50 protein-coding genes and 1 tRNA gene (2 of these 51 running past the window's edge) are annotated in these 56,863 nt (G+C 62.7%); 29 read left to right on the top strand and 22 right to left on the bottom strand.

Annotated elements, in window-relative coordinates; translation table 11 throughout:
* Positions 1–1,074, bottom strand: partial view of a UDP-N-acetylglucosamine 1-carboxyvinyltransferase gene (gene murA, locus AC1DZ8_RS00775; protein ID WP_477306699.1) — the 5' portion only. It extends 219 nt beyond the left edge of the window; only the first 1,074 of its 1,293 coding nucleotides appear in the window; the start codon lies at positions 1,072–1,074; its stop codon lies beyond the left edge, outside the window.
* 141 nt (positions 1,075–1,215) lie between these two features.
* The gene (locus tag AC1DZ8_RS00770) at positions 1,216–1,410 is read right to left on the bottom strand and encodes a hypothetical protein (protein ID WP_477306697.1); all 195 of its coding nucleotides are present in this window, start codon (positions 1,408–1,410) and stop codon (positions 1,216–1,218) included.
* 152 nt (positions 1,411–1,562) lie between these two features.
* Here AC1DZ8_RS00770 and AC1DZ8_RS00765 point away from each other — a divergent pair.
* Together AC1DZ8_RS00765 and AC1DZ8_RS00760 are read left to right on the top strand one after the other, a co-directional pair.
* Positions 1,563–1,637: transfer RNA gene (locus tag AC1DZ8_RS00765), tRNA-Thr, on the top strand.
* A gap of 151 nt (positions 1,638–1,788) precedes the next feature.
* Positions 1,789–2,082, top strand: coding sequence for a GYD domain-containing protein (locus AC1DZ8_RS00760; protein WP_477279648.1), 294 nt, complete (start codon positions 1,789–1,791; stop codon positions 2,080–2,082).
* A 179-nt stretch (positions 2,083–2,261) separates the two neighbouring features.
* Here the strand turns inward: AC1DZ8_RS00760 and AC1DZ8_RS00755 are convergent, their stop codons facing one another.
* Both AC1DZ8_RS00755 and AC1DZ8_RS00750 read right to left on the bottom strand, forming a co-directional pair.
* On the bottom strand, positions 2,262–2,819 hold the full coding sequence (locus tag AC1DZ8_RS00755; protein ID WP_477306694.1) for an ester cyclase: 558 nt from the start codon (positions 2,817–2,819) through the stop codon (positions 2,262–2,264).
* Positions 2,820–2,850: 31 nt separating this feature from the next.
* Positions 2,851–3,477 (bottom strand): NADPH-dependent F420 reductase, encoded by a 627-nt coding sequence (locus tag AC1DZ8_RS00750; RefSeq protein ID WP_477306692.1) that lies wholly within the window; start codon positions 3,475–3,477, stop codon positions 2,851–2,853.
* 132 nt (positions 3,478–3,609) lie between these two features.
* Between AC1DZ8_RS00750 and AC1DZ8_RS00745 the strand changes: the two genes are divergently transcribed.
* Positions 3,610–4,533: a LysR family transcriptional regulator gene (locus AC1DZ8_RS00745; RefSeq protein ID WP_477400262.1), complete on the top strand. Its 924-nt coding sequence runs from the start codon at positions 3,610–3,612 to the stop codon at positions 4,531–4,533.
* Here AC1DZ8_RS00745 and AC1DZ8_RS00740 read toward each other — a convergent pair.
* Positions 4,469–4,933, bottom strand: coding sequence for a DUF6314 family protein (locus tag AC1DZ8_RS00740; protein ID WP_477306688.1), 465 nt, complete (start codon positions 4,931–4,933; stop codon positions 4,469–4,471). The genes AC1DZ8_RS00745 and AC1DZ8_RS00740 overlap by 65 nt on opposite strands.
* Before the next feature lie 388 nt (positions 4,934–5,321).
* Between AC1DZ8_RS00740 and AC1DZ8_RS00735 the strand changes: the two genes are divergently transcribed.
* On the top strand, positions 5,322–5,792 hold the full coding sequence (locus tag AC1DZ8_RS00735; RefSeq protein WP_477306686.1) for a hypothetical protein: 471 nt from the start codon (positions 5,322–5,324) through the stop codon (positions 5,790–5,792).
* Positions 5,793–5,964: 172 nt separating this feature from the next.
* On the opposite strand, the gene AC1DZ8_RS00730 is transcribed toward AC1DZ8_RS00735, so the two are convergent.
* Together AC1DZ8_RS00730 and AC1DZ8_RS00725 are read right to left on the bottom strand one after the other, a co-directional pair.
* Positions 5,965–6,360, bottom strand: coding sequence for a hypothetical protein (locus tag AC1DZ8_RS00730; RefSeq protein ID WP_477306684.1), 396 nt, complete (start codon positions 6,358–6,360; stop codon positions 5,965–5,967).
* 123 nt (positions 6,361–6,483) lie between these two features.
* A complete protein-coding gene (locus AC1DZ8_RS00725) occupies positions 6,484–7,257 on the bottom strand; it encodes an SDR family NAD(P)-dependent oxidoreductase (RefSeq protein ID WP_477306682.1) in 774 nt (257 codons plus the stop codon).
* A gap of 242 nt (positions 7,258–7,499) precedes the next feature.
* On the opposite strand from AC1DZ8_RS00725, the gene AC1DZ8_RS00720 reads away from it, so the two are divergent.
* The 4 genes from AC1DZ8_RS00720 to AC1DZ8_RS00705 all read left to right on the top strand — a co-directional run bounded on the left by AC1DZ8_RS00720 (position 7,500) and on the right by AC1DZ8_RS00705 (position 15,599).
* Positions 7,500–11,342, top strand: coding sequence for a caspase family protein (locus AC1DZ8_RS00720; protein WP_477306680.1), 3,843 nt, complete (start codon positions 7,500–7,502; stop codon positions 11,340–11,342).
* Between the two features lie 151 nt (positions 11,343–11,493).
* Positions 11,494–12,888, top strand: coding sequence for a multicopper oxidase family protein (locus AC1DZ8_RS00715; protein WP_477306678.1), 1,395 nt, complete (start codon positions 11,494–11,496; stop codon positions 12,886–12,888).
* 154 nt (positions 12,889–13,042) lie between these two features.
* On the top strand, positions 13,043–14,356 hold the full coding sequence (locus AC1DZ8_RS00710) for an NAD(P)H-dependent oxidoreductase (RefSeq protein ID WP_477306676.1): 1,314 nt from the start codon (positions 13,043–13,045) through the stop codon (positions 14,354–14,356).
* 364 nt (positions 14,357–14,720) lie between these two features.
* On the top strand, positions 14,721–15,599 hold the full coding sequence (locus AC1DZ8_RS00705) for an MBL fold metallo-hydrolase (protein ID WP_477400261.1): 879 nt from the start codon (positions 14,721–14,723) through the stop codon (positions 15,597–15,599).
* A gap of 51 nt (positions 15,600–15,650) precedes the next feature.
* On the opposite strand, the gene proC is transcribed toward AC1DZ8_RS00705, so the two are convergent.
* The 3 genes from proC to AC1DZ8_RS00690 form a co-directional block, all read right to left on the bottom strand.
* On the bottom strand, positions 15,651–16,466 hold the full coding sequence (gene proC / locus AC1DZ8_RS00700) for a pyrroline-5-carboxylate reductase (protein WP_477306673.1): 816 nt from the start codon (positions 16,464–16,466) through the stop codon (positions 15,651–15,653).
* Positions 16,467–16,552: 86 nt separating this feature from the next.
* Positions 16,553–17,872 carry an O-antigen ligase family protein gene (locus AC1DZ8_RS00695; protein ID WP_477306671.1) on the bottom strand — a complete coding sequence of 440 codons (1,320 nt, stop codon included), beginning with the start codon at positions 17,870–17,872 and terminating at the stop codon, positions 16,553–16,555.
* Positions 17,841–18,839: a glycosyltransferase family 2 protein gene (locus AC1DZ8_RS00690; RefSeq protein WP_477306669.1), complete on the bottom strand. Its 999-nt coding sequence runs from the start codon at positions 18,837–18,839 to the stop codon at positions 17,841–17,843. The genes AC1DZ8_RS00695 and AC1DZ8_RS00690 overlap by 32 nt, the downstream gene beginning before the upstream one ends.
* A gap of 173 nt (positions 18,840–19,012) precedes the next feature.
* Between AC1DZ8_RS00690 and AC1DZ8_RS00685 the strand changes: the two genes are divergently transcribed.
* From AC1DZ8_RS00685 to AC1DZ8_RS00675, 3 genes are read left to right on the top strand one after another with little or no spacing between them, the layout of a single operon-like run.
* The gene (locus AC1DZ8_RS00685; protein WP_477306667.1) at positions 19,013–20,185 is read left to right on the top strand and encodes a glycosyltransferase family 4 protein; all 1,173 of its coding nucleotides are present in this window, start codon (positions 19,013–19,015) and stop codon (positions 20,183–20,185) included.
* The gene (locus AC1DZ8_RS00680; protein ID WP_477306665.1) at positions 20,182–20,976 is read left to right on the top strand and encodes a WecB/TagA/CpsF family glycosyltransferase; all 795 of its coding nucleotides are present in this window, start codon (positions 20,182–20,184) and stop codon (positions 20,974–20,976) included. The genes AC1DZ8_RS00685 and AC1DZ8_RS00680 overlap by 4 nt, the downstream gene beginning before the upstream one ends.
* The gene (locus AC1DZ8_RS00675; RefSeq protein ID WP_477306663.1) at positions 20,973–21,896 is read left to right on the top strand and encodes a DUF6492 family protein; all 924 of its coding nucleotides are present in this window, start codon (positions 20,973–20,975) and stop codon (positions 21,894–21,896) included. Before AC1DZ8_RS00680 ends, AC1DZ8_RS00675 begins: the two co-directional genes overlap by 4 nt.
* Here the strand turns inward: AC1DZ8_RS00675 and AC1DZ8_RS00670 are convergent.
* Positions 21,893–23,188: a lipopolysaccharide biosynthesis protein gene (locus AC1DZ8_RS00670; RefSeq protein WP_477306868.1), complete on the bottom strand. Its 1,296-nt coding sequence runs from the start codon at positions 23,186–23,188 to the stop codon at positions 21,893–21,895. The genes AC1DZ8_RS00675 and AC1DZ8_RS00670 overlap by 4 nt on opposite strands.
* 196 nt (positions 23,189–23,384) lie before the next feature.
* Between AC1DZ8_RS00670 and AC1DZ8_RS00665 the strand changes: the two genes are divergently transcribed.
* From AC1DZ8_RS00665 to AC1DZ8_RS00650, 4 genes are all read left to right on the top strand, one after another.
* Entirely contained in the window at positions 23,385–25,745 is a 2,361-nt protein-coding gene (locus AC1DZ8_RS00665; RefSeq protein WP_477306661.1) for a GumC family protein, read from the top strand.
* A 228-nt stretch (positions 25,746–25,973) separates the two neighbouring features.
* Positions 25,974–26,873: a bifunctional methylenetetrahydrofolate dehydrogenase/methenyltetrahydrofolate cyclohydrolase FolD gene (gene folD / locus AC1DZ8_RS00660; RefSeq protein WP_477306660.1), complete on the top strand. Its 900-nt coding sequence runs from the start codon at positions 25,974–25,976 to the stop codon at positions 26,871–26,873.
* A gap of 53 nt (positions 26,874–26,926) precedes the next feature.
* Positions 26,927–27,889 carry a GlxA family transcriptional regulator gene (locus AC1DZ8_RS00655; protein WP_477400260.1) on the top strand — a complete coding sequence of 321 codons (963 nt, stop codon included), beginning with the start codon at positions 26,927–26,929 and terminating at the stop codon, positions 27,887–27,889.
* Positions 27,890–28,038: 149 nt separating this feature from the next.
* Entirely contained in the window at positions 28,039–29,703 is a 1,665-nt protein-coding gene (locus AC1DZ8_RS00650; protein ID WP_477306656.1) for a vWA domain-containing protein, read from the top strand.
* A 69-nt stretch (positions 29,704–29,772) separates the two neighbouring features.
* On the opposite strand, the gene edd is transcribed toward AC1DZ8_RS00650, so the two are convergent.
* The 3 genes from edd to zwf form a co-directional block, all read right to left on the bottom strand.
* Complete coding sequence (edd, locus tag AC1DZ8_RS00645; protein WP_477306654.1) at positions 29,773–31,596, bottom strand: phosphogluconate dehydratase; 1,824 nt, start codon at positions 31,594–31,596, stop codon at positions 29,773–29,775.
* A 64-nt stretch (positions 31,597–31,660) separates the two neighbouring features.
* Positions 31,661–32,377, bottom strand: coding sequence for a 6-phosphogluconolactonase (gene pgl, locus AC1DZ8_RS00640; protein ID WP_477306652.1), 717 nt, complete (start codon positions 32,375–32,377; stop codon positions 31,661–31,663).
* Positions 32,359–33,828 carry a glucose-6-phosphate dehydrogenase gene (gene zwf / locus AC1DZ8_RS00635; RefSeq protein WP_477400259.1) on the bottom strand — a complete coding sequence of 490 codons (1,470 nt, stop codon included), beginning with the start codon at positions 33,826–33,828 and terminating at the stop codon, positions 32,359–32,361. Before zwf ends, pgl begins: the two co-directional genes overlap by 19 nt.
* A gap of 266 nt (positions 33,829–34,094) precedes the next feature.
* Here zwf and AC1DZ8_RS00630 point away from each other — a divergent pair, with 266 nt between their 5' ends.
* From AC1DZ8_RS00630 to AC1DZ8_RS00620, 3 genes are all read left to right on the top strand, one after another.
* On the top strand, positions 34,095–34,841 hold the full coding sequence (locus AC1DZ8_RS00630; protein ID WP_477306866.1) for an SDR family oxidoreductase: 747 nt from the start codon (positions 34,095–34,097) through the stop codon (positions 34,839–34,841).
* Between the two features lie 180 nt (positions 34,842–35,021).
* Complete coding sequence (locus tag AC1DZ8_RS00625; protein WP_477400258.1) at positions 35,022–36,317, top strand: Mur ligase family protein; 1,296 nt, start codon at positions 35,022–35,024, stop codon at positions 36,315–36,317.
* Between the two features lie 85 nt (positions 36,318–36,402).
* Positions 36,403–37,698 (top strand): Mur ligase family protein, encoded by a 1,296-nt coding sequence (locus AC1DZ8_RS00620; RefSeq protein ID WP_477400257.1) that lies wholly within the window; start codon positions 36,403–36,405, stop codon positions 37,696–37,698.
* Positions 37,699–37,731: 33 nt separating this feature from the next.
* Here the strand turns inward: AC1DZ8_RS00620 and AC1DZ8_RS00615 are convergent, their stop codons facing one another.
* The 4 genes from AC1DZ8_RS00615 to AC1DZ8_RS00600 form a co-directional block, all read right to left on the bottom strand.
* On the bottom strand, positions 37,732–38,595 hold the full coding sequence (locus tag AC1DZ8_RS00615; protein ID WP_477306644.1) for an SH3 domain-containing protein: 864 nt from the start codon (positions 38,593–38,595) through the stop codon (positions 37,732–37,734).
* Between the two features lie 275 nt (positions 38,596–38,870).
* Entirely contained in the window at positions 38,871–40,157 is a 1,287-nt protein-coding gene (locus AC1DZ8_RS00610; protein ID WP_477306643.1) for an NAD(P)/FAD-dependent oxidoreductase, read from the bottom strand.
* An 83-nt stretch (positions 40,158–40,240) separates the two neighbouring features.
* Positions 40,241–40,609, bottom strand: a complete 369-nt coding sequence (locus AC1DZ8_RS00605; RefSeq protein WP_477311248.1) for a four helix bundle protein — start codon at positions 40,607–40,609, stop codon at positions 40,241–40,243.
* A gap of 38 nt (positions 40,610–40,647) precedes the next feature.
* Positions 40,648–42,084: a glutamine synthetase family protein gene (locus tag AC1DZ8_RS00600; RefSeq protein ID WP_477311246.1), complete on the bottom strand. Its 1,437-nt coding sequence runs from the start codon at positions 42,082–42,084 to the stop codon at positions 40,648–40,650.
* 148 nt (positions 42,085–42,232) lie between these two features.
* On the opposite strand from AC1DZ8_RS00600, the gene AC1DZ8_RS00595 reads away from it, so the two are divergent.
* Positions 42,233–42,940 carry an HAD family hydrolase gene (locus tag AC1DZ8_RS00595; protein ID WP_477308826.1) on the top strand — a complete coding sequence of 236 codons (708 nt, stop codon included), beginning with the start codon at positions 42,233–42,235 and terminating at the stop codon, positions 42,938–42,940.
* 40 nt (positions 42,941–42,980) lie between these two features.
* On the opposite strand, the gene AC1DZ8_RS00590 is transcribed toward AC1DZ8_RS00595, so the two are convergent.
* The 3 genes from AC1DZ8_RS00590 to aceA form a co-directional block, all read right to left on the bottom strand.
* Complete coding sequence (locus tag AC1DZ8_RS00590) at positions 42,981–43,370, bottom strand: response regulator (RefSeq protein ID WP_477308828.1); 390 nt, start codon at positions 43,368–43,370, stop codon at positions 42,981–42,983.
* Between the two features lie 349 nt (positions 43,371–43,719).
* On the bottom strand, positions 43,720–43,962 hold the full coding sequence (locus AC1DZ8_RS00585) for an SMc00767 family acetate metabolism repressor (RefSeq protein ID WP_006202762.1): 243 nt from the start codon (positions 43,960–43,962) through the stop codon (positions 43,720–43,722).
* Between the two features lie 53 nt (positions 43,963–44,015).
* Positions 44,016–45,305, bottom strand: coding sequence for an isocitrate lyase (aceA, locus tag AC1DZ8_RS00580; RefSeq protein ID WP_477308830.1), 1,290 nt, complete (start codon positions 45,303–45,305; stop codon positions 44,016–44,018).
* Positions 45,306–45,552: 247 nt separating this feature from the next.
* Here aceA and AC1DZ8_RS00575 point away from each other — a divergent pair, with 247 nt between their 5' ends.
* The 10 genes from AC1DZ8_RS00575 to AC1DZ8_RS00530 all read left to right on the top strand — a co-directional run bounded on the left by AC1DZ8_RS00575 (position 45,553) and on the right by AC1DZ8_RS00530 (position 56,722).
* On the top strand, positions 45,553–46,986 hold the full coding sequence (locus tag AC1DZ8_RS00575; protein ID WP_477308832.1) for a helix-turn-helix domain-containing protein: 1,434 nt from the start codon (positions 45,553–45,555) through the stop codon (positions 46,984–46,986).
* A 140-nt stretch (positions 46,987–47,126) separates the two neighbouring features.
* A complete protein-coding gene (locus tag AC1DZ8_RS00570; RefSeq protein ID WP_477308834.1) occupies positions 47,127–48,026 on the top strand; it encodes a DUF2167 domain-containing protein in 900 nt (299 codons plus the stop codon).
* A gap of 365 nt (positions 48,027–48,391) precedes the next feature.
* The gene (locus AC1DZ8_RS00565; protein ID WP_477308836.1) at positions 48,392–50,428 is read left to right on the top strand and encodes a hypothetical protein; all 2,037 of its coding nucleotides are present in this window, start codon (positions 48,392–48,394) and stop codon (positions 50,426–50,428) included.
* A gap of 58 nt (positions 50,429–50,486) precedes the next feature.
* Positions 50,487–50,774: a DUF1360 domain-containing protein gene (locus AC1DZ8_RS00560; RefSeq protein WP_477308838.1), complete on the top strand. Its 288-nt coding sequence runs from the start codon at positions 50,487–50,489 to the stop codon at positions 50,772–50,774.
* A gap of 42 nt (positions 50,775–50,816) precedes the next feature.
* Positions 50,817–51,044, top strand: a complete 228-nt coding sequence (locus tag AC1DZ8_RS00555; protein WP_477308840.1) for a hypothetical protein — start codon at positions 50,817–50,819, stop codon at positions 51,042–51,044.
* A gap of 247 nt (positions 51,045–51,291) precedes the next feature.
* Positions 51,292–52,245, top strand: a complete 954-nt coding sequence (locus tag AC1DZ8_RS00550) for a DMT family transporter (RefSeq protein WP_477308842.1) — start codon at positions 51,292–51,294, stop codon at positions 52,243–52,245.
* A gap of 366 nt (positions 52,246–52,611) precedes the next feature.
* Positions 52,612–53,709: a polyamine ABC transporter substrate-binding protein gene (locus AC1DZ8_RS00545; RefSeq protein ID WP_477279726.1), complete on the top strand. Its 1,098-nt coding sequence runs from the start codon at positions 52,612–52,614 to the stop codon at positions 53,707–53,709.
* Positions 53,710–53,792: 83 nt separating this feature from the next.
* Positions 53,793–54,932, top strand: coding sequence for an ABC transporter ATP-binding protein (locus tag AC1DZ8_RS00540; protein ID WP_477308844.1), 1,140 nt, complete (start codon positions 53,793–53,795; stop codon positions 54,930–54,932).
* A 9-nt stretch (positions 54,933–54,941) separates the two neighbouring features.
* Positions 54,942–55,907 carry an ABC transporter permease subunit gene (locus tag AC1DZ8_RS00535; RefSeq protein ID WP_477308846.1) on the top strand — a complete coding sequence of 322 codons (966 nt, stop codon included), beginning with the start codon at positions 54,942–54,944 and terminating at the stop codon, positions 55,905–55,907.
* Entirely contained in the window at positions 55,904–56,722 is an 819-nt protein-coding gene (locus AC1DZ8_RS00530) for an ABC transporter permease (protein WP_352558593.1), read from the top strand. Before AC1DZ8_RS00535 ends, AC1DZ8_RS00530 begins: the two co-directional genes overlap by 4 nt.
* A 35-nt stretch (positions 56,723–56,757) precedes the next feature.
* Here AC1DZ8_RS00530 and AC1DZ8_RS00525 read toward each other — a convergent pair whose 3' ends face one another.
* Positions 56,758–56,863 carry the 3' portion of an AsmA family protein gene (locus AC1DZ8_RS00525; RefSeq protein ID WP_477308849.1) on the bottom strand. Its footprint extends 1,751 nt past the window's final position, so 106 of the gene's 1,857 nt are visible here — the last part of the coding sequence; its start codon lies off the right edge, out of view; the stop codon is at positions 56,758–56,760.

The raw sequence follows: 56,863 nt of genomic DNA, 5'->3' as shown, positions 1-56,863 counted from the left end.
CGTGATGTGGGCGCCGAGCCGGGCCAGTTCCTGCACATGCATGAAGCGGTTTTCAAAAATGGTCTCGGTGATGCGCGACTTGCCCTTGGCCATGGTCATCAGCCCCATGAACTGCGCCTGCAGGTCGGTCGGGAAGGCCGGGAAGGGCGCCGTCGTCACGTCGACCGGCGCAATGCCGGCGCCGTTGCGGCGTACACGAATGCCGGAATTGGTCGGGGTGATCTCGGCGCCGGTCTGGGCAATGACGTCAAGCGCGGTCTGCAGCAGCTCGGGGCGAGCGCCTTCCAGCACCACGTCGCCACCGGTCATGGCGACAGCCATGGCGTAGGTGCCGGTCTCGATGCGGTCGGGAATGACGCGCACGCGCGCGCCCGACAGCGATTCGACACCATCGATGGTGATGGTCGGCGTGCCGGCGCCGGAGATCTTGGCGCCCATGGCGTTGAGGCAGTCGGCGAGGTTGACGATTTCGGGCTCGCAGGCAGCGTTCTCCAGCACCGTCTCGCCCTTGGCCAGCGACGCCGCCATCATCAAGACATGGGTGGCGCCGACCGAGACTTTCGGGAAGATATAGCGGTTGCCGACAAGGCGGCCATTCCTGGTCTTGGCCAGCACATAGCCGGTGTCGACATCGATGTCGGCGCCCAGCGCCTGCAGGCCTTCGAGGAACAGATCGACCGGCCGCGTGCCGATGGCGCAACCGCCGGGCAGCGACACTTTGGCTTCGCCCATGCGGGCCAGCAGCGGGCCGATCACCCAGAACGACGCCCGCATCTTCGACACCAGCTCGTAAGGCGCTGTCGTGTCGACGATGTTGCGGGCCGAGAAATTGATGGTGCGCGAATAGCCCTCATTCTGCTTTTCGCGACGGCCGTTGACCGAATAGTCGACGCCGTGATTGCCTAGGATGCGGATCAGCTGCTCGACATCGGCCAGATGCGGCACGTTTTCCAGCGTCAGCGTGTCGTCGGTGAGCAGCGATGCGATCATCAGCGGCAGGGCCGCGTTTTTCGCGCCCGAAATCGGAATGCTTCCGGCGAGCTTGTTGCCGCCGACAATTCTGATGCGATCCATGAGAGAATGTCCCCTCGGCCCGAAAGGCCGGTTTTCGTCCGTTTGCGTATCGGCCCGTCTAGACCATTGGCCGGCTTGGTTCAAGAAATAGGATTTCTTGCCCCTTTGGCCAAGGTGGAGGGCCAGTGTGGCTGCTTTCGGTCAGTCCTTGTGCATTTTTTCAGCAGCCGCCAGGCCTTCCGGCCGCTGGTCAGGGTCACCGTTGCGCCGCGACCGCGCCTGCGCCTTGCGCCTCATCAGATTGGCGCGCAACTGCTCGGCCAGCCGGTCTTTGCGGTCCGTGCCGCCTTTTGTTGCCGGATCGGCCTTTTTCGGTGGAATTGTCTTGTCGTTCATCGTCCCGTCCCGCCCGCGACTGGCGGGTCTGCCGTTCCAAGGGGATAGCTAGCACTGTGGAGCCGCCATGTCAGCGAAACTTGTCCGGCAAAAGGCTTTCACAGATGCCTTGCGCTTACCGGTTCGATATGGCAGAAGCCCCGCCATCAGCGGCTGCGGTAGCTCAGTGGTAGAGCACTCCCTTGGTAAGGGAGAGGTCGAGAGTTCAATCCTCTCTCGCAGCACCAGCCTATCTCCTTGAAGTCATTGAAGCCCTTGATTTGCAAGGCATCGCCTTCCTTGCCCAAGTGGTTCGCGCACCTAACTCATGGTATCGTAATACCGGGAGACGGCGGACGCGCCGTGAGTGCCCGCCCGTTCCCACCATGGGAGGAACAAATGGCCTACTACGTATTGCTGTCAAATTTCACAGATCAAGGTATCAAGGGCATAAAGGATACGCAGAAGCGTGCTGAGGCCTTCAAGGCGATGGCCAGCAAGAGCGGCATCAAGGTTCACACCCTGTTGTGGACGCTTGGTCAACATGATGTTGTGGCGATTGCCGAAGCCGACGACGACATTGCTGCGACCGCACTAGCCTTGTCGATCGCATCGCTGGGCAACATCAGAACTCAGACACTGAGAGCGTTCGACGCGGCGGATATGGCCAAGATAATGGCAAAGATGGCCTGACCGCCCCTGTACTGCCTTGCGCAGACGATTGAAGCCGACCGCTGAGCCGAACGGCGGCAGGCCGGTCTGTTTTCCATCAAGCGAAACCCCGGCACAGCCGGGGTTTCTTGGGAGACGATCAACTCGACGCATGGGGCCGCACACTTCCGGCCCGATCTACGACATCATGACCTCGTGATCTACTTCCCGAGACCAAGCTGGTTCATCAGGTCCTCGTTGTCCCAGAACAGCCATTCGTGATCCATCGTGCCGTCCTTCCAGTGGCCGATGGTCACCATGCCGAGCGCATAGCGTTTGCCGGTGGGCTGAATGGCGCCGCCATCGGGCGTCGGCATCGGCTTGGTGAAGGTGCCGGTCATCACGCCTTGCGCGCTGGTCCAGGTTCCCGAGCCGAAGCGGATCGGATGCTCGTGGATCGCGGTATCGGGCGCCCATACGAACAGGGTCTTGAGGTCGGCTATGTGCTTGTCGATGCCTTTGGTCTCATGGCCATCGGGCCATGTCACCACGATGTCCTTGGAATGGCTTTCGCCCAGGCGATCCCATTTCTGGTTCGAGAACACATCGAAATCGAGCGTATCGAAAATCTTGAGGTTGTTCTCGACCTCGGGCGCCTGCACTTCCGGCGCAGGAGCCGGCGTAGCCGGGTTTTCCCAAAGTGTATCTGCGAATGCGCCGGTGGCGAGAAGGCCGGTCACGGCAAGGGCGAGAGCGGATTTGACGATGAAGTTGTTCATGGTGGTTCTCCCTGCTGGTTCGCGGTGAGGGTCAGGCGGCGGCGACGAAGGTCGGCGAAATCGCCGTGCCTAGGCCCGCGCCATAGGCCAGGTAGATGTTGAGGCCAGCCAGCGGCTCGAGGTAGCGAGCGTTTTTCAACGGACCGGCATCGACCACCGAGAAGCCCATGGATGTCGCGAGCTTGGTGACGGTGGTCTTGGCATCCGCGTCGTCCGAGGCCAGGAAAACGGTAGCCTTGCCGCCGTTGGGAAGAGCAGCCCCGGCATCGAGCAGCTGCGCGAAGATCGTGTTGAAGCCCTTGACCAGCCGCACGCCGGGAACCGCTGTGGCGATTTCTTCGGCGCTCGACGTCGAATGGCCGATGGTCAGGCCCATATAGTCCGATGTCAGCGGGTTGGTGATGTCGACGACGATCTTGCCGTCGAGCTTGCCGGCGGCCTTGAGGGCGGCAACGGCGTCGCCGGCCCCGGTTGCCAGGATGATCACCTCGGCGTCGCCGAGTTTGGCTGGGTCGACCGCAGCCGCGCCATACGTCTTGGCAAGGGTCTCGGCCGAGGCCGCATTGCGGCTGGAAACAGTGATGGAATGGCCCGCTTTGGCAAGCTGCTTGACGAAGGACGAGCCCATATTGCCCGATCCGATAACCGCGACTTTCATGATGACGTCTCTCAATCTGAGTGTTGAACCGGCGCCACCAATGGCGCCTGGGTGATGTGGTATTCAACTTGAAGATCGAGATAAATGGCGATAAATTAAGTAGATTGTTACAATATATGGAACAATGGTGCGATGGATCTGATCCGGGCGATGCAGGTCTACGTGGCTGTGGTGGAGGCACGAAGCCTCGTCGCCGCCGCCGCCAAGCTGGACACCTCGAACGCCGCCGTCTCCCGCCATGTCGCCGCCCTGGAAGACCATCTCGGCACAAGGCTGCTGAACCGCACGACGCGCCGCCTGTCCATGACCGATGCCGGCCAGGAGTTCTTCGGCCGGGCGCAGCAAATCCTGAGCGATGTCGCCGAAGCCGAAGCGATCGCCGGCGAAAGCGCTACGTCACCGTCCGGCCTGTTGCGGATCAGCGCGCCGCTTTCCTTCGGCATCATCACGCTTTCGAAATGGCTGCCGGGGTTCATTGTCCGCCACCCGGATCTGCGCCTCGACGTCGACCTGACCGACCGGATGGTCGATCTCGCCACCGAGGGCGTCGACGTCGCCCTGCGCATCGGGCTGCAAYCGGCAACGACCAATGTCATCTCCAGGCGGCTGGCAGCCGTTGCCATGGTGATTTGTGCTTCCCCGGACTATCTCAAGCGGCACGGCTGCCCCGCTGTGCCTTCCGATCTCACGCACCACCAAACGCTTAGCTACTCCTATCTGTCGACGGGTGAGAGCTGGAACCTGGTCGACCGGCAAGGCCAGGCAACATCGGTGCGCATCAATCCAATCGTTCGCGCCAACAACGGCGATGTCCTGCGAGAGCTTGCCGTTCAGGGCCTCGCCATCGTCCTGGGCCCGGCATTCATCGTCGAGGATGATATTGCCACCGGCCGACTGGTGCCGATCCTGGAGGGCTGGAGCATGACGGGCTTCAGCCTCTACGCAATCTATCTCAGCCGGAAATTCCTGCCTGCGAAGGTCCGGATCTTTATCAATTACCTGGAAGAGGTTTCGCGCCCCGAACATCCCCGCCATCAAGGCGACGAAACCGGCTGAGGCTCGCGTAATTCTTGCGCGGACCCTTGACCCGCCAGGCCTCGGCCCATTCGTCGCGGCTGCGAAACCAGAAGCGCCCAGCATAGCTATCGGCGCCGCAAAGATGATGGACGATCTGTGTTGCCTTCGGCTCGAGTTCGATGAAGTCGCTGCCGTCGGCACGAAGAATCGCGATCGAATGCTCGCGCAACTCGAGCCGGTATGTCCTGCTCGCCGGCATGGCGTGAGCGCCGGTTTGCATGATGCCGCGCTCGGCGAATGCATCACCGGTCACGACGGCGTTGCCGGTGAAACTGTATGTCGCACCGGCAAGGAAATCGATCATCGTGCGGCGGACCGTCCAGTCGCCGGCAAGGCCGTCGGCGATGCTCAGCCACGGCCCGGCTGCATCTTCGGTCAAATAGATGCGATCCACATTATACCCGCAACAATACAGCGCTTCGCTTCGTGTCATGGATAACATTAAAGGCCCGACAGCGTCGGGGCAAAAGCCATTCGACCGTGGCACCTATCAGGGCCATAAAACTGGCGGCTGGCTTGGTTTCATGACGTGCGTTCGCTCGTGTCTTCTCTCCAGACCGTGCGGCCGAAAAGTTCTTGCTCTGAAGTGAACAAATTCACAGTGTTGAAGCAACATTTCTGTGTAGCAATCGCGATCGGCAAAACATCATTGCCGATGCTCTCGAATTTATTGATGTCTTGCGCAACGATCTTAAAGGGACAGGGAGGGTGGAATGGCTAAGAATTGGGAGTTGAGAATTACGCGTACCGGTGAGCAGACCAGAGGCGTGAAGCGCAGAACAGTCGGCAAATACGAAGTCTTTCATGACGGCGTCAAAGTCGCCGGTCTTTCCGGCGTGACTGCCGAAACGAAAGGCCCGGGCGACAACGGCACTGCCGGCAACAATCGTTGTGTCGAGGCCGGCACCTACAATCTGTTCACGCAAGCCGGCGCCAAATATGTGACGATCGGCTATACGTCGAATGTCAATCCGGCTGCGCTGAAGCGTCCCGGCCTGCTGCTGCTGCCGACCGGCAAACGGGTCGGCATCCTGATGCATCCGGGCCGTGGCTTCCTGTCTTCGATCGGCTGCATCAACCCGGCGACCAAGCTTGCGATCGCTACGGACGACATCAACTTCGTCGACAGCCGCAAACGCGTCATTGCCATCATCGACGACATGAAGGCGTTTCTTGGCGCGTCCTTCCCGGGCAGCAACGGCGTCAAGATCCCGAACGCCACGATCGTGATCAAGTAGGAACACCGCGCCGGCGAGGCCGCCGGCGGAGGTGCGATCATGTCCGAGCTCCGGCATTTCCGACCTCGGGCGCGTCGCGCCGGAGGCCATTGCAAGCCGAGACGAGCGGCCCAACGGCCTCGGCGACGCGTGGCCATTTCACCATCCTGACAAAAACGCGCAGACCGCCGTGTTACGGTGCTGATGGTGCTTGCCGCACCACATTGCGTGAAGAGGAGATAGTGTCACGTCCAGGATCAATCGCCGCGCCTTGCTGTTTCAATCCGGTGGCGCCGTTGTCACGTCGACCATTGTGGCGAGAGCCGCCGTCGCAAAGCCATCGCCACAGCAATCGTCCAGCCACCTGCAAGGGCTGATCGAAACACACCAGGCCGCTTACGTCACGTTCGGCAAGGTCGTTCGCGACGTGCGCGCTGGCCGCTCCGACCACGAAAGAGCGAGCCGGGATGAGGAGAAGGCCTTGCTGGCCATCTGCGCTTATCCCGCGGTTGAAGGAGGCGACCGCCTGGCCAAGGCTCGATATCTCCTGGAGATAGAGGCACGCGGCGAACTTGACCTTCCGGTTCATATGCAGACGCTTCTGCGTTCGACGATGCCGAAGAGATAGAGCCGGAGCGAAAGCCACTTGCCACCTGTGGGTCTGGCCGTATTCGCCAATGGCGCCATCCATTTCGGCCGGCACACTGGACGCTCACGCCACCGACCAGCCCCCATCGACCAGTATGTTGGCGCCGGTGATCAGCGACGCCGCCGGCGAGGCCAGGAACACCACGGTTCCGGTGACATCGATCGGGTCGCCGATACGGCCGAGCGGGATGTGGCCCAGCACGTGCGCGTGGAACTCCGGCTCGGCCAGCGAGGGCCGCGTGCCGTCGGTCCAGATGAAGGTCGGCGCCACGCTGTTGACGGCGATGCCGTGCTGCGCCCATTCGGCGGCCAGGCAGCGGGTCAGATGGTTTATCGCCGCCTTGCTCATACAGTAGATGGCTTCGCCCTTCAGCGTCACCGTGCCGGCCTGCGAACTGATGTTGATGATGCGCCCGCCTTTCTGCGCGATCATCAGCTTGGCCACCGCCTGGGTGGTGAAGAACGTGCCCTTGAGGTTGACGTTGACCGTCAGGTCGAAATCGTCCTCGGTGACGTTCTCGGCCAGGTTTTCCGGCCCGAGCCCGACATTGTTGACCAGAACGTCAATGCGGCCGAAGGCGGCGTGCGCCTCCGCGACACCAGCCCGCACCGTGGCGAGATCGGTCGCATCCATATGCACGGCCAGCGCCCGCCGGCCGATGCGCTCGATCTCGGCGACAAGCTCTGCCCCGTCGGCCTTGCTGCGCACGCCGACAATCATGTCGGCGCCGGAGCCGGCGCAGGCGAGTGCGCAGGCGCGCCCGATGCCGCGCGAGGCGCCGGTGACCAGCGCCACCTTGCCGGCCAGATCGAATTTCGGCGTGTAATCCGTTGTCATCGCAAACCTCCCTTAAGAACCGCCGGGCCGGAATTGCGCTACCCGGTGGCCATGCTGAACAGTACCGGGTCGTAAGCCGAAAGCCAGCCAGCGCCGTGCGCATCAAACCCACGACAAGAACACGGTCCGCCCAAGGACTTGCCATCGACCGGCCATCATGATGCCATCTCGCCTTCGGAAGATATCGCCGGGTTTTGGGCTAGACGATGCTTTTTGGGCGAACAGCAGGTGCGACGGGGCGCATGTGCGCGGCGATTGCCGCGGCACTGCTGCTGTGCCTGTGCACGCTTGTCTCCGCTTCTGCTGAAGAACCGAAAGCGCTGAAGGGCGTGGCACTGGTCATCGGCCAGTCCGACTACCAGCACGTCTCCAAATTGCCCAATCCAGAAAATGATGCCCGCGCCATCGAGGAGATGTTCGACAAGCTCGGTTTCGAGACCGATGTCGCCACCAATCGCGACGCCCGCAAATTGCGCCGAGACCTCGAAGGCTTCGTCGAAGATGCGGAAGGCGCCGACGTCGCCATCATCTATTATTCGGGCCACGGCATCGAGGCCGGTGGCGAGAATTATCTGGTGCCGGTCGATGCAGACGTCTCATCGCTGGGCGATGCCGGCGAAAAGCTGGTCGCGCTTTCCGCCATCGTTGCCGAGCTGAAATCCAAGGTGCCGGTCACCATCGTGCTGCTCGACGCCTGCCGCAACGACCCGTTCCCGCCCGGCACGCTGCTGAAGCGTTCGCCCGATGATGAGGGCAAGCCGATCAGCGCCGGTGGCCTCGGCGAAACGCGCGGCGTGGTGTCCCTTAAAGGCAACGCCGAGGCCAAGGGATCGGTCGACGACAGCCTCGGCCAGGTCATCAGCTTTGCCGCCGAACCCGGCAAGGTGGCGCTTGACGGTCCGGCCGACGGCAACAGCCCCTATGCGGCGGCCGTCCTGCGCCACATCGACACGATGGGCGGCGAGGAGTTCGGCACCGTGCTGCGCATGATCGGCGAGGAGGTGTATCTCAAGACCAACGGCCAGCAGCGGCCCTGGGTCAACGAAAGCCTGCGCCGGCTGCTCTATTTCGGCACCCCCGCCGAGGCGCCGAAAGGCGATGAGGGCGAAATCCTGCGAGAACGTCGCCAGCTTCTGCTGACCATCTCGACGCTGCCCGATCCGGAACGCCGCCAGATCGAATCGGTCTCGCGCGACGGCGGCGTGCCAATGGATGCGCTCTACGCCATGCTGAAGACGCTCGGTGCCGATACGCCAAAGGATCCGGCCGAACTCGACAAATTGCTGCGCGGCCAGACCGAGCGGCTGAAGCAGGTGCTGGCCGAGCAGGCGGCGTTGAAGAGCCAGGACCCGGAAATCGTCAGGTTGACCGGGCTCGCCGAACAGGCGGTGCGGGAAGGCGCGCTCGATGCCGCCAGGAAATTTCACGAGCAGGCCAAGGCTCGCGTCGGCGAAATGTCGAAGACGGTCGACCAGGCGGAAGCCGAGCTCAAGGCGCGCCGGATCGAGTTTGCGGAGGTCTTTGGCAACAGCGCCGAAACCTACGAAATCGCCTTCAACTTCCAGGCTGCGGCGCAAGACTACGCCAAAGCCTATGAGCAGGTCGAGAAATGGGACGACCGCGAAGCCTGGTTCTACAAGATAGCCGAGGCCAGGGCGATTTCCGAGTACGGCACTTTCTCAGGCGACAATGCTGTCCTTCTGCAGGCCGTCGCTGCTTATGAAAAGAGCCTGACTTTTGTGTCGCGCGAAAGGAGCCCGTTGTCGTGGGCTGCCACCCAAAATGACGTCGCAGCTACCCTATCGATCTTGGGTGAACGCGAGGCCAGTCGCGACAATCTCGACAAGGCAGCCACTGCCTTCGAGCAAGCGCTGAGTGTCTACACGCGCGAGGCTTACCCGGATCATTGGGCGTCTACCTATGGCAATCTCGGCACTATCTACTGGCGGCTCGGCCAACGCGAGAACGGCACCACGTTGCTCGACAAAGCGGTCGCCGCCTTTCGATTGGCGCTTGAGGTTCAAGGGTCGAAGAAGGTGCCGCTCGAATTGGCTGCAACGCAGAATAATCTTGGTGTCGTTCTCTCCGACCTCGGCGAGCGTGAGACGACTAGCGATAGCTTTCGCGCGGCAATCGACGCGCATCGCGCAGCCTTGACCGAGTATCGCCGGGACCGCCTGCCACTTGACTGGGCATTGAGCCAAATCAATCTGGGTAATGCGCTGTATCGCCTTGGCCGGCGCGAAAACGATATCGCGACCATGCAGCAGGCGATCGCAGCATATCAGGCGGCGGCTGGGGAAATGACCAGGGAGCGCGCCCCAGCACAATGGGCGTCAATCCAGAACAACATGAGCTCGGCGTGGGAATCAATCGGCCAGATCAATGGCGATATCCGAACGCTGCAGCGCGCACGAGAGGCGGCAGAGGCTGCGCTTTCGGTCCGAACGCGCGAACACGCACCGGCTGAGTGGGCAGAAGGCCAGATGACGCTCGGCAATGCCTTGCAACGTCTGGGCGTGAAGCGGAACAGCAAGGATTTGTTGTTGCAGGCGATAGCTGCGTATCAGGCCGCCCTGTCCGAATATCCGCGCGAAAAGTCACCGCTCGATTGGGCCTCACTGCATCAGAATCTGGGATGGGTTTACGGCCTGCTGGGCAATCGAGAGACTGGGACTGACTATCTGCAGAAGTCGGCGGCTGCCTATCACCTGGCGCTGGAGGTCTCAACAGCCACCGCCGCTCCGATCGATTTCGCCTCCATCGAGGACGATCTCGGCGTTACGCTGTCGACCTGGGGTGACCGTGCCCGCGACAAGGCGATCCTCGAACAGGCGGTCGCCGCTTTTGATGCTGCGCTCACCGTGCGGACCAGACAGAACGATCCGAAGAAATGGGCGAAGACACAATATCGCCTGGGCATTGCCTTTTCCCAGCTGGGTAAAACTGATGGCGATCCGGTCGAGGCGTTCGAACGAGCGGTGACGGCCTACCATGCGGCGCTGGAAGTGCAGACCCGTGACAGAGACCCAGAAAACTGGGCGGCAACGCAATGGGGCTTGGGCCAGGTGCTTTTGCTTCTGGGCGACCGCACGCAGAACGGCGACGATTTCAGCCAATCGGTAGCAGCGTTCGAAGCGGCGCTGCCCCTCTATGATCATGCAACAGCGCCCGACGATTACGCCCAGCTGCAGAACGAGCTCGGCACCGCTTACTACTATCTTGCCGGCGCCAGCAAAGACCCGTCTCTCTACCAGAAGGCGGCGACCGCGCATGAGGCGGCCCTGGCGGTCTATGCGACACTGCCCGACCGAACACTCTGGGCTTCGGTCGAAGGCGATCTCGGCAACACCCAGATGATGCAGGCCAGTGCCACTTCCGATCCGGATACGATGGCGAAATCGGTGCAGGCCTATGAGGCGGCGTTGACTGTGACGACCCGAGACAAGGACGATGACGGGTGGCTTCGCAATCAGTCCAATCTGGCAAGCGCTTTGTCGACGCTGGGCTACTGGCGCAACGATATCGCGCTGATGAAACGCTCGGCCGGCATCTACCGCAGCATACTGGGCGTGCGTACGCGCGACCGCGACCCCGAACGTTGGGCTACGACCCAGGCGAGCCTGGCGCAGGTGCTCAGCATGATCGGCGGAAAGGAGCCTTCGGCCGAACTGTATGAAGAGGCTGTCACCGTCAACCGGGCGCTGGCCGAGCAGATCGGCCGCGAGCGCGATCCCGAACGCTGGGCCAATGCCCGCAACGAGATGGGCTATGCCCTGACCATGGCTGGCCGCGCCGAAAACAACGTCGCGCATTTCGAGGAGGCGGTGCTGGTCCTGCGCGAAGCGATCGATGTGCAAAAGAAGATCAACGCGGTGCCGGCTGTGGCCTTCACGCAGGATAGCCTGTGCGACGTGCTGGTCGATCTGGGCGCCGCCCACAAGGACAAGGCGCTTGCCCAGGAAGCCATCGCCGCCTGCCAGGAGGCGCTCGTCATCTTCCGCGACAAGAAGATGGACGACCTCGCCGCGGGTTCGGAAAAGAATCTCGCGGAAGCACAGGCGCTGCTCGCGGAATTGCACTGAAACGGCGACGCCGGCGTTCACACTGCCGCGCAAGCAAATGTCATCGGCCTGCCATGGCATGACAGGGAGGCGATGTGGCAGTATCGGCAGCGCGCCGGTAGCCGCCGCCATCCAGAGCGCCAACACAGCCGCATTTCAGTTGGAGCTTTCTATGACAGTACTCACCCGCCGCAGGCTTCTAAAAACGGCCGCGGTTGCCGGCGTCGGCGGGGTCGGCCTTGCCGCTATGGCCAGGCTCGGCGGCTGGGCCGCCGCCACTCCTGAACCAGTGGTGCTCAAGACGGCAAAAATCCAGGCGAAGTTCATGGACGTGGGCGAGACCAGGGATGTGCTGACCTATGGTCAATCAGGCATGCCGCCGGTGCTCAGGATTAAAAAGGGTGAGCCCTTTGCCGCGCGTCTCGTCAACGGCATCGACGATCCGACGACGATCCACTGGCACGGCATTCGCGTGCCCAACAAGATGGACGGCGTCCCTTTCCTGGTTCAGCCCTATGTCTACACCGGCGATCAGTTCGACTACGCCTTCGCGCCGCCCGACGCCGGCACATTCTGGTATCACCCGCATTGCAACACGCTGGAGCAGATGGGGCATGGCCTGACCGGCGTCATCGTTGTCGAAAACCCTAACGATCCGAAGTTCGACGCCGAGGCGGTCGTCAATCTTCGCGACTGGCGGCTTGGCGACGACGCCCAGTTCATCCAGCAATTCCGCCCGCGCGATGCCGCGAAAACCGGCACCTATGGCACGGTGCGCACCGCCAACTGGCTCGACCAGCCACAATTCGACGCGCCGGCCGGCGGGTTGGTGCGGCTGCGGGTTGCCATCACCGATGTCACCCGCATCTACGCCTTTCGCGTCGAAGGCGCGGAAGCCGCCGTCATCGCGCTCGACGGCAATCCGGTGCCGCAGCGTTTTGCCCCCGATGCCTTGCTGCTTGGTCCGGGCCAGCGCATGGATCTCGCCATCCGCATGCCCGACCAGGAGGGCGCCATCGTCAACCTCGGCGATGTCAGGGGCACCAAGCCCAAGACGCTCGGCACGTTGCGCTCCGCCGGAACCTCGCTCAAGCGGGACCTGCGCGACCTCGCGCCGCTGGAAGCCAATCCGGTGCATGAGGTGGACCTCGCCAGCGCCCGGCACATTGCGCTGTCGCTCAGCGCCACAGCGGAAAACGTGCCGAGCGACAGCATATGCGGCACGCTCGGTTACTCTTTCTGGGCCATCAACAAGGTTCCGTGGCCGGGCGACACGCCGGACCCGACCGCACCTCTGGCCGAACTGAAGCTCGGCAAAAGCTATGTCATCGACATGGAGAATCTGACGCCGCAATCGCATCCGATCCATCTGCACGGCATGAGCTTCAAGGTGCTGTCGTCCTCGACCCGCCAAGTGCAGCCGCTGATTTCCGACACCTATCTCGTCCAGCCCAATGAGAAGGTGCAGCTCGGCTTCGTCGCCGACAATCCAGGCGACTGGCTGCTGCACTGCCACATCATCGAGCACCAAAAAACCGGCATGACGAGCTACGTCAGGGTGGTTTGAAGCAGCATTCGGTCAATCGGTTTCTTGACGGGGTTAACCTGGCCGGCCGGGCTTATTGTCCGAGAAATTGCCGCAGTCCGCCGGTTTCGTTGGCAAAGCAGGGCCGTTCCCTGCTATTCCCGCCTGCAAATCAAGAAGCCGTGGACACGCTTGCATGACCAATGTCGCCCTGACCGGACTCGCCCGCGATCTCGCGAAGCGTGCTGCCGAAGGCAAGCCGGTGCGCATCGGCGTCATCGGCTCCGGCGAAATGGGCACCGATCTGGTCACACAAGGGATGCTGATGCCGGGCATCGAGGTCTGCGCCATCTCGACGCGCCGCCCGCACACCGCGCGTGACGCCATCCGCATCGCCTATGGCGATGAGGCGATGGCAGTCGAGGCCGACACGGCATCGAAAGTCACCACAGCGATCGAGTCGAGGAAAATCGCCATCACCTCGAACGAGATGCTGGTCACCAATCCGCTGATCGACGTCGTCATCGACGCCACCGGCAAACCCGGCGTCGCCGCCGATTTCGACTTGAAGGCGATGGAGCACGGCAAGCATCTGGTGATGATGAATGTCGAGGCCGACGTCACCATCGGCTGCTATCTCAAGCAGCAGGCCGATCGGCTTGGCGTCGTCTATTCGGTCGGCGCCGGCGACGAGCCGTCGAGCTGCATGGAGCTGATCGAGTTTGCCTCCGCGCTCGGCTACACCATCGTCTCGGCCGGCAAGGGCAAGAACAACCCGCTCAACCACGATGCCGTGCCGGACGACTATCGCGAGGAAGCGATCCGCCGCAACATGAACCCGCGCATGCTGGTCGAGTTCGTCGACGGCTCGAAAACCATGGTCGAGATGTGCGCCATCGCCAACGCCACCGGCCTGGTGCCCGATGTTCCCGGCATGCATGGCCCCAAGGCCGACCGCGACGAACTGGCCAAGGTGCTGATCCCGCGCGCCGATGGCGGCATCCTGTCAAAGAAGGGCGTGGTCGACTACACGATCGGCAAGGGCGTGGCGCCCGGCGTCTTCGTCATCGTCGAGGCGACGCATCCGCGCATTGTCGAGCGCATGGACGATCTTCATATCGGCCACGGTCCCTATTACAGCTTCTTCCGGCCTTATCATCTGACCTCGCTGGAAGTGCCGCTGACGGCGGCGCGCATCATGCTCTACGGCCGGCCCGACATGGTGCCGCTGCCGAAGCCGGTCGCCGAGGTCTGCGCCGTGGCCAAGCGCGATCTCGCCGCTGGTGAGACGTTCGATGCCATTGGCGAGACCTGCTACCGCTCCTGGACCATGACCGCTGAGGAGGCCCGCGGCCATCGGGCGGTGCCAGTCGGACTGCTCGAGGGTGGCAAGGTGCTGAAATCGGCCAGGAAGGGCGAACTGCTGACCACGGACAATGCCACGCCTGATCAGACGACAAGGCTCTACGCCCTGCGCAAGCTGCAGGACGAGATGCTGTACGGGGCGTAGGCTTTCGGGTGAAGTGACGGGGCAATCGCATAGGGCGCTCCCCCTCTCCGTCTCGGCTTCGCCGAGCCACCTCTCCCCCGCTCTCGCGGGGGCGAGGAAACGCTAACCTCAAAGGCTGCGGCCTTCACAAGCTTGGGTTCCTCGCCCCTGCCAAAGGCGGGGGAGAGGTGGCTCGGGCGAAGCCCGAGACGGAGAGGGGGCTAGCCGTGCCTCATGCGCCGGCCACCATTGTCTGATCCATTCAGACACTCTGTCTTTTTGATCCGTATTTTTCAAACGATGCCGAGATGCCAATCTCCGGTCGATCAGTTGAAACCCATTGAGGATTGAGATGTTGCAGACCGTTTGGACAAGACGCGACACGATGAAAACCCTTCTGGCCGTGGGCACGGCTGCCGTGCTGCCGCCGCTGACCTTTGCCGCCAGGGCTGCCGGCAAGCTGGCATGGACCTATTTTCAGGCCGACGAGAATGGCTTTCGCCGCACGCCGGTGCTGCTGACCGGCGAGAAGGAAGCCATCCTGCTCGACGGCGGATTTACGCTTTCCGATGGCCGGGCGGTCGCGGATGCGATCAAGGCGACGGGCAAGACCCTGACCACGATCTATGTCAGTTGCAGCGACCCTGACTATTATTTCGGTCTGCGTCCCATCGCGGATGCCTTTCCCGGCGCCAAGATCATCGGGGCCGGCGCGACGGTGGCGGCGATCAAGGCCAATGTACAGGGCAAGCTCGATGTCTGGGGGCCGCAGCTCAAGGACAACGGTCCGAAGGTTCTGGCGGATGTCGTCATTCCCGAGGTCTCCGATGTCGCCGCGCTTGAAATCGAGGGCAACGCGATCGAGATCGTCACCATCGCCGACCTGAAAGACCGCCGCTATCTCTGGGTGCCCAGCCTTGAAGCCGTGTTCGGTGGCGTGCTGATCTCGTCGGGCGTGCATGTTTGGGTTGCCGATGAGCCAACCATTGACGAGCGCAAGAAATGGATTGCCGCGCTGGGTGAAATCGCGGCGCGCAAGCCTCAAATCGTGGTGCCGTCGCATCAGGTCGCCGGTGCGCCGGACGGCCTGGCGGCGGTGGAATTCACCCGCGCCTATCTCGAAGCGTTCAATGAGGAAGCCGACAAGGCGAAATCCAGCGTCGAGCTGATTGCGGCGATGAAGCGGCGCTATCCCGATCTGCTCGACGTCTCGTCGCTGGAGCTGGGCGCAAAGGTCGCCAAGGGTGAAATGAAGTGGGGCTGATGCGGCCTGGCTCGGGTCAGGGCTGCACACAGCCCTGACGCCCCGCAGGTGTTACTTCCCGAGCTCAATCGAGCGCAACCGCGCGGCTTCCACCGCCTCGGTCAGCAGCTTCGTCAGCCGGTCTTCGCCCATCAGCACCGCAAGTGCTGCGGCTGTCGTGCCGTTGGGGCTGGTGACCTGCTGGCGCAACACGCCGGGCTCCTCGCCGCTTTCGGCGGCGAGTGCTGCGGCGCCATAGACGGTCTGCATGGCCAGCAGCCTGGCGGTGTCGGTCGGCAGCCCGGCCTTCTCTGCGGCAACCGTCAACGCTTCGATGAAGTGGAAGATGTAGGCCGGACCGGACCCCGAAACCGCCGTCACCGCATCCATCAGGTTCTCGTCGTCGATCGTGGTCACCACACCGCTCGCCGACAGCAGCTCGGCGACGAAACGCCTGACATCGTCGGTCACCAGCGGGTTCGAATAGACCACCATCATGCCCTTGCCGATCGCCGCCGGCGTGTTCGGCATGCAGCGGATGATCGGCGCGAGATGGCCGAGGATATGCTCGAACGTGGCGACCGGCGTGCCGGCAGCGATGCTGACGAAGGTGGTCCTGCCATCGGCGAAACGCTTGTAGCCAACGGTGACGTCTCGGATGACCTGCGGTTTCACGGCGATGACGACGAGGTCGGGTTCAGCATCGGCCGGGATGCCGCTCGCATCCGCGGCGACACCGCAGCCAAGATGCTCGGCGCGCTTGCGCAGGTCTGCATTGGGCTCGACCACGAACACGGCTTGCGGCGCAAGCCTGCCGGATTTCAGCCAGCCCGCAAGCATGGCGTAACCCATATTGCCGCAGCCGGCGAGAACAAGCCTGATCGTCATTGAGAACCCTCCGAGAAAGGCTTCTCCTTAAACGCTCACCGACGGGCGGGGAAGACCCTCAAGGCTGGCTGGATCAGGCCAGCCGGTCAAGGTCGCCGGCGCACCGCGATCGGCCGCAGCGACACTTGCCGCAGGCCAAGCACGCCGAGCACGAAGAACAGCCAGACCGGGTCGCCGCGGTGGAAGAAGAAGCTTTCGAGGAAAGCGTTCAGCGCCGTGAACAGCACCACCATCATGAAGAAGTCGCCGAGATAGATGTTCTCCTTGCGCGGCGGGATGCGCATGTAGTCGCGCAGCGGCGCGATCAGGAATGTGTAGACGGCAACGCACAGCGCCGGGATGCCCATCAGCACCGCAATGTCGAGATAGCCGTCATGGCCGTGCACGATTGTCCTGATGTCCCAGGGTCGGTCGAAAGGCTGGTCCTGGCTGAGCAGCAGCGGCGTGCCCCAGAAACTTTCATAGCCGTAGCCGGTCCACGGCTTCTTCGCCAGCATCTCGCCGGAGAACTCCCACAGCGTCGTGCGCCCGGTATAGGTAAGGTCGGGGAAATAGGTCGCCGCCAGCTCCTTGACCGGCGGGATGAAGACGATGCCGAGCGTGCCGACCGCCGTGGCAATCATTGCCAGCGCAAACAGGATCGGCGTGCCGAACCGCATGCCGATCAGGCCCGGCAGCACCACGATCAGGATCGAAAACGGCACCAGGCCTGCCGTCGTCTTGGAACCGGTGTGCAGCATGAAGACCATCGCCGCGCCGAAGATAGCGACCCCCCAGAATTTTTGCCCACGCCGAAAGAGATAGAGCCCGGCGAAGCTGAAGCAGGCCATGACAGGCCCGGCTATGTTCTTGTGAGCGAAGACGCCGCGCCACAGGCCGGCATGTTCAGGTTCCTGCGAGTCTGCCGTGTGCAGCGCCTCGTGCGGAAAGACGACGAGGCCGATATAGGACAGGCCGATGACGACGATGGCGGTGAAGATGATGACTTTCGAAAAGCTGTCGGCGTCGCGCGGCAGCACCAGGATCGTCGCTATCGTCAAAATGCCGAGCAGCGTGAAGAAAGCCGCGCGCATCGCCGAGGACGGATCGGTCGCGTTGATGACCGAAAGCATGAAGAAGCCGAGCATCAGGATCCAGGACGGGCTAAGCAGCGAGCGCACCACCTTGGGGTCGGCGAAGGTCAGCAGCGAGAAGATCGAAATGGCGCCGAGCGAACTGAAGCCGAGCTGGTTGACGATGTCGCCGCCGTCGCCGGTCAGTTCCGCACCGGCCGGCTGAAACGGCCGGAACGACACGATGATGACGGCAAACAACAGCGCGGCAATCGCCGTCGCCACGCCGTCGCGGGTGACGATGCCGCCCAGCAGCAGCTCGTCAGTTCTTCTCAGGCTGCCGGTATTGCTCATTGGCGTATCCGAATTCGGCAAGGACGCGGCCGAGCGCGACATAGACGGGATAAAGCGCCGTCGACAGGGAGCCTGTCCGCGCCAGCTTGATCGCACCGCGCAGCGGCGAGGCGGCAAGCAGCGCCAGACTTTTAGCAAACACCTTGACGCCGGCCAACGGTGTGCCGGCGCGTTTCTTCTTCTCGACCAGGGTCGAGATCACGCCGTTGCGCAAGGATCGGGCGCGGATCCAGTCGGCCTCGACACGCCTGGCCGGAACGCCTTCGCGCACCCTGGCCTCGGCGCACCAGCCAAGCACGAAACCTTTCTGCGCCGAGCGCGAGAGGAAGTCGGAATCGCCACCGCCCATGAAGTTGAAGCGCAAGTCGAGGAAGGGCGGCCCCATGGCGGTCAGCACGTTGCGCCCGACCAGAAGGTTGCCCGAGGAATAGAGTGCGGCCACGCGCCCGGTCTCGCGATAGGGTGGCGCAAAGACGGGGTGCTCGGCCCATTTCGCGTGAGCCGGATCGGCAAACACCGGCACTTGCGGCCCGCCGACAATGTCGGCGCCGAGCGTCTCCGCCGCCTTGCACATGCGCTCCAGCCAATCGGCCTCGGCGATCTCGTCATCGTCGATGACGAGGAGATGGCGGAAGCCAGGAAAATGCAGGATCGCCGTCTGCCAGCCGGCATTGTAGGCGCTGCAATTGCCGCGCTCATGCGCGATGATGACCATGCCCGTCATATCGCCGCGCGCAAACAGCGGCAGCGCCGCCTTGGCGCCCTCGCGCGCCTCGACTTCGTTCTCGATGACGATGACGGCGAAACGCCTCGCGGTCATTTGCGCCTTCAGCGAGGCCAGCGTTTCCAGGAGCAGCTCTGGCCGCTTGAAAGTCGGCAGCGTGACGACGGCTTCTATGGTCTCGGCGGCAAGCCCCGGAGAGCGTCCCGCGATCGATACCGAACCATCCGATGGCAAAGGGATCATCCGCTTCCAGCCGCAAGTATTAAATCTGGTTTTCGATAGCACTGCGGTGATAACGTTTGGTTAATCATCTTTCGCAGCGGCGCCGGCCGATTTTCGCCTTTCCACCGTTGCGTTGTGTGACTTAATCAAGGGTTCACCCAGCTTTGCTAGTGGCTGGCGCCTGGATAGGTGAGATGCATCTGCTGTTCGCCACATCGATCGTGCCCGACGGCGCACTCGCCTCGGGCTATGAGATCGCCAATGCTGCGATCATCGCCGCCTTGCGGCGCGCGGGCGTGCGCGTCACCGTCATCGGTTTCATCTGGCCGGGCAAGGCGCCCAGCGACCCCGAAAACACCATCGTGCTCGGCGCTGTCGACGTGCGCACGGAAAGCGCCTCGGCGCGGCAGAAGCTCGCCTGGCTTGGCAAGGCGATGCTGTCAGGGCTCACCTTCGCTTCCGTCAAGTTGCGCGCGGTTTCCGACAGTGACGTCAGTGCTGCGATTGAGCGCGCCGGTCCCGTCGACGGCTATGTCCTGAATTCCGTGCAGTTCGCCGGCGCCTTCGAAAAACTGTTTGCCGACCGCCCGTCGATCTTCGTCGCCCACAATGTCGAACATGCATCGGCCAGGGAGAATGCGGCGGCTGCAAACAGTCGCTTCCAGCGCCTGCTGTTTGCCCGCGAGGCGAGGCTGCTCAAGATCATGGAGGAGCGGCTCTGCCGCCAGGCTCGCTTCGTCTTCACGCTGGCCGAGGAAGACCGCGCCGCACTCGGTGTTGCCTCCGATGACCGTTCGGCAGTGCTGCCGCTGGTGACCACGGCCACGGCGTCGAAGCCGGTAAAGCCGCGCATCATCGATTGCGACGCAGCGCTGATCGGCACCTGGACCTGGCAGCCTAATCGCATCGGCCTCGACTGGTTCCTGGAAAAGGTCGTGCCGCATCTTCGCCGGAGTTTTCGCATCAGGATCGCCGGCAACATGCCGTCCGACGTCAGCTCTGCGCATCCCGGTGTCGAATTCGTCGGCCGCGTGCCCGACGCACAGGCTTTTGTGCGCGGCGCCGCCGTCATTCCGCTGATCAGCACCGCCGGCAGCGGCGTGCAGCTCAAGACCATCGAAACCTTCGAGCTTGGCCTGCCGTCGGTCGCCACCAGCCGCTCGCTGCGCGGCATCGACCATCGCCCGTCCAATTGCGTGGTGTCGGATGATCCGGCCGCCTTCGCCGACGCGCTGGAAGCGGCGGCGGCCGATGTCAGGGATGTCGACGGAAGCGCCTTCCATAGCCGGCAGATCAACGAACTGGACGCTGCCATCAGGCTCGGCCTGGAAAGGCTCGGATCGGTCGGCAAGGAGGTGTTTGCATGAACATGCACACCGCCCGCGCCGCCTTGGGGCTCGATACACTGAAGACGATCCTCGGCATTTCGGTCGTCGCCATCCCCTGGGATGACGCGATCGCGCTGCTGGCCCGGCTGATTGCCGAGCGGCGCTTCACCAAGGTCAGTTTTCTCAACGCTCACAATGCCAACATCGCCTATACCGATCCGGTCTTTGCCGAAGCACTCGACGATTTCCTCATCCTGCCCGACGGCGTCGGCGTCGATCTGGCGGCAAAGCTGCTCTACGGCGCGCCATTCCCGGACAATCTCAACGGCACGGATTTCATTCCGGCCTTTCTGCAGGCATCGGCAAGGCCGTTGACCGTCGGGCTGCTTGGCGCCACCCGCGCCAACGCCGAGGCGGCGTCGATCAAACTGGCTGCGCTGGCCGTCCAGCACAAATTCGTCGTCATCCATGACGGCTATTTCTCGCCCGCCGAAGAGCAGGCGATCGTCGACCGCATCGAGGCGTTGCGGCCCGACGTGCTGCTTGTCGCTATGGGCGTGCCGCGCCAGGAATTGTGGATCGCGCGCCATATCGATGCTCGCCACTGCACGCTGCCGATCGCAGTCGGCGCGCTGCTCGATTTCCTTTCCGGGTCCGTGCCGCGGGCGCCGCTGTGGATGCGCCAGCTGAGGCTGGAATGGCTGTTCCGCCTGTGCATCGAGCCGGGCCGGCTGTGGCGTCGCTACGTCGTCGGCAATCCAGTGTTTCTGTGGCGTGCCATCAGGCAGAAATTCTCGCATCGGCCCAAGCCTGCCGGAGAGCCGCGGTGAACAGCCGCTTCGTGCCGAGCCCTGCCATGGACACGGGTGTCCTGCCGCAGACGCCGACAGCGGCGGTGGTGACCGCCAGCTATGCGCCGGATTTCGAACGCTGCCGTCTGCTGTGCGAAACCCTCGACCGCCATGTCTCCGGCGTGGCGCATCACTACATACTGGTCGAGCATCGCGACGTGGCACTGTTTCGCCAATTGGAAAACAGCCGGCGAAGCATCATCGACGAACGCGACCTGCTGCCGCGCTGGCTACGTGTGTTCGATGATCCGATGAGCCTGTTTCGCCGCCGCATCTGGCTAAGCTTCAAGACCCAGCCGCTGCGCGGTTGGCATGTGCAGCAGCTGCGCCGCATCGCCATCGCTGCGCATGCGGGGGAAGACGTGCTGGTCTTCTGCGATTCCGACGTCGCCTTCGTCAAACCGTTCGATCTCAGCGCCTTCTGGCGCGACGGCAAGGTGCGGCTGTTTCGCCGCGACGGCGTGCTGTCGAACGACGGACACGACGAGCATCGCATCTGGTCAAGCAATGCTGCCTCGGCGCTTGGCATAGATGCATCCGAGGTTTCGACCCACGATTATATTTCGACGCTGATCGCCTGGCGCCGGCAGACGGTGATGGCGATGTGCGCCGAGATCGAGAAGGTCCACGGCCGGGGCTGGGTCGAGGTCATCGGCTCGGCGCGCCGCTTCTCCGAATGCATGATCTACGGCCGCTATGTCGACGATGTGCTGAAAGGCGCCGGCCATTTCCACGGCGCGGAAGAATTCTGCCGCGTGCACTGGACCGGCGAGGCGCTGTCGGATGACGAATTCCGCAACTTCGTCGCCGCCATGGCGCCGGGGCAGGTGGCGATCGGCATGCAGTCCTTTATCGGCACCGATATTGGCCGCATCCGCCGCCTGATCGGGCTGGATTAGATCGCCTTCGCCGGCTTGCGCATCGCCGAGTAGGTCAGCAGTGCCGAGGCGAGATAGAGCAGCAGGAACACGACATTGAGCGACAGCACCAGCGTGGGCGTGTCGGCAATCGTGGTCAGCACATAGGTCAACAGCACCGCCTTCAGCCCGGCCAGCAGGCCGAGATTGAGTGCGCGGATCGCGGTCTGCCCGCGCGCGAACAAAAGCTCGGCCTGGTATTCGACCAGGTTGCGCAGTCCCGGCACGCCGATCGCCAATGCCACCAGCGGTGCTGCCTCGGCGACGTTCCGGCCCAGCGCATTGGGGAAGAAATGCAGCACGATGCCGAGTGCCGCCAGCGCCAGTGTCGAGACCAGGAACACACCGGCTTCGATTCCGCTCTTGACCCGCAGTCGCGACAACAGTTCCGGCGCCCGCATCATCCGCTGCACCAGCATCATCGAGAAGGTGCGGATCGGGATTGCCGTCAGGTCGACCAGCCGCATGATGATGGCGTAGATGCCGGCCAGATGCGGCCCGCCGATCGCCAGCACAAGCAGCTTGTCGAATTCCGACTGCAGGTAGAACAGCACTTCGGCGCCGGCGACATAGATCGAATCGGCGAGGCGCCTGAGATAGAGCTCGGTGCGCAGCCTGAGCCGCTGGCGCGGATAGTAGAAGCCGAAGGCGAGCAGCAGCGAGGCGGCGTTGGCGCCGATATAGAACAACGACCATACCCAGACGCTGTGCTGCCCCGACAGCATGAACAGCACCGCGCCCAGCGCGCGGAACGCCGTGGTCACGATCGACAGCACGGCGGCGCGGCCGAATTTGCCGAGCCCATTGTTGACGATCAGCACCACCTCGACCGGCCGCCACAAAAGCGCTTCGGCAAAGACGATTGCGGCAAAGACGGCCAGGGGCACGGTGCTGGCGAAGAAGATCAGGTAGACACCCCAGGAGGCCGCCGCCAGCAGCGGCAAGGACACGGCGCCAAGCAGCAGGAAGCCGGCGGTGAAGGTGCCGATCAGTTTGGGGCGGATGGTGGCGGTACGGTAGAGCGCCGAGATGAAGCCGAAGGCGAGGATCCGCGACAGCATGACGCCGGCCGCCGACGCGGTGGCGAACATGCCGAACTCGGCGATCGACAGCGTGTTGGCGAGTGCGATGAAATACGCGAGCGAGAACACCAGCCGCCCGCCGGCGCCGCTGATCGCTGAGAGATAGTCGCGGACCAGCCCCCGTCGTTCGGCCACGAAGGTACCGATCCGGGCGAGTGTCCGCCTTTGCGGTGTGTCGCTGGCCTGCATCATGTCGAGGAAGGCATAGGCCGGAAAGTTTAACGTGCGGTTCTGACCACCGTTTTGCGCCCTCGACAATGTGCGGCAGAAGCGAGAAACTTCGGCTTCGGGTCAATGAAATTAACCTTTTGTTTCCCATGCCTGTTTAGCGTGGCTTAACGATTGGCCGACCGCCGCTCCCAAGCCGCCAAGGGTAAGTTTCAAGACAATGGTCGACAGGGAAAACCGTGAAGACTGGAGGCGCGAGCGCTCCCTCCTGGCGCTCGGCAGGGCTGTGCGCGGCGACGAGGCGGCGGATGCATCGCCGGTTTCGATCGGCGACCGGGCCGATCCGTCATGGCGCCAGGACGCCGCCACGCGTCACCGGATCGCCCGCTCGCAGCGCGAGGCGCAGTCGAACGCCGCACGCGAAGCGGCGCCCGAGCCGCCGCGAGCCGACCGCGGACCCGTTTTGGGCGAACCGTGGTCGTCGGCAGACGATGCCGTTCGCTACCAGCAGGCCACGCCATCTGAGGCGTCTGGCGTCAGACCGCGTGACGAGGCGGCCCGTTTCGAAGCCTATCGCTCGCAATCCGCTTACGAGCCCCGCTATGCCGACGAGCAGCGGCGGGACCGCGACGATGACGACGATCAGCAATGGAAGCCGCTGATCGACCCGCTGCAGGTCGTCCGCGGCATCACCCGGTCCAAGCTGCTGATTGTCTCGACGACGATACTTGGAACGGTGCTCGGCGTCGCCGTCGCCGTTTCGACGCCGAAGAAGTACGAAGCCACCACCCAGGTGGTCATTGAGCCAGGTGACCTGAAGCTTTCCGACAACGATCTCACCCAACCGGTCGGGCAGCCCGATGCGGCGCTGGCCGTTGTCGAAACCCGCATCAAGATGGTGACGTCCGGCAAGGTCCTCGACAAGGTCGTCGCCGATCTCAATCTCGTCGCCGATCCGGAATTCAACGGACAGGGTTCCGGCGGCCTCGGGGTCATGTCACTGATCCGCTCGATCCTGTCGCGCCAGGATGGACCTGGCGGTGCCGGTGAAGCGCGCCGCCAGGCGCTGGCGGTTGGCAATCTGGCCAAGAGCCTGTCGGTGGAGCGCAGCGGCAAGAGCTTTGTCGTTTCCATCGGCGCCACCACCCAAAGTGCCGACAAGTCGGCGGAGATCGCCAACACGACGAGGGACGTTTTCCAGCAGGAGGCGGCCCAATACCAGTTCGGGATGGCCGGACGCGCGACGGACCAGCTGACGGCCAAGCTCGATGACCTGCGCAAGGATGTCGAGACGGCCGAGCGCAAGGTCGAGGATTTCAGGGCCACGCATGATCTCGTTGACGCGCAGGGCCACCTGATCAGCGACGACCAGATGCTGAAGCTCAACGAACAGCTCTCCGCCACCCGGGCCCGCACGCTGGAACTCAATGCCCGCGCCGCGTCGGCGCGTTCGTTGGACGTCAATTCGGTTATCAACGGCACCTTGCCGGAAGAAATCAATTCCAACACGATGAGCGAACTGCGCGCGCAATATGCGGCGTTGAAGCAGGAGGCCGACCGCGCCGCCGTGCGTCTGGGGCCGCGTCATCCAGAATACCAGGCGCTCAACGCCCAGCTTGACGGCTCACGCGAGCGGATCGCCGGGGAACTGCGCCGCATCGCCTCGTCGCTGCAGGTCGACTTGAAGCGCTCGGTCCAGCTCGAGCAGGATCTCGCTTCCCGCCTGGCCCAGGCAAAGGTCCAGAGCGGCGACGTCAACAGCGATCTGGTCAGCCTGCGCGAACTGGAGCGTGATGCTACCGCCAAGCGCTCCGTCTACGAACAGTATCTTCTGCGCGCCAAGGAGACCGGCGAACAGCAGAACATCAACACCACCAACATCAACGTGCTGACCAAAGCGCAACCGCCACTCGAACCCAACGGGCCGTCGCGGGCTGTAATCGCGCTTGCCGGCCTGCTGCTTGGCCTTGCTTCCGGCATCGGTCTCGGTGCGATGCGCGGCGCCTTCGCAAGCTTGCGCGACGCCACTGGCTCGCGTTCGCGCGGTCGGATGGACGAGCGCCGGCCACCCGTCGAAGACAAGGTCTATCGCGCGCCGCTGCCTGTGGCGCCGCCACCTGTAGCGCCTCCGGTGTTGCCGACCGGGACCGCACCCGCCCGCGGCCCAGGTCTGTTCGGCGGACTGTTTTCGGCGATGCGCAGAGCCATGCCAGGCAGCGATGCGCCGCCAGAAAAGCCAGCGGCAACGGTCTGGACCCAACCAGCAGCGCCGGCCGAGCGCACAAGGTCGATGCAGGAGCCTGCCGGCTATCATCAGCAGGACTTTCGGCAAGAAGTTCCGGATGCCTATGCCTATGGGCAGCAGCCTGGTTACACGCAGCCCTGTCGACCGGCAGACTATGCCTATTCGCAGGCCCAGCCGACGCGCGCAGTGTCCGAGCAGTGGTCTTCTCCGCAGCCGGCCGAGGCGGCGCCGGACGATCAGCAGGCGCAAATCGACGATATCCGCGCCGGCCTGCGCGAATTTCGCGAAGCGGTCCGCGAGCTGACCGAAAACCGTTCGCGCCGCCGCTATTTCTGAGCCCGCCGGCACGGAATAAAAGCTGCCGGTTTCGAGTTAGCGGCATCTGACGGCGCTTTGACGGGATTGCCCAAGCGAAATTTCGTGAAAATGCCGCGCAGCATGGCGCTCAAAAAGTGTTGCCGTCGGGCTGACCCGAACGCGCGGAACGTTTGGAACAACGACATGCACGAAACAACGTTCAAGGCGCGCGCCGCGCCTTGGCTGGAATGATGTTGAGGATGGTTCATGGCCGAAGTGATTGACGGAAAGAGCGTCGCCGGAGACGTGGTTCAGAAGGTCAAGGCCTTGACCGCGGATCTGGTCGCCAAGGGCAAGGCCAAGCCTGGCCTGGCTGTGGTCATCGTCGGCGAGGATCCGGCAAGCCAGGTCTATGTCGCCTCCAAGTCGCGCACCGCCAAGGAATGCGGCTTCCATTCGCTCCAGCACACGCTGCCGGCCGACACGTCCGAAGAGGCACTGCTGAAGATCATCGGCGAGCTCAACGCCGATCCGGCCGTCAACGGCATCCTGGTGCAACTGCCGCTTCCCGCCCATATCGATGCCGGCAAGATCATCCAGGCCATCGCGCCGCAAAAGGATGTCGACGGCTTCCACTTCATCAATGTCGGCAAGCTCGGCACCGGCGAACTCGAAACCGCCTTCGTGCCCTGCACGCCGGCCGGCTCCATGCTTCTGATCGAACGCGTGCGCGGCAAGGATCTCTCAGGCCTCAATGCCGTGGTCGTCGGTCGCTCCAACATCGTCGGCAAGCCGATGGCCAATCTGCTGCTTGCCGCCAATTGCACCGTCACCATCGCCCACAGCCGCACCAGGGACTTGCCGGCGCTGGCCCGTACTGCCGACATATTGGTGGCTGCCGTCGGCCGGCCTGAAATGGTCAAAGGCGACTGGGTCAAGCCGGGTGCCACAGTGATCGATGTCGGGATCAACCGCATTCCGGCACCCGAGAAGGGCGAAGGCAAAACCCGCCTCGTCGGCGACGTCGCCTATGCCGAGGCGGCAAAGGCCGCCGGCGCCATCACGCCGGTGCCCGGCGGTGTCGGGCCGATGACCATTGCCATGCTGATGGCCAATACGTTAGCCTCAGCCTACCTTGCGGCCGGCTTGAAGCGGCCCTCCTTCTGACCCAGAAAGCAGCTTCTTTGCCGAACCCCACTATTCCCTCTGAACGGCCGGTCATGGATGATCTCGTTCAAGGCGGCCGGCAATTCGCGTTCCTGCTGGTCGACAAGTTTTCGATGTTTTCGCTGGCAGCGGCGATCGACACTTTCCGCTCGGCCAACCGCTTGCTCGGCCGCGATTTCTACGGCTGGACCACGGTCTCAGCCGACGGCGATCCGGTCATGGCCTCCAACGGCCTGCCGCTCAAGATCGACTATGCCGTGGCCGACCTGCCGCCGGTCGACATCCTGTTCGTGTCGGTGGGCCTGTCGATCGAGTTCCCCGGCAAGAGCAAGGTGCTGGCGGCGCTGCGCAGCTGGGGCCGGCGTGGCAACGCGCTCGGCGCGCTGTCGGTCGGTTCTTATCTCCTGGCCGAAGCCGGTCAACTCGAAGGCTATCGCTGTACCATCCATTGGGAGAACCGCGCCGGCTTCGTCGAGCGCTTTCCCGATATCAACTGCACCGGCAACGTCTTCGAGATCGACCGCAAGCGCTACACCTGCGCCGGCGGCACCACCTCGATCGACCTGATGCTGGAGATCGTGCGCGGCGATTTCGGCTCCAACCTCGCCAATGGCGTCGCCAACCAGTTCCAGCACGAGCGCATCCGCTCCGCCGGCGACCGCCAGCGTGTCGGGCCCGAACGCGACCTGACCGGCAAGTCGGAGAAGCTCAGGCGCATCGTCGAACTGATGGCCGACCATCTCGACGAGCCGCTATCGGCGGTGCAGCTCGCCAAGTCGGCAGGCCTGTCGGTGCGCCAGGTCGAGCGCCTGTTCCTGCGCCATTTGAGCGTCACGCCCGGTCGCTACTACATGCGGCTCAGGCTCGAGCGGGCGCGCGAATTGCTGCGCCAGACCAACATGCCGATCCTCGACGTGGCCATCGCCACCGGCTTCACCTCGCACTCCTATTTCGCGCAGAGCTACCGGCTGCAGTTCGGCCGTCCGCCCTCCGAGGAGCGGCGCACCACCTACTGATGGGGTGCTGAGCCAGCCCTCGCGACAGGCCTTGGTCGCCGCCGGTCCTGTTACATTGCAACGGTTCGTGAGCCGCTCCGGGCTTGTGCTCGAACGCGCCGTCAAATAGCTTCCGGCGCGGATCAGAGGGCGGCCTCAAGGAGATTCCAATGGCGGGACTTTTGCGGAGCGTCGCTGCGGCGCTGCTCCTTTTGTCGATGACGTCGCTCGGCTTTGCGGCAAACAAAGTCATCATCATTCTTGATGCTTCAGGCTCGATGTGGGCCCAGATCGACGGCAAGCCGAAGCTCGAAATCGCCCGTGAATCGCTCAGGACCGTGCTGCAGTCGGTCCCGGCCGACGACGAGATCGGCTTCATGGCCTATGGCCATCGCGAGAAGGGCAGCTGCGAGGACATCGAGCTGATCGTGCCGCCGCAGGCGGGCTCTGCCAGTGCCATCTCGGCTGCTGCCGACAGCCTGAAATTCCTCGGCAAGACGCCGCTGACCGCTGCCGTCAAGCAGGCAGCCGAGGCCTTGAAATACACCGAGGACAAGGCGACCGTCGTTCTCATCACCGACGGGCTTGAAACCTGCGGCGGCGATCCTTGCGCGCTGGGCAAGGAGCTGGAAGCCTCGGGCGTCGACTTCACCGCCGACGTCGTCGGTTTCGGCCTGACCGCCGACGAGGGCAAGCAGATCGCCTGCCTTGCCGACAACACCGGCGGCAAATACATCCAGGCTTCGGACGAGAAGGCGCTGCAGGAAGCGCTGGTTGAAACCGTCGCCGCCCCGGCCCCGGCACCCGAGCCTGAACCCGCTCCGGCTCCTGCCCCGGCCCCCGAACCGGCCAAGCCCGAGTTCAATTTCATCCCCAGCGTGGTCATGGCCGAAGGCGGCGATCCGATCACCGACGGCAATGCCTGGGAGGTCTACAAGGCCAAGTCCGACGGCACGCGCGGCGAGTCCGTCACCACCCAGTACAACAGCTACGAGGCCAATCTAGAACCGGGCGACTATCTCGTCGTCGCGCGCGCCGACGAGGCTCAGGTGGAACAGAAGGTCAAGATCGAGGCCGGCCAGGTCTACAAGCCGCTCTTCACCTTGAACGCCGGCACCATGCTCATCCATCCGAAGGCGTACCAGGGCGCTGATATCAGCGACGAAGCCCATGTCGACTTCGCCTTCCCGGGCGGTAGCACCACTCACTATGGTGATACCAAGATCATCGTGCCGGCGGGTGAGCAGAAGGTGAAGGTCGAGATCGGCAGCGGCTCGGTAAGCGAGACCATCCAGCTCGCCGCCGGCCAGACGGTCGAAAAGGACATCGTCGTCGGCGTCGGCCACGCCGTCGTCAACGCCTACTACACTGCGGGCGGCGACAAGGCCGACTCCTCAGGCATCAGCATCCAGATCGTCAAGGCCAAGAAAAAGATCGACGGCTCTCGCGAAGACGTCGCCCATAGCTATGGTCCTGACAGCAAGTTCTGGCTGCCGCCGGATGACTATGTCGCGGTCACCGCGCTCGACCTCGCGACCGTCGAGCAGCCTTTCAGCATCAAGGCCGGCGACAGTCAGGACGTCAAGGTGACCCTCGATGCCGGCGTGCTGGCGATGTCGGCGCCTGGTGCCTATTCGATCGAGGTGCTGTCGCCGAAGAAGGACATCCAGGGCAACCGCAAGGCGCTTGGCCTGAGCTATGGCGACACCTGGCAGCAGACCATTCCGGCCGGCGACTATGTTGTCGTCCGCCACATGTCCGGTGAAGGCCAGGACAAGGAAATGCCGGTGACGGTCAAGGCCGGCGAACGGAGCGAGGTTACGGTCCAGCCGTAATTGACGTTTCATCCCAAACGACAAAGGGCGGCCTTGAGCCGCCCTTTTTATGTCGTGTGGAATGATGGTTCAGGCCGTGCCGAAGGCGCTGGCGCCATGGTCGGCGCGGCCGACCAGCTGGCGGAAGCCGGCGAACAGCTCACGGCCGAAGCCGAACTCGTTGCCGATGAGATCGATGTCCGCCGTGCGGCGCAGCGCAAGCTCAGGCCCCGGCACCAGCACTTCCAGCGTGCCGGCGTCGGCGTCGAGACGGATGATGTCGCCGTCATGGATGCGGGCGATCGGCCCTTCCTCGACCGCTTCCGGCGTCACATGGATCGCCGCAGGCACCTTGCCGGACGCGCCCGACATGCGCCCGTCGGTGACCAGCGCGACGCGCTGGCCGCGATCCTGCAGGATGCCGAGCACGGTGGTCAGCTTGTGCAGTTCCGGCATGCCGTTGGCCTTCGGCCCCTGGAAACGGATGACGGCGATGAAGTCGCCGGTGAGCGTGCCGGCCTTGAAGGCTTCGTTGAGGCCTTGCTGGCTGTCGAACACCTTGGCCGGCGCCTCGATGACGCGGCGTTCCGGCTTCACAGCCGACGTCTTGATGACGGCGTGGCCGAGATTGCCGGCGAGCACTTTCAGGCCGCCGGTCGGCTGGAAGGCCTTCTTGAAAGGCGCCAGCACCTTCTCGTCGCCGCTCTCAAGCGGCGAGGCCTCGCGCACCACGCTGCCGTCTTCGCCGAGCCGCGCCTCGACCGCATAGGGCCGCAGGCCTTCGCCCCACACTGTCTGCACATCCTCATGCAGGATGCCTTCGTCGAGCAGTTCGCGGATCAGGAAGCCAAGCCCGCCGGCGGCGTGGAAATGGTTCACGTCGGCAAGCCCGTTCGGATAGACGCGGGCGAGAAGCGGCACGGCTTCCGACAGGTCGGAAATGTCCTGCCAGGTCAGCGTGATGCCGGCCGCCGCCGCCATGGCGATCAGGTGGATGGTGTGGTTGGTCGAGCCGCCGGTGGCGTGCAGGCCGACCACGCCGTTGACGAAAGAGCGTTCGTCGATCATGCGCCCGACTGGTGTGTAGGCGTTGCCCAGCGCGGTGATCGCCAGCGCCCGCTTCGTTGCCTCACGCGTCAGCGCGTCGCGCAGCGGCGTGCCCGGATTGACGAAGGAGGCGCCCGGCGTGTGCAGGCCCATGATCTCCATCAGCATCTGGTTGGAATTGGCGGTGCCATAGAAAGTGCAGGTGCCCGGCCCGTGATAGGATTTGGACTCGGCCTCGAGCAGTTCGGCCCGACCGGCCTTGCCCTCGGCGTAGAGCTGGCGAACCTTCGCCTTCTCGTCATTGGGCAGGCCCGTCGTCATCGGCCCGGCCGGGATGAACACCGCAGGCAGATGGCCGAAGGTGAGGGCCGCGATCACCAGCCCCGGCACGATCTTGTCGCAGACGCCGAGATAGACGGCGGCGTCGAACATGTTGTGCGACAGGCCGACCGCGGCCGCCATGGCAATGATGTCGCGTGAAAACAGCGACAGCTCCATGCCGGTCTGTCCCTGGGTGACGCCGTCACACATGGCCGGCACGCCGCCTGCAACTTGCGCGATGCCGCCAACTTCGCGCGCGGCATCCTTGATCAGTGCCGGAAACGTCTCGAACGGCTGATGCGCCGACAGCATGTCGTTGTAGGAGGTAATGATGCCGAGGTTCGGCACCTTGTCGGCGCCGAGAGCCAGCTTTTCCGACGGGCTGCAGACGGCAAAGCCATGCGCGAGGTTGCCGCAGGACAGCACCGAACGGTTGGCGGTGCGGTTGGAGGCCTCGGCGATGCGGCCGAGATAGCGCTCGCGCCCGGCTTTCGAGCGCTGGCGGATGCGTTCCGTGATGGCTTCGATGTCGCGTCTGGCTGTCATGGTCGGTCCTTTCGAGCCCCGGAAGAACGTCCTCCACCGTCTGCCGGGACTGTGGCAGTTGAAATCAGGGCGCCCAGAACACCTCTACGGGCTTTGGCGAGGCGTCGATCACGGCGCGGATAGGCTTGTGCTTTCCCGGTCCCATCGCATTCTCGAAGGCGGTAAGCTTGTCCTCGCCTTCGATATGCAGTGCGATGAAGCCGGCGGCGATGATGCGCGCCATCGATAGGGTCAGCCGCGGCTCGCCGCCGCTCGGTGCATGCACCGGCAGCACGATCCTCTGCGAGGCGGGATCGAGCAAGGCGGGGAGATTGTCGGCATCGGGAAAGAACGACGCGGTGTGGCCGTCGCCGCCCATGCCGAGGACGACGACGTCGAGCGGCCAAGGCAATGCCTTGAGTGCCGTGTCGTCGGACGCTGCGGCAGTCTCGATGCTTGCGGCCTCGTGATACATCGGTACGAAATGCGCGGCGGCCGCCGCGTTCTGCAGCAAGTTGGCGGCAACCAGCCCGGCATTCGAGCGTGGCGAGGAGGCCGGCACGAACCGTTCGTCGACCAGCGTCACCGTCACCTTGTTCCAGGCGATCGGAATGGTCGAAAGTGCTGCAAAGAACTTCGCCGGCGTGGTGCCGCCGGAGACGGCAAGCAGGCCGCCGCCGCGCTCGTCGATGGCCTTGGTCAGCCGCGCCGCGACATTGCCGGCAAGGGCTGCCGCCAGGTCCTGGCGCCCGGCAAAGCCGTTCCAGTTATAGGAGGGCTCGCTCAATTGCTCTCGTGCCATGTCCGCCCGTCGCGTTCGATCAGCGCAATCGAGGCCGAAGGGCCCCAGGTGCCGGCCGTATAGCCTTGCGCCTCCTGCCTGGCGCTTTCCCAGGCGTTCTGGATCGGATCGATCCACTTCCATGCCGCCTCGACTTCGTCGCGGCGCATGAACAGCGTCTGGTTGCCGCGCACGACATCCATGATCAGCCGTTCGTAGGCATCGGGCGCGCGACCGTCGAACGACGTTGCGAAGCTCATGTCGAGTGGGATCTGGCGCAGCCGCATGCCGCCCGGACCCGGATCCTTAATCATGATGAATTGCTTGACGCCCTCGTCGGGCTGCAGCCGGATGACCAGTTGGTTGGCGAAGATCGGTCCCGCGCTCTCATCGAAGATCGAAAAGGGGATCGGCTTGAACTCGATGACGATTTCCGAAACCCGACTTGCCAGCCTTTTGCCGGTCCTGAGATAGAACGGCACGCCGGCCCAGCGCCAGTTGCCGATCTCCGCCTTAATGGCGACGAAGGTCTCGGTGTTGCTGTCCTTGCCAAGCTCCTCGACATAACCCTTCACCGCGCCGCCGGCCGACGCGCCGGCACGGTACTGACCACGCACCGTGTGCTTGGGCGCCTCGTTGCCGTTGATGCGCTTGAGCGCGCGCAGCACCTTGAGCTTCTCGTCGCGCACGGCATCCGCGTCCATCGACGACGGCGTTTCCATGGCGACCAGGCACAGAAGCTGCAGCATGTGGTTCTGCACCATGTCGCGCAGCGCGCCAGCCTTGTCGTAATAGGTGACGCGGTCTTCGAGACCGACGGTTTCGGCAACCGTGATCTGCACATGGTCGATATGCGCCGAATTCCACAGCGGCTGGTAGAGCGCGTTGGCAAAGCGCAGCGCCATCAGGTTCTGCACAGTCTCCTTGCCGAGATAGTGGTCGATGCGGAAGATCTGGCTTTCGTGGAAATCGTCACCGACGGCATCGTTAAGCGCGCGCGCCGAGGCAAGGTCGCGGCCGATCGGCTTTTCCAGCACGATGCGCGAATTCGGCGTGATCAGCTTGTGCTGCTTGAGCTGGTGCGAAATATCGCCGAACAGCGCCGGCGCCACCGCCAGATAGAAGGCGCGGATGCGGTCGCTGTCGCCGATCGCCTTCTTCAATTTGTCGAAGCCGGCGCCGGTCGTAGCGTCGGCCGGGATGTAGGACAACCGGGCAAGGAAAGTCTTCAGCTCCTTGGCGTCGATATCGGCCGGCTTGACATGATCGGAAATCGCCTGGTTGGCGAAAGCCTGGAATTCGGCGTCGGTCATCTTCGAGCGCGACGTGCCGATGATGCGGGTGGGCTCGGAAAACTGATGGTCGCGCTGGCGATGGTAGAGCGACGGCAGGAGCTTGCGTTCCGACAGGTCGCCGGTGCCGCCGAAGATGATGAAGTCGAAAGGATCGACGGGGATGATCTGGCTGGTCATGGTCTGTCCGCTTTGACGCCGCTCGCTGTGACGCGGCTGATATAATCTAATCGATTTAAATTATCCAGTGCCATGGTGTCACATCAAGGACCAATCACTCCATATTGATCCGGTCCAAATGTGCCTTGACACTGGCTGCCACCCGGAGGCTTGTCACTATCAGAGGGTCCCGGGGAGCTTTCGCGCCTGCAACATAGAGCGGGAATGTGACGAAAGCTAAGGGCAAAATGCGGTTGCGGAGTGATCCTGGAATGAGCGGGAAAAGCATGCGTCTGGAAAACAAGGTCGCCGTCATCACCGGTGCTGCGGCGGGCTTCGGCGAAGGCATGGCCAGACGCTTTGCCGAAGAGGGTGCTAAGGTCGTCGTCGCCGACCTCAACGCCAGGGGCGCGGAGCGTGTCGCCGCCGAGATCGGCGAGGCCGCGATCTGGACGCAGACCGACGTTTCGCAGCGCTCCGAATTCGACGAGATGGTCTATGCTGCCAAAAGCGCCTTCGGCCGCATCGACATCATGGTCAACAATGCCGGCTATACCCATCGCAATGGAGACATGCTCGACGTCGACGAGGCGACCTTCGACCTGATCACATCCGTCAACATGAAGGCGATCTACCATGCCGCACTTGCCGTGGTGCCGATCATGGAACGGCAGGGTGGCGGCGTCATCTTGACCACGGCTTCGACCGCAGGTCTGCGGCCGCGGCCGGGCCTCACCTGGTACAATGCCTCGAAAGGCTGGGCGATCACCGCCACCAAGTCGATGGCGGTCGAACTCGCGCCCAAGAACATCCGCGTCAACTGCCTCTGTCCGGTCGCCGGCGAGACCGCCATGCTGGAGAAATTCATGGGCGCCGATACGCCCGAAATTCGCGAAAAATTCCGCGCCTCGATCCCGCTCGGCCGGCTGTCGACGCCGCTCGATATCGCCAACGCCGCGCTCTGGCTCGCTTCCGACGAAGCCGCCTTCATCACCGGCGTGGCGCTGGAGGTCGACGGCGGACGCTGCATCTGAGCCATTCAGGGGAAGTAGGTCTCTGTTCGCAGGCATGGTAGGCAGAGCAACGTTGGGAAGAGTTCGCATCGGTTTGCCGGCCTGCCAAGGAACGAACAGTTGACGTCGTCACGCCACGTCCCAGTTTGACTTCACGATCCACGGAAAGGCATAACGGATCGGCGATTGGTGTCGACGGGAATGAAGATCAAGCAGCCGAAGTCACGCAACGATCTGGGCTGGCGGCTGCGGCTTTACCTGGCCAGGCGTGCGCGGGCGCGAAGCCAGGCGACGTTCATCGGCATTACCGGAAGTTCCGGCAAGACGACGGCGGGGAGCCTGCTTGGACATATCCTGGCGGGCCACGGTTCGGTCCATACACAGGTTTTGGCCAACACGATGAAGCTGTTGGTCTCGACGCTATCCAGGCGAATGGGAAAGGGCGGCAAAGCCGACTACGTCGTCTTCGAGGCTGGCGCGTCCGGTCCGGACACAATCAGGCCGATAGCCGAGTTGCTTCGCCCTGACGTGGCTGTCGTCACGATGGTTCGGCTGGAGCATCGCGCCAGTTTCAAGACCCTGGAAAACGTTGCGCATGAAAAGAGCGCACTGGTCGCTGCGCTGGAGCCGGGCGGCTTCGCGATGCTCAATGCCGATGACGCGCATGTGCTGGGCATGGCCTCGGTGAGCGATTGCCGCGCCGTCACATTCGGCACATCGGAGCAGGCGGATTATCGCGTCAGCGATATCGAGGCCGCCTATCCCAAGCCGTTGCGATTCTCCCTCCATTGGCGCGGCGGTGTGCTCGACATCGAGACGCCGTTCCCCGGCGCGCATTTCTGGCTGCCGACGGTCGCGGCCGCGGCAACCGCTCTGGAACTGGGAGTGCCTGCGCAGATCGTAAAGGAGRGGATCGCGACGTTCCAGCCCCTGGCGAACCGCGGTCAGGTGCTCGCCCCCGCCGGCGGCCCCCACTTCATCGTGGATGCCGCAAAGGCGCCATGGCATTCGCTGCCCCTTGCCTTCGACATGGTAGCCAGATCGACGTTCGCACGAAAACGCATCGTTCTTGGCCAGTTATCCGATTTTGCCGGCTCGAACAGAAAGTATGCCGACGCCTACAGGAGCGCGTGCGAGATCGCAGACCAGGTGATCTATGCCGGCGATCACGCTCATCGCTCCAAGGCGAACCAGTCCGACCGCGATAGCGGGCGTTTCGTCGAACTGCGCACGGCAAAGGAAGTGTCGGACTATGTCGCACAAACCGCGCAGCCGGACGACCTGATCCTGATCAAGAGCTCATCCAGCCTTCACCTCGAACGTGTTGCGCTTGCCTGGACCCACAACGTCCAGTGCTGGGTTCCGGTATGCGGCAAAACCGAGGGATGTGAGCAATGCGGCCTCTATGAAGTGCCGTTTGAGCAGCACCGCGAATTTGTGGCGCAGAGAAAAGCGAAGCGCCGCAAGCTGAGACTGCTGCGGCTTCTCGGTCGCTAAAGTTTTGGCCCAGGCCCGCCAGCACCCCGTTTGACTCGGCAAATTGGCACGACGCATATAAGGCTGTGCTAAAAACCGGTGGGTTGTGAAACTGGAATTCCGAAAAATTCGCAAGGACCTCGGGTGGGCGCTGCGACGGCCGCAGGCGCGCTGGGTGCGAGCGCGTAGCAAGGCGACATTCATCGGCATTACCGGCAGCTCCGGCAAATCCACATCCACCAGCCTGCTTGCACATTTACTGGGCGCCCAAGGCAAGGTGCATCTCCAGGCCCAGGCCAACACGATGCCTGCGCTCATTCGAACGCTTTACAAGCGCCTGAGGAAGGCTGGCAAAGTCGACTACGTCGTTTTCGAAGCCGGCGCTTCCGACTTCGGCTCGATCGGCGCCATGGCGCGAATGCTGAAGCCAAGCGTGGCGGTGGTTACGATGGTCCGGCTGGAGCACTTCGGCAAATTCAGGACTCTGGACGCGGTGGCGGCAGAGAAGCGGGCGCTGGTCGAGGCAATCCAACCCGATGGACTTGCGGTTCTCAATTGCGATGACCCACTGGTGCTCGGTATGGCGTCTGGCGCGAAATGCCGGATTGTGACCTTTGGCCAATCCGAGAAGTCAGACTACCGCGTGAGTGAGGTCTATGCCGCGTACCCGGAATTGCTGCGGTTCACCCTTCATTGGCGCGGTGGCAGCCTGGCCATTCAGGCGCCTTTTCCCGGCGAGCAATTCTGGCTGCCGACTGCAGCGGCTGCGGCCACCGCCTTGGAACTTGGCGTCCCGCCGGAGACGGTTGCGGCGCGAACGGCATCGTTTGAACCGTTACCCAACCGCTCCACCGTGGAAGTGGTACAGGCAGGTCCGCAATTCCTGGTCGATACGGCCAAAGCGCCTTGGCACTCGCTCAACATCGCCCTCGAGATGATTGCAAAGGCCAAGGCCACTCGGAAGCGCATTGTGCTTGGGCAGATATCCGACTACGCCGGCTCGTCGAGAAAGTACGGCACGACCTACAAGGTCGCGCGCGAAATCGCCGATCAGGTCATCTACACCGGCGACAACGCGCATCGCTCGCGCGCCAGCCAGGCCGACCGCGACGGCGGCCGTTTCGTTGAGCTTCGCAGCGCCAAGGAGGTTTCGGATCATATCAAACAGACGGCAGTCCCAGGAGAACTGATTCTGCTGAAAAGTTCGTCCAACCTTCATCTGGAAAGGATCGCGCTCGCCTGGACGCACGATGTGAAATGTTGGGTCCCGGTATGCGGCAAGCCATCAAGCTGCCAAACGTGCGGCCTCTATGAGGTGCCGTTCGAGGAACACCGGGACTTCGTAGCGAAGCGCAGACTTGCTCGCAGAAGACACCGTTTCAGGTGGCTGCTCGGCGGCTGACCAGAAACTGGCAGCCTCGACGACGTCGTTATCTCAAGCTCCGGTCTTGATGTAGCTCTTGTAAATCCAGCCGCGCTTGCCGTTGTAGACGATCTGGCACCATTTCTTGCAGCTCATCACCTGCACTGACGCCTTGGCGGGCACGGTACCCATGGCGGCGGCATTCTTCTTCGGTCCGGTGCGCATTGTCACCGTCCTGAGAATACGTCCGGTGCCGGCGGCAGCGGCCAGCGTCTGTGGCTTGGTCTTGGCCTCGTCCGTTGCGGCGGAAGATTGCGCGTCCGGCAGTTGCGGCTTTGGCGTCGGGATGGCGGCGGTTTCGGCGCCGTCGGTGTGACCGTCCTTCGCAGCGGGGTCTGGTGCGGCAACCTTGGACAGTTGCGTGGTGGCATCGCTCTGCGCCGACGGTTCCTCATAAGCCGCAGCATCTGACGGTTTGGCTGCTGCCTGCTCGGCCGCGGCCTGATCGGACGGCGTGGCTGCGGGGTCGGTGTTCGATTGCGGTGCTGTCCAGCGCGGATCGTTGGCCGCCAGCGCCGGTATCGCGGCCGCCCCGGCCGCCACCGTCGTTGAAACCGCGTCGCCCTTGCGCGCGGCTGGCGGCGCAGCTGCCACGGCAACTGTCGTTGCGGGCGTGACCGGGGCGATCTTGGTCGTCTTGACCGGAATGGTCGGAACGTTCTGCTGTGTGCTGGCGACCGCTTGCCGGTCGTTGGCCGGCAACGCCAGCCAAAGCGCGATACCCGCCACGCCAAGCAGCGCTGCGGTGCCGACGGCGGCGATCACCAGATGCGAATTCGTGCGCACGCCCTGCCAGAAGGAGGGCCGCATGTCATAACCGAATTGCATGGCAAAGCGCCGACGTTCCGGCGCGCCGAAACTGAAGGGCTCGTTCACTCTTGCCACCTCCAAAAGGCGGGCCGGTGTTCTTTCGATCAGCGCCAGTAGTGCGGCATCCGATCGGCATCGGTCCCAACAACAAAGCGGGCAAGCCCGCAGAAATCCCCGTTCAATCGCCCAGAACCGGCATCCTTTGCCCTTGATTGTGGCATCAGTGCGCCCTTGGGAGGAATTCTGCGCCCTTGTTAAGGATTCCGCAACGTCTCGCTACGGCAACCAACATCTCAATAGAATCAGCTCGGTATCAACCAGGCCGATATGAGATACTTTCCCTATATTCGATCCCTCAGGGCAAACCAGTTGAGCGCCAGGAACAACAATGGCGTTCTGAAGCGCCGGCCGCCGGGGAAGGCCGGGATTTTCAGGTCCTCGATCAGCTTCAGCCGGTCGCGATTGCCGGCGACGGTCTCGGCATAGAGCTTGCCGAAGAAGTTCGACAGCATAACGCCGTGGCCGGAATAGCCGCCGGCCGAGATCACATTGGGCATCACCTCGCGCACGAACGGCTTTCTGGGCACGGTGATGCCGACATAGCCGCCCCAGCCATGGGTGATCTCGACATCCCGGAGGTCCGGATAAAGTTCCGCGATCTGCCGGCGGATATGGATGTGGATGTCCTTCGGATCGTTGACACCATAGACCTCGCGACCGCCGAACAGCAGCCTTCCATCCCTGGATTTGCGGAAATAGCGCACGACGAAACGCGAATCGTCGACCGCCTCGCCGCCCGGCAGCACCTTCGAATCGACGCCCAATGGCACCGTCGCGCCGATGAAGGAGCCGATCGGCATGATGTGCACGGCACTCACCGGCTCGAGCGTGCCGCCATAGGCGTTGACGCCGATCAGGCATTTCTGCGCCGTGATGGTGCCTCTCGGCGTCGTAACCTTCACCGTGCCGCCGCTGGACGTGATTCCGGTCGACGCCGTCTGTTCGAACAGATGGGCACCCGCCGCTGCCGCCACCTTTGCAGTGCCGATCACCAGCTTCATCGGGTGGATGTGCCCGGTGCCGGTGTCGCGGGTACCGCCGAAGTAGCGTGTGGAGCCCAGTCGCTCGGCCGTTTCCCTGGCATCCATGAAGGCGATGTGCGGATAGTTGAAGCGGCTCGCCATGATCTCGGCATGCGCCTTGTAGTCGTCGACATAGCGCTGCTTGTGCGCCACCGACAATTGACCGGGCATATAGTCGATGTCGATCTGGTTGACGGCGGCGAACTCGAGCAGATGCGCCTTGGCTTCCTCGGCAAGGTCGAACAAGGCCTTGGCGCGGGAAAAACCGTATTCGGCCTCCAGCTCCTCGGCCCAGGCCCGCTGGCCGGTGCCAAGCTGGCCGCCATTGCGCCCCGAGGCGCCGTCGCCGAAGCGATACGCCTCGATCAGCGCGACGTCCGCGCCGGCCTTGGCCAGATGCGCCGCCGCGGAAAGGCCGGTAAACCCACCGCCGACTATGACAACGTCGCAGTTACGGTCGCCGTCCAGCGCTGGGTATTCGGGTCTAGGTCCAGCCGTATCCTCGTACCAGGAGCGGCCGGGGGAGATTGGGGATTGGTAAGGCATGATCCTCGCTAGGGCAGTAGGGAAGTAGGGCAGTAGGGCAGTAGGGCAGTAGGGCAGTAGGGCAGTAGGGCAGTAGGGGGGCGCTATTCGGGAGATAATTTGCGGATCAGAAGCCGCAGGAGCGTCCCTACGCTCTCGCTGCTGCTCATCAGGGGGTTGATTGCCTCGTGCGAGGCGATGCCGACACGTTGCGCAATCATGAGATGCGTCTCCAGTTCCTTGAGAGACCCTTGGGCGATCCTGAGAAACTGTTGATAGGAGGCCCGGCTTTCTCGACCGTATCCCTCGGCAATGTTGGCAGGAACGGACGTGGCCGCACGGCGTATCTGAGCTGTCAGCCCGTAGCGCTCCTCCTTTGGCCATGCTCTAGTTGCGTCGTAGATTGAAACCGCCAGATCCATAGCTTGCTGCCAGACGATCAAATCCCTGTACGATTCAATCTTGGCCGCCATCTCGCCCTACTGCCCTACTGCCTTACTTCCCTATTCTCCTAAACGTTCAGCAGCAGATACTCCCGCTCCCACGGGCTGATCACTTCCATGAAGGTCTCGAACTCCGCCCGCTTGATCGCTGCATAGGTGGCGGCGAACGACTTGCCCAAAAGGGCGCAGAGTTCCTCGTCGCCTTCGAACAGGTCGACGGCCTCGAGCAGGCCGCGTGGCAGGTCGATCTCGTCGGCGTTGGCGGTAGTCAGCACCGGTGGCTCGGCCTTGACCTTGTTGGTCATGCCGATCAGCCCGCAGGCAAGCGACGCCGCCAGCGCCAGATAGGGGTTGGCGTCGGAAGACGGGATGCGGTTTTCGACACGCCGCGCCGCCGGGTCCGAGCGCGGCACGCGAAACGCCGTGGTGCGGTTGTCGTAGCCCCATTTGTTGTTGACCGGGGCCGAGGCCGACTGCGTCAGCCGGCGGTAGGAATTGACATAGGGCGCAAACATCACCAGCGCGTTCGGCACATGCTTCTGCATGCCGCCGATGAAGTGAAAGAAGTCGTCGGTTTCCGAACCATCCTCGGCCGAAAAAATGTTCTGGCCGGTCTTTTTGTCGATGATCGACTGGTGGATGTGCATGGCAGAGCCCGGCTGACCCTGGATGGGCTTCGCCATGAACGTGGCGTAGATCTCGTGCTTCAGTGCTGCCTCGCGGATGGTGCGCTTGAACATGAACACCTGGTCGGCAAGCTCGATCGGATCGCCGTGGCGCAGATTGATCTCGAGCTGGCCGGCGCCCTCCTCATGGATCAGCGTGTCGATCTCCAGGCCCTGGCTTTCCGAGAAATGGTAGATGTCGTCGATCAGTTCGTCGAACTCGTTGACGCCGGCGATCGAATAGCCGGCGCCGCCGCCGATGGCCCGCCCCGAACGCCCGACCGGGGGCGTCAGCGGATAGTCCGGATCGGGGTTCTTGCGCACCAGGTAGAATTCGATCTCGGGCGCAACCACAGGCTTCAGCCCACGCTTGTCATAGGCGGCCAGCACGCGTTTCAGCACGTTGCGCGGCGTGAACTCCACCGAGCGGCCGTCCTGGTGGACGAGATCGCAGATGACGGCGGCCGTCGGGTCTTCTTCCCAAGGCACCACGGTCAGGGTCGACAGATCCGGCATCAGTTTCAGGTCGCCATCGTCTTCCGGATAGTGGAAACCGTTGCCATCTTCGGGATAGCCGCCCGAAATTGTCGTCATGAACACCGCCGAAGGCAGTGCGAGCGAGGTGTTGGAAGTGAATTTCTTCGACGGCATCATCTTGCCGCGCGCGACGCCCGCCTGGTCGGGCGTGATGCATTCTATGTCTTCGATGCCGCGCCATTCCAGCCAGGCGCTGACTTCCTTCCAGTTCTTGACGCCGCGTTGGTTTTTCACGAAGGCAGGCGTGCGGGCGCGTCCTCCGCGGCTCGACGGACGGACTTCCTTTTTTGCAGGCGGCATCATTCACCAGTTTGGGTTGCGGATTTCGCAGTATAGCCGGGGCGGGTGATGGAAGGGAAGGGGAGCCCACCTGAGTTCGCCTTCCTGGTTGAAAATCGCTCCGTCCAGATTAGGGTCGGGCTCCCGCAGATCGAGCAGCAGAAGACACCACATGCCAGGCAAATTGACCACAATCGGCTTCGATGCCGACGACACGCTGTGGCAGAACGAACAGTTCTTCCGCACGACCGAAAAGCGCTTTGCCGCACTCTTGGCCGACCATGGCGACGCGGAACAGATTTCGGCGCGACTGCTCGAAGCCGAAAAGCGCAACCTTGCCGTCTACGGCTTCGGCATCAAGGGATTTACCTTGTCGATGATCGAAACGGCGATCGATGTAACCGAGGGACGTGTGCCGGCCTCGACCATCGCCGAAATCCTTGCAGCCGGGCGCGACATGCTGGGACATCCGGTCGAGGCGCTGCCGCATGCGCGCGAGACCGTGGAAAAGCTCGCCGGCGCGTATCATTTGGTGCTGATCACCAAGGGCGATCTCTTCGACCAGGAACGCAAGCTGGAAGCCTCCGGCCTCGGCGACCTGTTCGATGCCGTCGAGATTGTCAGCGACAAGAGCGCCGCCACCTATGCCAGGATCTTTGGCCGCCACGGCAGCCCGCAGGACAGCATGATGGTCGGCAATTCGCTCAAGTCGGACGTGGTGCCGGCCATCGAGGCCGGCAGCTGGGGCGTCTACATCCCGCACGAACTGACCTGGGTGCTGGAACATGTCGAGCCACCGGTCTCGGCACCGCGCTTTCGGCAGATTGTTGATCTGGGCGAACTGCCGGCTTTGATCGAAAGCATCGACAGCAAAGGCTGACCGCCTTACCTCGTTTCAGACAGTGAGGCGCGGAGTGCGGTCAGCCGCGCCCGAGACCGATCAGCCGGTCGATCACCGGCTGCAGCCTTTCGGTGGTGATCGGCTTGGTGACCACCACGTCGATCACGCTGGACAGGCCGAGGCTTTCGGGCGTGCCGGTCTTGGTTGAAAGCAGGATCACCGAGGGCAGCGACCGGCCCGACGCGCGCCGCAATGCGCCGATGGCCGACATCAGCGCGTCGCAGTCCTTGTTGTCGGCGCCGCCGTCGAGAACGACTGCGCCTGGAATAAGGGTTCGCAATGCCTTGGTCGCCATCTCGGGCGACTCGGAGATCGGCTTCAGCCCCGACTTCTCGACGATCTTCGACACCACCACCCGGCTGATCGGCGATTTTCCGACCACCAGCACCTGGGAGAAATCCGTGAGCATTTCGGAATTCGCATCCCCGTTTTTCGAATTCAGATGTTTGGCGGTGTCGGTCTCGCGATTCACAGGACACATGGGCGGGGCGGGCACTCGGCGCTGCTTCAATGCAGGGTTGAAATACGAGAGCCAAATGGCGCGAGATCGCGCGCCATGTCAAGCTGAAATGGCGGAGCTGGGAAATATAGCCAGAAATATTAAACCTCGAAACCAAGGTCTGTCTTCAAACTGTAGTTAAGGGAATGCGCAAAAGCGAAAGTCACCCGCGCTGAAAGCGCGCGGGTGACGTTGAAAAACGGCCAGTGCACGACCGTGTTAGAAGATTCCGTAAGCACAAAGCTTCCGTAAGGTAAGATCAGCCGTGGCTCTGCTGGGTGACGATGACCGGGATCAACAGGTCGCCCCAATTGCCGTCGCCGCCATGGTGCCGGGCTGAGCGCACCAGTTCCACCGAGACGCCCGCCTCGACTGCCTTCATCACCGATTGATTGAGCCGGTGCAGGTCGTTGGCCAGCATGCGGATGGTCGCCTGCTGGTCGACGCTCATCGTGGTGGACTGCTCTTCTGCACGTTCCTTGACGCGGCTTATCGATGCCATTTTTCTTCTCCTATGTCCCTTGCCCTTTTGGGCGTTTCCTCTGTTGGTTGCTGCTATTCCGCTGCCGGTTTGAACTGGGCGTGCTCGGTCGATTCATGCATGGCGGTGGTCGAGGACTGGCCGCCGCTGATTGCCATCGACACCGCGTCGAAATAGCCGGTGCCGACCTCGCGCTGGTGTTGGGTCGCGGTGTAGCCGTGGACTTCGGCCGCGAACTCGGCTTCCTGCAGCTCGGAATAGGCCGACATCTGCCGCGCCTTGTAGCCGCGCGCCAGTTCGAACATGCCGAAGTTGAGCTGATGGAACCCGGCCAGCGTGATGAACTGGAACTTGTAGCCCATGGCGCCGAGCTCGCGCTGGAACTTGGCGATCGTCGCGTCGTCGAGGTTTTTCTTCCAGTTGAACGACGGCGAGCAATTATAGGCGAGCAGCTTTCCGGGATGATGCCTGCGCACGCCTTCGGCGAACTTCTTGGCCTGCGCCAGATCGGGCTTGGAGGTTTCGCACCAGATCAGGTCGGCATGCGGCGCATAGGCAATGGCGCGCGCGATGCACGGCTCGATGCCGTTCCTGACTTGGTAGAAACCTTCGACCGTGCGGCCGGCGTCATAGTCGACAAAGGGCTGGTCGCGCTCGTCGATGTCCGAGGTCAACAGCTTTGCCGCTTCGGCATCGGTGCGCGCCACGACCAGCGTCGGCGTGCCCATCACGTCGGCCGCAAGGCGTGCCGCATTGAGGTTGCGGATATGCGCCGCGGTCGGGATCAGCACCTTGCCACCGAGATGGCCGCACTTCTTTTCCGAGGCCAGCTGGTCCTCATAGTGGACGCCGGCGGCGCCCGCCTCGATGAATGCCTTCATGATCTCGAAGGCGTTGAGCGGGCCGCCGAACCCGGCCTCCGCGTCGGCGACGATCGGCGCGAACCAGGTATCGACCGACGGGCCGTTGCCTTCCGAGGTCTCGATCTGGTCGGCGCGCTGCAGCGTGCGGTTGATGCGCTTGACCAGTTCCGGCGCCGCATTGGCCGGGTAGAGCGACTGGTCCGGATACATTGATGACGCGGTGTTGGCGTCGGCGGCAACTTGCCAGCCTGAGAGGTAGATTGCCTTCAGGCCCGCGCGCACCTGCTGCATGGCCTGGTTGCCCGACATGGCGCCGAGCGCGTTCACGAAGTCTTCCTCGTGAATGAGTTTCCACAGCCGGTTGGCGCCCATTTCGGCAAGGCTCTGACGGATCTGGACCGAGCCGCGCAGCCGCTTCACATCGTCCGGCGAGTAGGGCCGTTCAATTCCGTCGAAGCGGCCTTCGGGCGCCGAGGGGACGAGGTTGTAAAAATCGGTCATTGCTCACTCCAGATCAATCGATGTCAGTATCTTGCAACGTCGCGCTTCGGGGATTTTGCGTCGTTGGTGTGTGACATCGTTTACATTGCACCGCGAAAAAGGCGAGGAAAACCGCCGTATCCGGCCAAAAATAAGAGAAAACCTGTGTTGTGTTTGACTGGATGGCACTGTAAATTTGTCACGATTGTAAAAGGCGAATGCGCCTCCGTCGCGCGCCAGCCGTGTAAATTCCTGTCAAGGACAGCCGATGGCCGATCAGAAGATTTTCGCCGGGCCGCGCATCCGCCGCATCCGCATCGCCAAGGGCCTTACCCAGACGGCGATGGCCGAGGGCCTCGGCATCTCGCCCTCCTATCTCAACCTGATCGAGCGCAACCAGCGACCGCTGACGGTGCAGCTGATCCTGAAGCTGGCCTCGGTCTACAAGGTCGATCCGCATGAACTGCAGGGCGAGGCGCGGGGGTCGATCTCGGCTTTGAAGGAAGTGTTCGGCGACCCGCTGCTTGCCGGCGAATTGCCGGGCGACCAGGAGCTGATCGAACTCGCGGAGGCGGCGCCCAACGCGTCGGCGGCGATGATCAAACTGTTTCGTGCCTATCGTGAGCAGGCCGAGCGGCTGTCCGATCTCAACGAACTTCTGGCGCGCGAGGGCCGGGCCACCGCGCTTTCCGGCGCACGGCTGCCGATCGACGAGGTGCACGAGATTTTCGAGCGCCGGCCCAACCATTTTGGCACACTCGAAGAAGAAGCCGAGGCTTTCACCTCCGTGCTCGACCCGGGCGACGATCTGTTCGGCGCGTTAAAAGCCTGGCTGAAGCGCGAATACGGCATCGTCGTCAAGGTGTTGCCGGTCGCCACCATGCCGAACTGGCGCCGCCGCTACGACCGTCATTCGCAGCGCCTGTTCCTGTCCGAACGGCTGTCGCCTTTCGACCAGTTGCGCGAAGTCGCCATGGAGGCCTGCCTGATCCGCATGACGGTCGCGGTCGCCGGCGAGATCCAGGCGCTGAAGCTCGGCACCGATGAAGCCCGCCGGCTCGCTCGCTTCGAACTCGGCCGCTACGCCGCCCATGCCTTGATGATGCCCTACCAGGCCTTTCATGCCGCCGCTGTCCGCGCCCGCTACGACATTGACGTGCTGCGCTCACGCTTCGGCGTTTCGTTCGAGCAAGCGGCAAACCGGCTGACCATGCTGCAGCGTCCGGGTGCCTCCGGCGTGCCGTTCTTCATGCTTGAGGTCGACAATGCCGGCAACCGCTTCCGCAAGGCGGGCGGCCAGGGCTTTCCGCAGAGCCGCTTTGGCGGCGGCTGTCCGAAACTGCCTGTCCATGCCGCCTTCGCGCTGCCCGGCCAGATCCTGGTCGAGGCGGTCGAAATGCCTGACGGCGCCGAGTTCCTCTGCATCGCCCGGACGCTCGAGGGGCCGCAAGGTTCGTTCTCCGAGCGTCCGCGCCGCACCGCGCTGTTGTTGGGCTGCGATATCGGCTTTCGCGACGAGGTCGTCTATGGCGCGGGGCTGCCGGCGTCGGCAAAGACCGGACAGGGCGCCGCCACGGCGATTGGCCCGGCTTGTCGGTTGTGCGAACGCATCGGCTGTCTCGCCCGCGCCGAGCCGCCGGTGACCCGTCCGCTCGGCCTCGACGAGATGGTGACGGGCTTAAGCGCCTTCGATTTCCAGTGATGCTTGTTGGATCTTGCCATCCGCACTTTAGCGGCGAGAAATATATCCCCTCTCCGAACCAGAACGCTCGAAATATTGATTAAGCATCGGCGCTGCGCTATCGAAAGACCAGATGCATGGCTGCCAAGGGGGGATGGCTTATGGACAGGAAAGCTTTGTGGCTTGGCGTGGCGCTTGCCTTTTCGGCAGGGCCTGCACAGGCGGAAAAATCCTCGGAATTCTTCAAGGATTACGAACAGTATAATGACAAAGGCAAAGCGTTCCTGGACAAGATCGAGCCGAAGACCGGCGCGGTCGACCTGCCCGAAGGCATCCATCTCGATCTCAAGGACAAATTCTATTTTCTGGACAAGAAGGACACCGGTTCGGTCCTGACCGAAGCCTGGGGCAATCCGCCGGATAACGCCTTAGAGGCGCTCGGTATGATCTTCCCGGTCAAAAATAGCCCGATCGGTGACAACAATTGGGGCATCGAGCTGCGCTATGAAAAGATCGGCCATGTCGATGACGGCGACGCCGCCTCCATCGACTACGCCGAACTGCTGAGCAGCATGCAGGCGGACACTTTGTCGGCCAACGATCAACGCGTGAAGGACGGCTATCAGCCGATCAAGCTGATCGGCTGGGCTTCGCCCCCTGTCTATGATTTCGTCCACAAGCGGTTGCACTGGGCAAAGGAGTTGCAGTTCGGTGACGACGCCGTCCATACGCTCAACTACGATGTCCGTTTCCTCGGCCGGGAAGGCGTCTTCGTGATGAGCTACATCGCCACCGTGGAGCAATTGCCGGAGATCAAGCAGAGCCTGGACGAAGTGCTCAGCGTTGCCGACTTCAACACCGGCAGCAAATACACCGACTTCCTGCCCGGTACCGACACCGTGGCCGCGGTCGGCATTGGCGGCCTCATCGCTGGAAAGCTGGCGGCCAAGGCAGGGCTCATTGCGGTCGCGCTGATCGCGCTGAAGAAGTTCGGCATTCTCCTCTTGGTTCCGCTCGCCGGTCTCTGGCGCTTCATCCGCGGCAACAAGACCACATCATAGGCTGACGACATCCCGATACAGACCTGAGTGCCGCCGCTGGCGGCGGGCCTGCCAGCTATTGGCCGGACTGCAGGCTCTTGCGCAAAAGATCCGCATGCCCCTGATGCCTGAAAGGGTTGTCGCCGGCTGTCTAAACCAAAGCAGAAAGTCTATGAAATGGATCACAGATAAATTTCGAGATATACATATGAACTACAAGAATATATAAAGTAATTGGTTAATAATAATCCATAAGTTGAAAGTTCAATTGAAGGTTGTATTTTGTATATGTGACGCCTCTAACATAACTAATTGGCCAATACTGTTACTCGATACTGGTCTGCGGATTTTTTAACCCGCAGCTGAAACCAGAGGAGATTGCAGCCATGAAGTCGCCTGAAAAGCCGGCCGCACACAAGGCCGAACTCACCCCTGACAAACGCATCATCACCAGACTTCAGGCCGAGCGGCTTGCCGCGCTGGCCGAGGTTGATGCCAAGGAACTCATCGGCCACAGCGTTGCCGACCTCGCCGAGCGGTTGAAATGGCGTATCGATCCCGAACTGTTCTTCTTCCGGCGCATCTGCGGGCGCGTCGTCAAGAAAGATCCGGTCACCGGCGTCGAATACCCCGTTCCGTTCGCCACCGTCGAAGTGCAGGACACCGACTGCAACCTGGTCAGCTATTTCCCGGCCAACTGGCGCTGGGGATGGTTCTATCCATTCCACTGTCGGCGCGAGGTCATTGCCACCGTCAAGACCGACAAATGCGGACGCTTCTGCGTCTATGTCCCGCGCTTCGATATCGACTGGATTCTCCGCTGGCGCCGTCGGCGGATCTGCTTCCCGTATATTTTCGTCAGGCCTTCGATCAAGGATCTGGTGGCCATACCGGAACTGGATCTGCCGGTGCCACCGCGTCCAGGCCCGGTGGAGAAATTGCCGGGGTTGAAGCGCCATATCGAGGCAGCGCTTGGCGCCATGTCGAATGCAGCAAGCCTCAGTCTGGAAGCGAGCTCGCAGAGCGGGCGGGAGACATTGGCGGCCGAGCTTGAGGGAGCGCGCGCTTTCCCGACGGAAATGCAGGCGCCTCTTCCGATGGAATTCCAGAAGATGCTGAGCGGCGATGACGACATCGTCGGCAAAAAGCCGTCCGACCCCAGCGAGGCCATCCGCGCCGCGGTCGCCAAGCAATTGGGCGTGCATCATGCGGAAATCGACGGGTTCGACCTCAACCGCTACATCGGTCCGTTCCTGCGCTGCTTCGATATTTTCCTGCCGGAGTGGCAGCGCATCGTGGATGTGCCGGATATCACCTTCCGGGTCACCCAGGACACCAATGGCGACGGCATCGAGGAAGTCATCTATTCCGAAGGCTATTTCGACGTCCGCTTGAATGCCGGTGTCATTCCTCCGGTCACGCTTGTCGCTTCCAGCCGGGCGCGTGTATCGCGTGTCTGCGAAACGCCCGTCGTGCCCTGCAAGGACGTGCCGGAAATCCTGTTCGCCGGTCTGATGCCGCTCAACAATGCCTCCTACTTCAATGCCGTCACCGGCTATGCCGTGCGTCCGAACCGTCCAAAACCGCCAATAGGGCCTCGTCCACTGGCGCGGACACCGTTCCACGGCACTTTGCAGCTCTATGGCTGCGTCAATGTACCGAAAGCGCAGTTCTACCGGGTGCTCGCCAGCACCGACAATGGCGTGACCTTCAACGCCATCACCGGGCTGTCCTGGAACATCTATCCGATACCGTCGGGATCGCCGCACCTTGTTACTCCGGACGCCAATGGCTGGTATCCGGTGCTGCCCAATCCGACGGCGTTCCATCCGGACAATCTCGTGCTTGAATGGCCGACGCCGACACTGCAGAGGACACTCCTCAAGATCGAGGTCGGAGGGCCAGCGAAAAATCACCTGATGTATTCCGGTGTCGTCGCAATACAGACGGACAACACCGCCCCAACGGTGCATTTCGACATGTTGGCCTGGAAATTCGCTTCGGAACCCGACGGCGCATTCGGTCTGCCCGGGCGCAACCTGCTGGTGCCATGCCCGACCATCCGGCGCGGCGTCGTGCCCCAAGACATCGACGTGCGCATCGTCGTGTCTGTCACTGCGCATCATTTGCGCAATGCTGTCCTGACGTCGCATGGCTGCGGCAGCGGGTCCTTCTCGCTGCAGACGTCGCTGGCCGATACGTCTCATTGGCATGAGACGACCAGCGACAACTCTTGCCTCCTGTCCGGCACTTATCGCTTGGACTCGAGTGCGCTCGAGGGCTCCTATGGCCTCGGCTGCAGCGCGTTCGCCCGCGCAATGAACCCTGCCGGCGCAGACAATGGGCATCTGTCCGACTGGAACTATGATCCGATCGATATCCGGGTGGATCCCGACGTGGATATCGCCGTCATCAACGGATGAAATCGTCTCTCGCGCGGCGGCGTCTTTCCGCCGCGCGAGAGCTTCTCATGGGGATCAGATGTCAAGCGAACTCGTTTTCATCCTCATCAGCCTTGCCACCTGGCGGATCGCGCATTTCGTTGCCGCCGAGGACGGACCCTTTGACATCGTCGTCAAGGTCAGGGCCAGGGCCGGCGATCATGTGCTGGGGCATCTTATGGACTGTTTCTATTGCCTGAGCCTGTGGCCATCGGCGTTGTTCGCGCCACTCGTCAGCCACGGCTGGATTGAGTTTGTGCTGGTCTGGCTCGCCGCTTCGGGAGCCGCCTGCTTGCTTGAGCAAGCGACCGGGTCGAAGACGACATAACAACAGGAGATGATGATGGGATGCTGTGGTCAAAATCGCCAGATGTGGCAGTCGCCGCCGCGTCGAACCCGGATATCAGGACCGCCGCAGCCGCCGGCGCTGACCGGCATTGTCGCGATCGAGTATCGCGGCGACACGTCGATCGTCGTCGCCGCGCCGGCATCGGGCTTTACCTACGTCTTCCCCAAGGCTGGAGAACATCTCGAGGTCGATGGCCGCGACGTTGCCTGGCTTCTTTCCCAGGGAGACTTTGTCATTGCCGGAGGCTAGAGCATGATCCCGAAAAGTGGAATCCGGTTTTCTCGGACAAACGGGAACCGCTTTGTCCAGATATCATGCTGAAATAAAGAGATGGAACCCATCCTGATCGCATCGGGATGGAACAGGCTCTAGGTGCCCTAAGCGGAACACCATGCTGGACCACGCCCGGTCGTCCACTTTGCGCTAGGCGAATGCGGCACGTTTCTGTCGTCCATTGTGCATCATGCCTTCCCGAGATAGCCGACAGTCGCAGCCCATGACCGATACCGCATCTTCTCCGACAACCATTTCGCCGACCGTGTCGCCGCGCGAGGAGCGCGTCGGCTTTCTGCTGGTGTTCCTGTCGGCGCTGATGTGGAGCTTTGGCGGCACCATTGCCCGCTTCATCGACACCACTGACAGCTGGACGGTCGTGTTCTGGCGCTCGCTCTGGGCGGCAGCCTTCCTGATCTGCTTCATGGCCTGGCGCGACGGCTGGCGCGGCATGCTCAGATTGTTCCGCGACATGGGCCTGCCCGGCCTTGCCGTGGCGGTGTGTTTTGCCACCGCCTCGACATGCTTCGTCGTCGCACTCGCCTACACCACCGTCGCCAACATCCTGCTGATGCAGGCCGGTGTGCCGCTGCTGGCGGCTTTGCTTGCCTGGGTGCTGTTTCGCGAACGCGTCGCCATCGCGACCTGGGTGGCGATTGCCGCCGTCATCGCCGGCGTCGCCATCATGGTGTCGGAATCGCTCGACGGCGCGGTATCGCCGATCGGCGACGGGCTGGCGCTGCTGATCGCCGTGATGTTCTCGATTGCCACCGTCATCACTCGGCGCTTCGCCCATGTCCGCATGACCCCGGCGACATGTCTCGGCACGCTGCTGGCAGCGGCGTTCGCCGCCTCGCAAGCCACGCAATTCGCCGTCTCCACCCACGACATGGCTTTCCTGTTTGCCTTCGGCGTCATCAATCTTGGCCTTGGCCTTGCCTTTTTCGCCACCGGCGCCCGGCTGGTTCCGGCGGCCATCGCTGCCCTGCTCGGCACGTTCGAGCCGATCCTCGGCCCGATCTGGGTCTGGCTCGTCCATGGCGAGGTGCCCTCGGTGCGCACCATCATTGGCGGCGCCGTTGTGGTCGCAGCGCTGCTTGTCCATATCGGGCTTGAATTCAAGCGCCAGGCGCGGCCAGCGCGGCCAGGTATCACCGGCCTGCCATCCCCTAATTGACGCGGCACACACCTTATTGACGGGCGTCCCCCGCGCGGGCCATTGACAACCTCGCTGCGGCACGGGCAGGCTGGGGACACGGCAACAACAAGACAGGCTTATCTTGCCAAGTGTCCCCGCCGGTCGGACCAAGACCGGATCACAGTGTCGTATCCCTGCCCGCGCCACGGCGAAAGCCTTTGACGGCGGCAGCGTACCCCTCAGACGGGGACACAGAGCCATCATCCGCCGCCTGTCGAACTGCCCGCATGCAGCCGGCAGTTGGCGCTTGTGGCTGCCCGGAAAGCTCAATACTCTGAAGCAAATGCCCAATCGCGCTGAAACTGCGACGAATTGGCGAAGGAACACTCATCAAAGGAGAACAGCATGATCCGCAAAGCGCTCTGGCTTTCGGCAACCTCGGCATTTCTGACGCTTTTCACCGTCGGCGGCCACGCCGAGGACCGCGTCGTCAATGTCTTCAACTGGTCGGATTATATCGATAGCTCGATCATCGAGGACTTCACCAAGGAAACCGGCATCAAGGTCGTTTATGACACCTTCGATTCCAACGAGATCCTCGAGACCAAGCTTCTTGCCGGCGGCAGCGGCTATGACGTCGTCGTGCCCAGCGGCAACTTCCTGGCGCGCCAGATCCAGGCCGGCGTGTTCCAGAAGCTCGACAAGTCGAAGCTGCCGAACATTTCCAACATGTGGGACACCGTTCTGGAACGGACCGCCAAATACGATCCGGGCAATGAATATTCGATCAACTACATGTGGGGCACGGTCGGCATCGGCTACAACATCAAGAAGGTGCAGGCCGCCCTCGGCACCGACAAGATCGACAGCTGGGATGTGTTCTTCAATCCCGACAGCCTGGCCAAGCTGAAGGACTGCGGCGTCTATGTGCTGGACTCGCCGGCCGACATCATCCCGGCGGCACTGAAATATCTCGGCCTCGACCCCAACAGCACCTCGCCCGACGACATCGCCAAGGCCGAGGAAACATTGCTGAAGGTGCGGCCGTATATCCGCAAATTCCATTCGTCCGAATACATCAACGCACTCGCCAATGGCGATATCTGCCTGGCGGTCGGCTGGTCGGGTGACGTCTTCCAGGCGCGCAACCGGGCCGTGGAGGCCAAGCAGGGCGTCGAGATCGGCTATTCCGTGCCGAAGGAAGGCGCGCAGATGTGGTTCGACCAGATGGCGATCCCGGCCGATGCGCCGCATGTCGCCGAGGCACTCGAATTCCTCAACTACATGATGAAGCCGGAAGTCATCGCCAAGTCGTCCAACTATGTGCTGTACGCCAACGGCAACAAGGCTTCGCAGCAGTTCGTCGACAAGGCTCTGCTGGATGATCCGGCGGTCTATCCGGACGCCGAGACCTTGAAAAAACTCTATACGGTCCAGCCTTACGATCCCAAGACGCAGCGCCTGATCACGCGCAGCTGGACCAAGATCGTCACCGGCCAGTAAGCAATGCGACATGGCCCCGTCAGTCACCTGCCGGGGCCATTCTTCTCTGGGGCAAGAAGCAAAAAAACAGGACGGAGTGGGACATGAAATCGCTTGGCAGCATCCGCAGGGATTTCGCGCCATGGAACGACCCGAACGCCAAGCCATACATTCAATTCGAGAACGTCACCAAGAAGTTCGGCGACTTCACCGCCGTCAACAATCTGTCGCTGACCATTTTCGAGCGCGAGTTCTTCGCCCTGCTCGGCGCTTCCGGCTGCGGAAAGTCGACGCTGCTGCGCATGCTCGCCGGCTTCGAGGAGCCGACCGCCGGCCGCATCCTGCTCGACGGTCAGGATTTGCGCGGCATCCCGCCCTATCGTCGCCCGGTCAACATGATGTTCCAATCCTATGCGCTGTTCCCGCATATGACGGTGGAAAAGAACATCGCCTTCGGCCTCAAGCAGGAAGGCATGCCGGCGCCGGAGATCGACAAGCGCGTCGCCGAGATGCTGAAGCTGGTCAAGCTCGAGCAGTTCGCCAAGCGCAAGCCGCACCAATTGTCCGGCGGCCAGCGCCAGCGCGTGGCGCTCGCCCGCTCGGTTGCCAAGCGGCCGAAAGTGTTGCTGCTCGACGAGCCGCTCGGCGCACTCGACAAGAAGCTGCGCGAGGAAACGCAGTTCGAGCTGATGGATATGCAGCAGACGCTGGGGCTCACCTTTGTCGTCGTTACCCACGACCAGGAGGAGGCCATGACCATGGCCGACCGCATCGCCATCCTTGAAAAGGGCGAGGTGATGCAGGTCGCCACGCCCGCCGAAGTCTATGAGGCGCCCAGCTCGCGCTTCGTCGCGCACTTTGTTGGCAATGTGAACATGTTCGAAGGCAAGGTCGCCGAGCGCGCGGGGAACACGACGCGCATCACCGGAGCGACCGGAGCCCAGATCGTCGTCGAAAACAGCGCCGATGCCGTCGCTGGTTCCAACATCGTCTTCGCCATCAGGCCGGAGAAGATCAAGGTGTCGTCCAAAAAGCCGGCCGATGGCGCCAATGTGCTCGAAGGGGAGGTTTATGACGTCGCATATCTCGGCGACATGACCGTCTATCATATCAGGCTTGACGACGGGCAGATGGTGCGGGCAAGCGCCCTGAACGCAGCGCGTGTGACCGAGGATCCGCTGACCTGGAACGACCGCGCCTGGGTCTCCTTCAGGCCGGATGCCGGCGTCGTGCTGACACGGTAGGGGGCGGCTATGTCCAACATCGCCATTACGGACGGCGGCCCATCAACAGCGGCCAAACCATTGCTGACGCGGCTCGGCGCCGGCTTAGTCAGTCGCCTCGTCATCATCGTTCCCTATCTCTGGCTGCTGTTCTTCTTCTTCATCCCGTTCATCATCGTCTTCAAGATTTCGCTGTCGCAGTCGGCAATCGCCATGCCGCCCTACACGCCGGTGCTGGATTTCACGAACGGTATTTCCGGCTTCTTCGCCGGTTTCCGCGAACTCAGCTTCGACAACTATGTCTGGCTGACGCAGGATGCGCTTTACTTCAAGGCCTATATCACCAGCGTCATCATCGCCGCAGTCTCGACGGTCCTGACCTTGATCGTCGGCTTCCCCATCGCCTACGGCATGGCGCGCGCGCCGGCGACGATTCGCCCGACCTTGCTGATGCTGGTGATCCTGCCGTTCTGGACCTCGTTCCTGATCCGCGTCTACGCTTGGATCGGTATCCTCAAGCCCGAAGGGTTGCTCAATCAGCTTCTGCTGTCGCTGCACATCATCGATCAGCCGCTGATCATTCTCAACACCTACACGGCGATCTTCATCGGTATCGTCTATTCCTACCTGCCATTCATGGTGCTGCCGCTCTATTCGTCGCTGGAAAAGATGGACTATACGCTGATCGAGGCAGCCAAGGACCTCGGCTGTCCGCCGACTGCCGCCTTCTGGAAGATCACCTTCCCGCTGTCGCTGCCCGGCGTCATCGCCGGCTGCCTGCTGGTATTCATCCCGGCCGTTGGCGAGTTCGTCATTCCCGACCTGCTCGGCGGCTCGCAGACGCTGATGATCGGCAAGACCTTGTGGAACGAGTTTTTCGCCAACCGTGATTGGCCGGTGTCGTCGGCCGTCGCTGTCATCCTGCTGCTACTCTTGATCGTGCCGATCATGCTGTTCCAGCAGGCCCAGGCACGCGCCCAGGAGCAGGACAAATGAACGCCACCTGGAGCCGCTTCAACGTCACCTCGGTCGTGCTGGGCTTTGCCTTCCTCTATCTGCCGATCGTGCTGCTCGTCGTCTTCTCTTTCAACGAATCGAAGCTGGTTACCGTCTGGGGCGGCTTCTCGACCAAATGGTATGTCTCGCTGTTCCACAATCAGGGGCTGATGGACGCCACCTGGGTAACCGCGCGCGTCGGCGTCATCTCCGCCACGGTGGCGACCGTGCTCGGCACGCTGGCGGCCCTGACCTTGACCCGCTACACCCGCTTCCGGGGCCGCATCCTGTTTTCCGGCATGGTGTTTGCGCCGCTGGTCATGCCCGAAGTCATCACCGGCCTGTCGCTGTTGCTGTTGTTCGTTGCCGTCGGTCTCGACCGCGGTTTCTTCACCGTCACGCTTGCCCACATCACTTTGACCATGTGCTTTGTGGCCGTTGTCGTGCAGTCGCGGCTGGTCTCGTTCGACCGGTCGCTGGAAGAGGCCGCGATGGATCTTGGCGCAACACCGGTCAAGACCTTCTTCCAGATCACACTGCCGGTCATCATGCCGGCAATCGTCTCCGGATGGATGCTCGCCTTTACGCTCTCGCTCGACGATCTGGTCATCGCCAGTTTCACCTCTGGCCCCGGCGCCACCACGCTGCCAATGAAGATCTACAGCCAGGTGCGTCTTGGCGTCACGCCGGAGATCAATGCCGCCTGCACCATCCTGATCGCTGTTGTTGCGGTCGGCGTCATTATCGCCTCGGTCGCCAACAAGCGGCGTGAGGTGCAGCGTCAGCTCGACGAACAGGCCGCGCAGCGCGGCTGATCTTAAAAGGACGGCAGCCCCAGGGGAGAGGCTGCTTATTCACCTGAAATGCCGCGACTGATCGGCGAAATGAACGGTGTGCTCCAGGTGCCACCGACAAAGAATGACGATTGGTTGTTGGGGCCTTGCTGACTATTGGCG

Source organism: Mesorhizobium sp. P2_F7, assembly GCF_056403695.1.
This window is presented reverse-complemented; position numbering and strand designations above follow the sequence as displayed.

Excerpts from the sequence above, each read along its gene's own strand:
- AC1DZ8_RS00770 (WP_477306697.1), bottom strand. The coding sequence starts at position 1,410 with ATGAACGACAAGACAATTCCACCGAAAAAGGCCGATCCGGCAACAAAA.
- AC1DZ8_RS00760 (WP_477279648.1), top strand. The coding sequence starts at position 1,789 with ATGGCCTACTACGTATTGCTGTCAAATTTCACAGATCAAGGTATCAAG.
- AC1DZ8_RS00755 (WP_477306694.1), bottom strand. The coding sequence starts at position 2,819 with ATGAACAACTTCATCGTCAAATCCGCTCTCGCCCTTGCCGTGACCGGC.
- AC1DZ8_RS00750 (WP_477306692.1), bottom strand. The coding sequence starts at position 3,477 with ATGAAAGTCGCGGTTATCGGATCGGGCAATATGGGCTCGTCCTTCGTC.
- AC1DZ8_RS00730 (WP_477306684.1), bottom strand. The coding sequence starts at position 6,360 with ATGAACCGGAAGGTCAAGTTCGCCGCGTGCCTCTATCTCCAGGAGATA.
- AC1DZ8_RS00725 (WP_477306682.1), bottom strand. The coding sequence starts at position 7,257 with ATGACAACGGATTACACGCCGAAATTCGATCTGGCCGGCAAGGTGGCG.
- AC1DZ8_RS00720 (WP_477306680.1), top strand. The coding sequence starts at position 7,500 with ATGTGCGCGGCGATTGCCGCGGCACTGCTGCTGTGCCTGTGCACGCTT.
- AC1DZ8_RS00715 (WP_477306678.1), top strand. The coding sequence starts at position 11,494 with ATGACAGTACTCACCCGCCGCAGGCTTCTAAAAACGGCCGCGGTTGCC.
- AC1DZ8_RS00710 (WP_477306676.1), top strand. The coding sequence starts at position 13,043 with ATGACCAATGTCGCCCTGACCGGACTCGCCCGCGATCTCGCGAAGCGT.
- AC1DZ8_RS00705 (WP_477400261.1), top strand. The coding sequence starts at position 14,721 with ATGAAAACCCTTCTGGCCGTGGGCACGGCTGCCGTGCTGCCGCCGCTG.
- proC (WP_477306673.1), bottom strand. The coding sequence starts at position 16,466 with ATGACGATCAGGCTTGTTCTCGCCGGCTGCGGCAATATGGGTTACGCC.
- AC1DZ8_RS00695 (WP_477306671.1), bottom strand. The coding sequence starts at position 17,872 with ATGAGCAATACCGGCAGCCTGAGAAGAACTGACGAGCTGCTGCTGGGC.
- AC1DZ8_RS00690 (WP_477306669.1), bottom strand. The coding sequence starts at position 18,839 with ATGATCCCTTTGCCATCGGATGGTTCGGTATCGATCGCGGGACGCTCT.
- AC1DZ8_RS00685 (WP_477306667.1), top strand. The coding sequence starts at position 19,013 with ATGCATCTGCTGTTCGCCACATCGATCGTGCCCGACGGCGCACTCGCC.
- AC1DZ8_RS00680 (WP_477306665.1), top strand. The coding sequence starts at position 20,182 with ATGAACATGCACACCGCCCGCGCCGCCTTGGGGCTCGATACACTGAAG.
- AC1DZ8_RS00670 (WP_477306868.1), bottom strand. The coding sequence starts at position 23,188 with ATGATGCAGGCCAGCGACACACCGCAAAGGCGGACACTCGCCCGGATC.
- AC1DZ8_RS00665 (WP_477306661.1), top strand. The coding sequence starts at position 23,385 with ATGGTCGACAGGGAAAACCGTGAAGACTGGAGGCGCGAGCGCTCCCTC.
- folD (WP_477306660.1), top strand. The coding sequence starts at position 25,974 with ATGGCCGAAGTGATTGACGGAAAGAGCGTCGCCGGAGACGTGGTTCAG.
- AC1DZ8_RS00655 (WP_477400260.1), top strand. The coding sequence starts at position 26,927 with ATGGATGATCTCGTTCAAGGCGGCCGGCAATTCGCGTTCCTGCTGGTC.
- AC1DZ8_RS00650 (WP_477306656.1), top strand. The coding sequence starts at position 28,039 with ATGGCGGGACTTTTGCGGAGCGTCGCTGCGGCGCTGCTCCTTTTGTCG.
- edd (WP_477306654.1), bottom strand. The coding sequence starts at position 31,596 with ATGACAGCCAGACGCGACATCGAAGCCATCACGGAACGCATCCGCCAG.
- pgl (WP_477306652.1), bottom strand. The coding sequence starts at position 32,377 with ATGGCACGAGAGCAATTGAGCGAGCCCTCCTATAACTGGAACGGCTTT.
- zwf (WP_477400259.1), bottom strand. The coding sequence starts at position 33,828 with ATGACCAGCCAGATCATCCCCGTCGATCCTTTCGACTTCATCATCTTC.
- AC1DZ8_RS00630 (WP_477306866.1), top strand. The coding sequence starts at position 34,095 with ATGCGTCTGGAAAACAAGGTCGCCGTCATCACCGGTGCTGCGGCGGGC.
- AC1DZ8_RS00610 (WP_477306643.1), bottom strand. The coding sequence starts at position 40,157 with ATGCCTTACCAATCCCCAATCTCCCCCGGCCGCTCCTGGTACGAGGAT.
- AC1DZ8_RS00605 (WP_477311248.1), bottom strand. The coding sequence starts at position 40,609 with ATGGCGGCCAAGATTGAATCGTACAGGGATTTGATCGTCTGGCAGCAA.
- AC1DZ8_RS00600 (WP_477311246.1), bottom strand. The coding sequence starts at position 42,084 with ATGATGCCGCCTGCAAAAAAGGAAGTCCGTCCGTCGAGCCGCGGAGGA.
- AC1DZ8_RS00595 (WP_477308826.1), top strand. The coding sequence starts at position 42,233 with ATGCCAGGCAAATTGACCACAATCGGCTTCGATGCCGACGACACGCTG.
- AC1DZ8_RS00590 (WP_477308828.1), bottom strand. The coding sequence starts at position 43,370 with ATGCTCACGGATTTCTCCCAGGTGCTGGTGGTCGGAAAATCGCCGATC.
- AC1DZ8_RS00585 (WP_006202762.1), bottom strand. The coding sequence starts at position 43,962 with ATGGCATCGATAAGCCGCGTCAAGGAACGTGCAGAAGAGCAGTCCACC.
- aceA (WP_477308830.1), bottom strand. The coding sequence starts at position 45,305 with ATGACCGATTTTTACAACCTCGTCCCCTCGGCGCCCGAAGGCCGCTTC.
- AC1DZ8_RS00575 (WP_477308832.1), top strand. The coding sequence starts at position 45,553 with ATGGCCGATCAGAAGATTTTCGCCGGGCCGCGCATCCGCCGCATCCGC.
- AC1DZ8_RS00570 (WP_477308834.1), top strand. The coding sequence starts at position 47,127 with ATGGACAGGAAAGCTTTGTGGCTTGGCGTGGCGCTTGCCTTTTCGGCA.
- AC1DZ8_RS00565 (WP_477308836.1), top strand. The coding sequence starts at position 48,392 with ATGAAGTCGCCTGAAAAGCCGGCCGCACACAAGGCCGAACTCACCCCT.
- AC1DZ8_RS00560 (WP_477308838.1), top strand. The coding sequence starts at position 50,487 with ATGTCAAGCGAACTCGTTTTCATCCTCATCAGCCTTGCCACCTGGCGG.
- AC1DZ8_RS00555 (WP_477308840.1), top strand. The coding sequence starts at position 50,817 with ATGTGGCAGTCGCCGCCGCGTCGAACCCGGATATCAGGACCGCCGCAG.
- AC1DZ8_RS00550 (WP_477308842.1), top strand. The coding sequence starts at position 51,292 with ATGACCGATACCGCATCTTCTCCGACAACCATTTCGCCGACCGTGTCG.
- AC1DZ8_RS00545 (WP_477279726.1), top strand. The coding sequence starts at position 52,612 with ATGATCCGCAAAGCGCTCTGGCTTTCGGCAACCTCGGCATTTCTGACG.
- AC1DZ8_RS00540 (WP_477308844.1), top strand. The coding sequence starts at position 53,793 with ATGAAATCGCTTGGCAGCATCCGCAGGGATTTCGCGCCATGGAACGAC.
- AC1DZ8_RS00535 (WP_477308846.1), top strand. The coding sequence starts at position 54,942 with ATGTCCAACATCGCCATTACGGACGGCGGCCCATCAACAGCGGCCAAA.
- AC1DZ8_RS00530 (WP_352558593.1), top strand. The coding sequence starts at position 55,904 with ATGAACGCCACCTGGAGCCGCTTCAACGTCACCTCGGTCGTGCTGGGC.